Raw genomic sequence first — 57,671 nt, forward strand, 5'->3', positions numbered from 1 at the left:
CGACCAACGCAGGCGTGCGCAATCGTGCCAGGCGCTACGAATGGCGGAACATGTTCCAGAGCAGCCAGCCGCCGAGGACCACGGCGATGGCGTAGCCGGCCACGCCGAGCGGGAGCATGCGAGGCCCGGCGTCGATGATCAAGGACGACCCGACGATCAGGCCGGCGATGACGATGCCGGCGGCCAGGGTGTTGCCGGTCCGGGTCAGTTGCTTGACCAGCTGCTCGAATTTGTGCAGGTCGAACGTGACCCGGAGCTCTCCCCGCCGGATCGATTCGAGCGACTGGCCGAGGACCTCGGGCAGCAGGGTGGCCACACGCTGCACGTCCTCGGCCGTGCGGGCGGCCGAGGTGAGCATCCGCCACGGACTGTAGCGCTTGCGGGTCAGCTCGGCGACGTAGGGCCGGGCGTGGGTGGCCACGTCGAAGTGGGGGTCGAGGTGCCGGCCAACGCTCTCGATCGTGATCAGGGACCGGATCAGGAGCATCAGGTCCGGGGGCAGCCGCAGGTGGTGGCTGCGGATCAGGGCGACCAGCTCGCCGAGGAGCTTCGAGAGGTCGATGTTGTCGAGCGTCAGCTCGGAGTAGGTCAGGACCATCTCGCCGAGGTCGCGGCGGAGGGCGCGGTAGTCGACCCCCTCGCCGCTGATCTCCAGCTCGTCGAGCGCCCGCATCACGCGGTCGGTGTCCTGGGCCATGAGCCCGAGCAACAGGTCGGCGATGCGTTCGCGGGTGGGGAGGTCCATCTGGCCGAACAGCCCGTAGTCGAGCTGGACGACGATGCCGCCGGGGAGGACGCGGAGGTTGCCGGGGTGCGGGTCGGCGTGGAAGAGGCCATACGTGAAGATCTGCTTGGCGAGCAGGACGCCGCCGCGGACCGCGACCTCCTCGGGGGTGACGCCCAGGGCCCGGATGCCGTCGAGGTCGTCGACGTCGACGCCGTCGATCCGCTCCATCGTCAGGATGCGGCCGGTCGAGAGGTGCTCGATGGCCTCGGGCACGTAGGCATAAGGCTCGTTCGCCAGTTGCAGCTTGCAGCGCTGCATGGTGCGGCGTTCGGCGTTCAGGTCGAGCTCTCGCTTGAGGTTGCGCTCAAATTCCTTCGCCAACGCCATGGGGCGAGCGGCGGCGATCCAGGGGATCCGACGCTCGGCCAGGTGGGCGAGGTTGCGGAGGATGTCCAGGTCGGCCTGGACCACCTTCTCGATCCCCGGGCGCCGGATCTTGAGCACGACCGAGCGGCCGTCGAGCAGGGTGGCGGCGTGGACCTGGGAGATCGAGGCCGAGGCCAGCGGGACCGGGTCGATCGCGGCGAAGAAGGTCTCGGGAGGCCCGAGGTCCTCGCGGATCATCGCCTCGGCCTCGGCGAAGGGGAAGGGGCGGACCTCGTCTCGCAGGAGGCTCAGCTCCTGGATGTACGAGTCGGGCATCAGGTCGGGCCGGGTGCTGAGCAACTGGCCGAGCTTCACGAAGGTCGGGCCGAGGTCCTCGCAGACCATCCGCAGCCGCATGGCGCGGTCGGCGGGCGGGATGTTCTCTTCCCCCAGCGCGATCTGCTCCAGGGGGCGGACGAGCCCCTCGATGTGGATGGCGGAGACGACGTCCTGATATCCGTAGCGGAGCAGGGTCGAGAGGATTTGCCGATACCGCGGCAGGTCGCGGAGGTGGCCGACGGTTTCGCGAAGCACCGGGCGAAGCGCCTCTACAAATGAAGATGAAGGGGAAAAAGCGAACGCCGCGATCGCAGCCGAGGGTCGAGACGCGGGGCCGGCCCGGGCCGCGGATCGGCTCCCGATCGACGTTGCTTCCGCGGACAACCAGGAAAAAGCGTCGAGGGGGATGGGACGGGGCGGGACCTGCGGCCCCGCTCGACGGTCGTCGCCAAACGCGGGCCGGGCAGACGATAGCCTACCCGAGTGTCGCAGGCCGGCTCAAGCCGTCAAGCCCTTCCTTCCGCCGCGGGCCGGCGGGGGGGCTGTGGCCGGGGAGCAACCGCCCCGACCCGGACCCGGGGTTGTGGCGAGGTGCCCCTCCCGAGTAGACTGAGACCACTGGAGGTCCTGGCGTTGAACTCTTGATGTCAGGACGACCCCGGCCCGAAACCCTGGGAAGACCTCATGCCCGTCGATCAATCCGTCGAATCGCCCGTCCGGGTCATCGAAGACGCTGATGACCTGTCCGAGGCTCGGCTGGAAGCCGCCGGTTTCATCTTCCACGGTACGGTCCCTGAGCCCGATGCCCCTCGTCGGGCCGTTCGAGCGACGACCAACCTCTTGCACTTCGCACGATGCCCCAAGGTCGATCGGGGACAGAACGATCCGGACTTGCTCTGGTTCCGTACCATCCGGATTGCCAAGCGACACCTCGACGATTCCGTCGGCACCGGCCGCTGGAAGTGGTGCAAGCATTGCCAGCAGGAAGTCACCCAGCGCCTGCTGAACGAGTGACCTTGCCCTGGCGCGATCGGATTCACGACGGGATGACGATGATGGCGACCGCGATCCCTTTTCGAATCGCGCTGAGCCGCCATCACGTCTGAGTCTACCTGATCGCTCTCGAGACCGTCACATTCCGCCGAGGAAACCCGAGCGATGTTCGATCGCTCGGGGTCCTTGTTTTGAGTGTTGAAATCCGGATGTTCGCAGGTGAACACGACAACGGCTCAGTCTATTTGAGGCCCGGTCGGAACCCCTGACCGGCGACCCGAGCCGGTCGTTCCGGCGGACTGACCACCGGTCGAGTCCCTTGAAGCGCGATTTGCCGGGCCTGGATGCGATCGAGCTGCGCCGCTCGACGCTGCGCGAGGCGCTCGCGCTGGGCCTCCCGAATCAGGGCCATCCGCTCGCGCCAGGAAACCGCGGGGGCTTGCTCCCCTCGGGGGGACGTCGGGGTGCTGCCGCCGCCGGAGGCGATCGGATCGACCGTCGGTCCCGCCACGGCCGGGGAAGAGGTCCGCAAGGCCGGATTGACCGGGCCGCCGTCGAGGTTCACGCCGACGGTGGACCCGTCGCTGAAGTGCAGGCGGATGAAGTAGGGGCGGCCGGCCTCGACCATGTACGGCTGCACGTACAGCTCGGCCCGATCGGTGCCGGGGGCGTGGATCAGGGCGGCCTTCCAGTAGACGGCGCTGGCCGTGTTGTACTGCCAGATGCCGCCCCCCCAGCCTCGGATCTCGGCCGAGACGATCGAGCGGTCGGTCGGCAGTCCGGTCAGGGCGAAGCCGACGTCCTGGTAGCCGTCGGGGGCGGTCTGGCTGACCGAACGGCCCACGAGGTCGACCCCCGGCCGCTGCCCGAGCCAGATCCCCTTCGGGGCGGGCAGGGCGGCCGTAATCGTCGCCTCGGCCCCCAGGTTCCCGGCGGCGTCGATCGCCCGGACCGAGACCGGGGTCGGGTCGAACGGCAGGCCGCGCGCCCGGAACGAGGTGGCACCGGCCAGCGGGATCGTCGGGCCGTTGCCCACGCGGTAGACGTAATCGACCGCGTCGGGCAGCCGTTGGAACGAGACGCGACCCTCTCCCAGGTGCGTCAGGGCCGCGACCGGGGCGGGCGGCGCGGTGTCGATCCGCACGACAACCGGGGGCCCGTCGCTGGCGTTGCCGGCGGCGTCGATCCGGCGGACGGCGAAGGTGTAGGCCCCATCGGGCAGCGGGCCGTCGGTCCGCAATTGCCCGGAGCCGGTGACCTGGTCGACCGGCTGGCCGTCGCGGAGCAGGATCAGGCGGTCGAGGTTGGGGATCACCGCCTGGAAGGTCGGTCGGTTCAGGCGGGTGACATTGTCGGCGCTGGAGAAGCCGGTGTCCTGGCCGGGGCCCAGCTTCGCGGCGACCGGCGAGGGGGCTGTCGTGTCGATCGTGATCGCGAGCGGTTCGCCGAGCGTTGCATTGCCGGCGGCGTCGATCCGACGGACGGCAAGCCGATGCTCGCCGTCGGGCAACGGGGAGCCGACCCGCAAGGCCCCGGGGCCGAGGCGTCGGGCAAGCTCTGCCTCGGTCCCATTGACGAGCCGGACCAGGACGAACGTGTCGCTCGCCTCTCCCTCGACGACCAGCTCGGGCGCGGCGATGCGCGTGATGCGATCGGTGGTCGAGCTGCCGGTGTCCTGTCCTGGCCCGAGCCTGGGAGTCACGGCCGAGGGCGGGGTCGTGTCGAGCGTGATCGTCAACCGGGCTTCGGGGCCGGGGCGTCCGTAGTCGTCGATCGCCCGGACGAAGATGGCGGTGGTGCCGTCGGCGAGATTCTTGGGCAGGAAGCCGTCGGCGTTCGAGATCGGCTGGAAGGTGCTTTGCCCGTCGAGCCGGTATTCGAGGCCGACGGCCCACTCGGGGCGATTGAACGCGAGCCGGGGGTCGGAGGTCAGGCGGTCGGTCGGGCTGAGGCCGGTGTCGGCCACCAATCGCAGGCCGGTCGGGGCGCTCAGGGGTTGCTCGGGGAGCGGGATCGACTGGGTCGAGACGGCCGAGCCGTTGAGGGTCATGGTGTCGGCCTTGATCGCCGCGCCACCGGTGATCGACGGCGGGAGCTTGACGACGTTGCCGCCGACCGTCATCCGGATCTCGATCGGGTCGATCGATCGAGGGTCGCCGAGGAGCATGGCCGTCGGCGGGGTCGAGGTGCTGAACTGGGAGAAGAAGGCAGGGGACCAGGCGAACAGGTTGTCTTGAATCCGGAGATCGACATAGGTCCTCCCCTGACTTCGTTTCCCCTGGGGGTAGCGGACGATCCCGGCGTCGAGGCCGCCCTGGCTGTCCTCGATCGTGTTGCCGACGAACCGGACGTCCAGTTGCGGCGTGTGGGTCCAGGCCCAGTGGACGGTCGATTCGGACGCGGCCGACTCGATCCGGACCGGGGCCCCGCCGAGGATGTGATTGCCCCGCACCTCGGCGCCGAAATGCGCCCCGGCGAGGACGATCGGCGAGGCCTCGGAACCCCCTCGGACATCCACATGATTGTCGGAGATCACCAGATCGACGAAGCCCGACGACACCGAGACGGCCCCGAGCGAGCGGCCGGTCGGCAAGGGGCGATCGAGCAAAAGGGTCTGCGGGTCGATCACGTGGGCCACCCGCCGCCACTGGCCGGCATCGGGGCCGGACAGGACCGCGACCACGTCTCCCGACCGGATCGCCCGGCCCTGGGGGGCGGGAATCTGCAGGATCAGGCCGTCGGCCGAGAGGGCGAGCGGCATCCCCTCGAAGGGGACGTGATAGGCCTCGGTGAGGATGACCTCGGGGTTGTTCGGGTGGGGCTGGGGGTCGTCGTCCCTCGGGCCGATCCCCTCGACCCGGTTGCGCTCGACCCTCATGTTCGAGCCGTCCTGGGCCATGACCAGGAAGCGGTAGGTCTTGCCCGAGCCGGGCAGGGGGGAGGCGACGTTGTCCCGGATGGTGACGTCGTGCGCCCAGTTCATGGCGAAGACGTCGTGCGTCCAGGTGCCCGGCATGGCGCCGAGGTAGGTGTTGCCGGCGATCTCCCAGGGGCCGTTGAAGACCCGGACCGATCCGCCTCGCAGCTGGTTGCCGAGAATCCGGCCGTTCTCGGCCGAGGTCAGATTGACGAGCAGGGCCGCGTATTCGAGCGGGCCGCCGACGGCCGAGGCCGGCGGGCCTTGCAGGTCGAGGTTCGAGAGGACCAGGCCGACCTTGGCCGTGCCGGTTGCCTTGTCGCGGCCGTCGGTGCTGGCGATGACCGCCGGGTCATAAGGGACCGACCAGTCCCAGCGGACCGGCCCGGCAAATCGCACGGCGAAGCCGTCGAGCGTGGTGTTGCCGTGGTGGATGGTGATGGCCGAGGGCCAGCCCGGGGCGTCTTCGGCTTGCGAGAACCGGAGGGTCGCGCCCGGGTCGGCCGTGATCCGGATGGCCCGGTTGAGGACCAGGGGGCGATCCAGCTCATAAACGCCGCTCGACAGGTGGACGGCTCCGAAACCATCGACGAGGGCCTGGAGGTCGTCTCCCGGCCGGGCGACGGCGCGGGACGATTCCGGCCGAGGGGCCCGGAGGGTCGAGTCGATCGGCCCGTGATTGATTCGGACGAGGGAGAAGGTGCCGTCGTCGTACTGGAGCCGGAGGGTCATCACGCCCGGCTCGGCCTCCTCTCGGGCGGCGAAGGCGATCGAGGCGCGGGTGGGATCGCCCGGATCGCGGCGGAAGGTCAGCGGCCGGGAGGACGGTTCGAGCGCGACCGAGCCGGTGGTCGAGGGATTGGCGTAGGCCCAGGTCACCCCTCGGTCGGTGCCGCTGAGCGAGGCCCCGACGACGGTGCGATCCGATGGCAAGCCCGCCAGGGCCACCCCCGAGGCGCCGGGGCCGGCGGTCGGGTCATTCGACTGGCCGAGCCACTGGGCGCCGATGGAGTCGGACCGGATCGGCACGGCCGGGGCGGGGGGGACGAGGAGGCCCGGGGTGCTCGGCCCGGCGGTCAGGTCGACCAGCTCGATGGTGTTGTCGGCGTAGAAGATGGTGACGGTCAGGGGGAGGCCGTCCAGGTCGAGTTCGGGCTGGAGGTAGAGGGAGCCTTGCGTGGGATCGGCCGGATTTCGGACGAACTCGGCGTTGGGCAGCCCCTTGGGGTTCGCGCCCGACTGCCAGGCGAGGCTGCCGGGACCTCTGACGTCGATGGTGGTGATGGGGACCGTCGGCGTCAGGTTGGCCATGGCGATGACCGTGTCCTGACGGCCGTCGGGGCCGACCGACGCTCCGGGGCCGACCCGATCGGAGCCGTCCTGGCCGACCCAGGAGAGCCTGGCCGAGAGCTCGGGCACGCGGAAGGTCGGGTCGGCGATCCCCCCGGCGAAGGAGACGAGGGTGGTCGACCCGTCCTCGAACCAGAGCCGGACGCTGAACGGCCGGCCGACCTCGACCCGGTTCGGCTCGAAGAACAGGTCGGCCTTCGGCGAGTCGTTCACGCGGACGAGGGCGGCGGCCCAGTGGACCCCGGACCCGTTGTAGGTCCAGATCCCGCCGCCATAGCCCCGGATCTCGGCCGAGGTCACGGCCCGATCGGCGGGGAGGCCGTCGAGGGTGATGCGGATGTCCTGGACACTATTGGGCCCGGGGGCGGTCGAGCGGCCGACGAGGTCGTGGCCATCCTGGCCGACCCAGGTCGCGATCGGCGCGAGGCCGCTCATCAACGTCCGGATTTCCAACGTGTCACACACAGGTCGAACGGGACGCTTCCGTGACGTGCTCATGACTGAGAATGCCGAATCTCGAAGGTTACGTCGCCCGATCGATTCATCCCTGGTTGCGACAGGTAAAGTCCGTATGCCTCCCTGGCTCGATCCCAACAGGTTTTGATCGCCTGCAAATCAAGACGCACCAGTGCGTCCGTTCCGAACGGACGCGTGAGGCGCATCGGGGTGTCCGGGCCCGGAATCCGGCCCGCCTCGATTTCCCGACCCGGAGAGCGAACGCGGACGCCTGCCAGGACGGCAGGCGATCGAGAACCGACGACGGGGGTCGGCCCAGGCCGAGGCCGGGCGCCGACGAGATTGCGGCGCCAGTGCTCGGGGAGCGTGTCAGAGGCTCCTGCGGGTCCTTACCCGGAGCTTAACACGCGGTGCCCGATTCGGTCGGCAATTCCTCAAGATTGGAGGTCGGATCGTTCGGGCCGCTGCTGGAAGACCCCCATCGGTCGGGTGCGGCCGATGAGCAGGAAGAGGATGATCCCCAGGGTCGGCACGGCGCAGAAGATGAGCAGTGACAACCAGGTACGCCAGCTCCTCGGGTCGGCCCGTTCCAGCAAGACGACCGCCGCCCAGGCCGCGGTCCCGAAGAAATCGAGCATGGCAAACGCGAAGACGCGATCTTCGCGGAGCAGTTCCCAGAGCCGGGGGGAATCGAGTCCCACCGTTCGCTGAATCTCCCAGAGGAGCCAGAGTCCCAGCGGGGCGAAGCCGATGAGAAGGAGCCAGCCTGTGATCGTCTTGCGGCTCGGCTCGACCGGTGCTGCGGTGGCGTTGTCGTGGTTCATGGAAATCACCCGGCTCCAAATGCGGTTGGAGAAACAGGGGGAATGGCGGCTTGCCGCCGGATCGGGCCGGCGAACCCTCTCGGCTCCGGCGGCCTTGATGGTAGGATAGGCACCCGGACCGAGCATCGAGCACGGGGATCGGGGCACGGGCTCCGCATCGTCCGATCGGCCTCGCCCGTTTCGTGACCGAGGGACTGACTCATCATGACCGGATCGTCTGCCGCCGCCGAGACGCGTTGGGGATTTCTGGGGGCGGGCAAGATGGCCTCGGCCCTGATCCGGGGGATGATCCGGGCCGGGGTGGTCGACCCGTCGGCGGTGGCCATCAGCGACCCGATGCCCGAGGCCCGGGAGGCGATGGCGGCCGAGGGGGTCGTGGCGTGCGGCTCGAATGCCGAGGTCGCCGCCCGGTGCGACGTGCTGGTGCTGGCGGTCAAGCCGCAGGCGATGGGGGCTGCGCTGGAGGAACTGGCCGGGGGGGGGCGGGGGAAGCTGGTGGTCTCGGTCGCCGCGGGGATCTCCGTGGCGAGCCTCGCGGCGGGGCTGGGGCCCGGGGCCCGGGTGGTCCGCGTGATGCCGAACACGCCGGCGCTGGTCGGCGAAGGGGCGGCGGCCTACTGCCTGGGGCCGGGAGTCTCGCCCGAGGATGAGGCCCTGGTGCTCCGGCTCTTGGAGTCGGTCGGCATCGCCCGACGGGTGCCCGAAGGGCTGATGGACGCCGCGACCGGCCTGTGCGGCAGCGGCCCGGCGTTCGTGTACGCCATGATCGAGGCGCTGTCCGATGGGGGCGTCCGCATGGGCCTGCCCCGCGACCTGGCCACGGCGATGGCGGCACAGACGGTGCTGGGGGCCGCCCGGATGGTCCTGGAAACCGGCTTGCATCCGGGGGTCTTGAAGGACCAGGTGACCAGCCCCGGCGGCACGACCATCGCCGGCCTGCATGCCCTGGAACGCGGCGCCCTGCGCGCGACCTTGATCGACGCCGTCCAGGCGGCCACCCAGCGATCGGCGGAGCTGGCCGGCGACCGATGACGCTCGCCAGGCCCCCTGCGATCGAGGGCAGGGCAATCGTCATCGGTCGAGCGTTGGTCAGGGTTGCCGGGCTCCCGGGCTCCCTGCGATCAGAGTTCCGCCGAGAGCTCGGCGACCTGCGTGTCGCTGATCGCCTGGCCGACGGCAAACAGGTCGAGCACCTGGCCGTTGAAGGAGGACAGGCCGCTCGCCTCGACCGGCCCGCCGATTCGGGCGGTCGCTCCGGTCAGGTCGGTGCCGGCGTCGATGGCCGCCGGAGCGCCGGAGGGCTGGCCATTGAGGAAGACCTGGAGGCTGGTCCCCTGTCGCCTCACGCCGATGACGGCATTGGTCCCGACCGCCAGTGCCCCGGCCGAAGAGGCCGAGACGAGCGATCCCCCGGCCGGCCGGTAGCTCGCAATCACATTGCCGGTTGGAGTGACGGCCAGGCGGGAGACGACGGTACCGCCCGCATCCGATTCGGTGTGGATGACGGCCGGATTGGCGGACGGGAGCGCCGAGGGCCGGACCTTGGCCAGCAGCGTGAACGCCGATCGGTTGCCGACGACGGGGCTGGGGTGGCTCAGGTGGTCGTTCACGCCATCGAAGGCGAGGGAGCCGGCGGCGTCCCAGGTCGGGCGATTCCCGACCGAGCCCTGGAGGAAGCTGGACGAACCGACCTGGCTGGACCACGATCGGACCGGGTCGAGGTTCCTTGCCGGGCCTTCGACGTGGCCGTCGATCGCCGTCGGGTTGTTCACCGGCGACAGGTGATTCGAGCCGTGGCGGTCGTTGCGGTTGCCCGACAGCTCGTCGAGATCCCACCAGGAGACGAGCCCGAAGTTGGTCTTCTGGGTGCTGCTGAGATCCTCGTAACGCCGGCCGCTGCCGCCGTTGTAGAGGAAGTCGTGGATCTCGGTGATCCGGTTGCCGATGCCGCCGACCGGGGTCTTGTACCAGGCGGCGTTGTCCATGCGTCCGGGCAGGGTGTCGGTGACGGTCCCTCCCGCTCCCAGCCGGAACTCGCCCGAGTTGTTCCCGGGCGTCCCGGTGGTGGGGGTGGTGTTGACCGTCCGGTCGTTGACCCGGATGTTGATGGTGCCGAGCGCCGCATTGTGCCAGACCGAGACGAAGATCCAGGTGTTCAGCGGCGGGCTGCCCAACCCTGCGGCGTCGACCTCACCGCGATTGGCCCCCGTGCTGCTGCAGATCAGGAACCGGAGCACGTCGGACGTGGAATAGAACAGTTGCCACGATCGGTTCGAGGACGTCGTCCCCTTGCCCGCGATGCCGAAGTTGGTGGCCTTGGTGTTGAGCCAGACCCATCCCGAGAAGCCCCAATCGACGTTGCCCGCCTGCAGGCTGGTGTTGTTGGCGATCGAGAGGTTCTGCAGGCTCCCATTGAAGCCGATGCCCCCCCGGGCCGTGACGTTCGCCAGGCTGTCGAGCCAGAGCAAGCGGTCCGGGGCGGTTTCGAGCGTCAACGGCGGTGGCGGCGGCGGCGGGGGAGGGGGCGGCGGCGGGGGCTCGGCGACCACGGACGGTCGAACCGGGCGAAGATAGTACAAGCGTGCTCGACTCACAGGTGTAGTCTCCCAATCTCCGTTTGCGGACCAAGGGCATTCGATCCGAGGAGATCGCAAGAGGGTGCGGGGCTGCCGACGGGCAACCCGGCTGGCTCATTCCTGAAACGCGGTTCGCGGCGCATTGCGGGCAGCATCGCCCGGCCGCGAACCTTCCCGGTCGCTCCCGAACCCGGTAGAGAAGGCCGACAGTATAACTATCGTGGAGATTGGGAGGGGCAGTCACAAAAAGTCGGCCCCGGCGCGGAATTGGTTGGCCCGGGCAGGCCGCGTTGACAGATTCCCGGGGATTTTGCTAGGGTCCGGCGCCGTCGGGAGGACGGGGAGGAGCGGGGACGTCTCGGGCCGAGATCGTGATCGGCGGCCTAGGTGGTCCCCGAGGGGCGAGGCCCAGACGGCGTCGTTGCCCCGGCAAGGCGGCGTGCAGGACCGGTCGGCAACGCGGCTCGGGTCGTCCTGGGCCGGGAGTCGAGGTCGGCCCCGAGGGGCGACTCGGGTCCGCGAGCGCGGGCGAACGATTGAGGCCGGTACGGCCAGGCGAAGCAAGGTGGATTCGGGCCGAGGCGGTCGCGTCGCGGTGTTCCAGACTCCCCAGGATTCCGGTGGGTTTGCCATGTATATCGTCACGGGCGCGGCGGGATTCATCGGGAGCAACGTGATCGGGGCCCTGAATGCCCGGGGGGTGACCGACATCCTGGCGGTCGACACGCTCCAGCACGGCGACCGGTTCCGCAACCTCCGGGACCTGGCGATCGCCGACTACATGGACATCGCCGAGTTCCGCGAGCAGATCCGCAAGAACGCCCCCCTGGGCGGCCAGGTCGGGGCGATCCTCCATCAAGGGGCCTGCGCCGACACGACCGAGGCCGACGGCCGCTACATGATGGACAACAACTTCACCTTCTCGAAGGAGTTGCTCCACTGGGCGACGGACCGGAACACGGCTTTGGTGTATGCCTCCAGCGCCTCGGTCTACGGCAACAACACGGTCTGCCGAGAATCGAGCGAGTGCGAGAGCCCGCTGAACGTCTACGCCTACTCGAAGCTCCTGTTCGATCGCTACGTGGACGCCAACCGTGCGCGGTTGACCTCGACCGTCGTCGGGCTGCGCTATTTCAACGTCTACGGCCCCCGCGAAGGGTTCAAGGGGCGGATGGCCTCGATGGTCTACCAGCTCCACCGGCAACTGGCCAAAGACGGGGTCGCCCGGCTCTTCGAGGGGACCGACGGCTACGAGGCCGGCGAGCAGCGGCGCGATTTCGTGTTCGTCGGCGACGTGGCACGGGTCAACCTGTTCTTCGCCGAGGGGCCGCCTCGGGTCGGCGTCTTCAACGTCGGCACGGGGGCGAGCCGGAGCTTCAACGACATCGCCCGGATCGTGATCGACGAGCTGGGCCGGGGGAGCGTCGAGTACATCCCGTTCCCCGAGTCGCTCCGGGGCAAATACCAGTCGTTCACCCAGGCTGACCTGACGCAATTGCGGGCGGCCGGGTATGATGCGGCCTTCACGCCCCTGGAAGAGGGGATCCGGCAGTTGATGGCCGCCTCCGATTCCTGAGCGGTCTCCCGCCTCGGATCCCGCCCGGGGCGGACACGCGGACGACCCATTTGCTGCACGATGGCCCATGAGGCAGGATGCCTCCGAGGCGAGCCCGTCCGTCGCGTCGGGCTCCCGGAACACACAAAGGAGTGACGCCCGTGATCGACTGGTCGAGCGTGCGGGCTTTGGTTCTCGGCGACGTGATGCTGGACCGTTATCTGGAGGGAGACGTCAACCGCATCTCCCCCGAGGCGCCCGTCCCCGTCGTCCGATTGACGCACGAGTGGTACCGGCCGGGGGGGGCGGGCAACGTCGCCGCCTCGCTGGCAGGCCTCGGATGCCGGACCACCCTGGCCGGGGCCGCCGGGGAAGACCCCGAGGTCGATCGCCTGCGCCGAGCGTTGTTCGATGCCGGGGTGGCCGATTGCGCCCTGGTCGAACGCCCCGGAAGCCGGACCATCTGCAAGACGCGGGTCGTCTCGCACGGCCATCACCAGTTGCTCCGGCTCGATCAGGACGGCGGGCGCGACGACTTCCGCGCCGCCGGGGACGACCTCCGCCGGCGGTTGCCGGAATTGCTGGCCGATCAGGACGTGGTCGTCCTCTCCGACTACGACAAGGGGACGCTTACCCCGGGGCTCGTCCGGGCGACGATCGAGGCCTGCCGCGAGCGGGCGATCCCGTGCATCGTCGACCCGAAGCAACTGGACTTCCGGGTCTACTCCGGGGCGACCCTGCTGACCCCGAACCTGCTCGAAGCCCGACGGGCGGTGGGGCGGTCGCTCGACGACGACGAATCGGTCGGCGAGGCGTGCGCCGAGCTTCGGGTGACGCTCGACCTCGACGCCATGCTCATCACCCGGGGGGCCGACGGCATGACGTTGGCCACCGGCTGCGCCCTGCACCACTTCCCGGCCGAGGTCCGCCAGGTGGCCGACGTCACCGGGGCGGGGGATACGGTGGCGGCGGTGCTGGCCGCCTGCCTGGGCGGGGGCCTCCCGGTCGATCAGGCCTGCCGGGCCGCGAGCGTGGCGGCGGGGATCGCCGTCGGGCATCCCGGCTGCTACGTCGTCCAGGGGGCCGAGCTGGACTGGGCCCTGCGCGGCTGCTCGCCGAAGGTCCGGTCGATCGAGGCCGCCGCGCGGTGGGCCGCCGGCCAGCGGAGGGCCGGCCGCTCGATCGTCTTCACCAACGGCTGCTTCGACATCCTCCACGCCGGGCACCTGACCTGCCTGGAACAGGCCCGCCGCCTGGGAGACGCCCTGATCATCGGCCTGAATTCGGATGCCTCGGTCCGGGGCCTGAAGGGGCCGGAACGGCCGGTGGTGCACGAGAACCACCGGGCCGCCCTGCTCGCGGGCCTGGCCTGCGTCGACGGCGTGGTCGTCTTCGACGAGCCGACCCCGGAGCGGCTCATCCGGGCGATCGAGCCGGATGTGCTGGTCAAGGGGGGGGATTACGCGGTCGATGGGATCGTCGGCGCGGAGATCGTGCGGGCGAGGGGGGGGCGGGTCGTCACGATCCCGCTCGTCCCGGGGCTGAGCACCACCTCGATCCTCGCCGCCTCTCGGGCCGCCGAGAACCGCCGCGCGGCCAGCTGACGGACGGGGTGGACTCTCGAGGGCGATCGGGTCAGAATCGGGCGACTGGGAGGGCCGTTCGGGTCTCCCGATCGCCGCCTCGATGGCTTCCCGACTCGACCGACGAACCCAGGGTGTTCCCGTGATCGACCGTTCTCTTGGCTCCGCCCTGCTCGGCGTGGCGCTCGCCGGGATGTTGCCCCTCGCGATGGCCGAGGCCCAGGACGCAGACCCCTTCGCCGACCTGCCCGCGAAAATCGCGTGCGATGGGGCGTATCCCAAGCACCTCCAGGGGGTCTGCACGAATGACCGGGACGCCCTGTACTGGTCGTTCACCGTGGACCTGGTCAAGACCGACCTCCGCGGCAAGGTGCTCCGACGCCTGCCGGTGGCCGACCATCACGGCGACCTCTGCTATCGCGACGGGAAAATTTACGTCGCCGTGAACCTCGGCGCCTTCAACCAGCCGGCCGGCCAGGCCCTGTCGTGGATCTATGTCTACGACGCCGAGACGCTCGACGAGCTCGGCCGGATCGACGTCCCCGAGCTGGTGCATGGCGCCGGGGGAATCGCGTATCAGGACGGCACATTCCTCGTCGTCGGGGGCTTGCCGGAAGGGATCGAGGAAAATTACCTCTACGAGTATGACGATTCGTTCGCCTTTCGGAGGCGGATTGTCTTGCCGTCCGGGTACACCAGGCTCGGCATCCAGACGGCCGCCTTCGCCGACGGCCACTGGTGGTTCGGCTGCTACGGATCGCCGCCGGAGCTGCTGAAGACCGATCGGGGCTTCCGGATCGTCGGCCGCTGGGACCTCGACGCGGCGCTCGGGATCGTTGGCATCGGTCACGGTCGGTTGCTGGTGGCCTCGGGACCCCGGGACGAGGACGGCAATCACCTCGGCGTCGTCCATGTCGTTGAGGTGGACGAGGCGAACGGGTTCCGACGCACCGATACCCCCGATCGTTGAGGCACCCCACCCATGAGCCACCATCGCTTGCCCGGGCCGATCGGGCGTCGTGCCGTCCTCGCCGAGGGGGCATTGCTGCTGGGGGCGGCGAGCATGACCGGACGGTCTGCCGCAGCCGCCCTGGCGTTGTCGGGCCGGGCGCTCGACGAGCGCTCTCGGCTCCGCTTCGGCCTGATCACCGACCTGCACTACGCCGACAAGCCTCCCGCCGGCTCGCGGCACTATCGCGAGACCCCGTCGAAGCTGGCCGAGGCGGCCGAACGATTCCGAGAGGCCAATTTGGATTTCCTCGTCGAGCTGGGGGACTTGATCGACGCGGCGGAATCGGTCGAGGTCGAGCTGGGCTACCTCGATCGAATCGACCGGGACTTCTCGACCATCGCCGAACGCCGGGTCTACGTGCTGGGCAATCACTGCGTCGATACGCTGACCAAGGGGGAATTCCTGGGCCGGGTCGGGCAGGAGCGGTCGTTCGGCGCGTTCGACGCGGGCGGATATCACTTCGTATGGCTCGACTCCTGCTTCCGGAGCGACGGCGAGCCGTACGGCCGGAAGAACTCGGTCTGGACGGATGCAAATGTCCCGGCCTTCGAGCTGGACTGGCTCCGCGACGACCTGGCCGCCACCGAGTTGCCGACGATCCTCTTCGCCCATCAGCGGCTCGACGACCCCGGGCCGCACGGCGTCAGGAACGCAGAGGCGGTCCGGGAGATCCTCGAAGCGTCCGGCAAGGTCCGGGCGGTCTTCCAGGGGCACAGCCACCAGAACGACCTTCGAGCAATCCGCGGCATCCCCTATTGCACCCTCGTGGCGATGGTCGAGGGCTCCGGGGCCGATCAGAACGGCTATGCCGTGGTCGACCTCCTCGACGACGGCACGATCCGGGTCGATGGCTTCCGTCGCCAGGCGGACTACGAATGGAGCGAGGGGCGATCCGACGGCTCCCGATGAACGGAGCTGTCGCCGATGCTCACTCAGTCCGGCCGCCGGTCCAGGTCCGAGTGGCCGGGCGAGTCCTCGTCCCAGGTCAGGCCGGCGGCGGCGAGGTCGGCGGGAGCGAGGTCGAGGAATCGAGAGAGGAGCGCGTCCCTGCCCCAGTCCTCGTTCTCGATCGCTTCGAGCGGGGGGAGGTCCCGCACCCCGAAGCGATTCGAGAGCAGGTCATACGCCTCGGCGACGCCAAGTTCGACGATCGGGACGGGTCGTTCGGGGCCCGGCGGGAGGCTCATGGCGAGGGCAATCCCTGCGGATGCGACCAACACGGAGGGGTCACGAGCGGATCCAGGGGCGGGGATTGCGGAACCCGATCGGGTCGGGATCGTCGATGACGATCACCGGCGCGAGCTGCCAGACCCCCTTCCCTCGATAGATCCAGGAGTAGCCGGCCGGGGCGTCGGTCGTCCGCAATCGCTGCTCCTCGGCCCGGACCTGGCCCAGCTCTGCCCGGGCCGCGAGGTAGATGAACGCCGCCAGGACCACCTGCATGAGCAGGATCGGCGAGCCGGTCAGGACCATCGCCACCAGGCAGGCGATCCCGGCGAAGACGGCCAGGGACTGGCCGATGGCCGCGGCGATCTCGGTGGCACGCAGCCGGCCGATCTGGCTGCTCAGGAGGGCGCGGAGGACCCGGCCGCCGTCCATCGGGAAGATCGGGATCAGATTGAAGACGGCCAGGATCACGTTGACCATCAACAGGTCCGACAGCCGCGATCCGATCGGGCCGGCGGCAAGCCCGGGGGCGAGCACGCCCAGCGCGCCCCCCATCGCCAGCAGCATCAGGGCCAGCGCCACGTTGACGGCCGGGCCGGCCAGCGCGATGAGCAACTCGGCCCCGGGGGCCCGGGGCATGCGGTGCAACCGGGCCACCCCGCCGATGGGATAGAGGGTGATGTCCTCGGTCGGGATCCCGTACCGGCGGGCCATCAGGGCATGGCCCAGCTCGTGCAGCAGGACGCATCCGAACAGGGCCGAGACGACCAGCACCGCCCCCAGGCCCTGGCTGAAGAGGACCAGGACGGCCATCATAAGCAGGAACGTGGCATGCAGATAGAGGTCGATGCCCGCAACCCGGCCGATCTTCCACGACAATCGGATCATCGAATAGCCCTTTGCACCCAGAAGAACTCTCGTTCATTCTAGGCACGCACGATCATCTCGGGAAGTTCATCTTCAAGCGGATCTGAAGAATGGTCAAGGAGTTTGCATTCACCCGGCGGCCTCCGGGGGGCGATCTTCGCCTCCGCGCCAGGGCGGATCGCCGCGGCCGGGGGCCGTGCATCGGGAGAGGCGTCCTCAGCCTTCGGTCACCGCTCCAGGATCCCGGGCCGCGGGAGCGGGAAGCCCTTCACCATGACCTCAAGTTTGGGCCATCGTTGGGCTTCGGTCACGACTTCGAAGCCTCGCTCGTCCACGACGATCGTGTCTTCCGACCGGGCCGGGCCGACACTCGGGGTCCATCGGACCGGCACGTGCGACCGGAGCGGGAAGGAGGTTTCGGGCAACAGGGGGCGCTCGACCGGCCGGTAGCCGATGATCGCCCCCTGGGTCGCCAGGGTCCACTCGTGCGGATGCCCGAATTTCTCGTAGATGCGACGGACCCGCCGGAAGACCTCGGCGACGGACTGGCCGGGGCGCGAGAAGTAGATGGCCGTGGCGTCGACCATCGCGGCGACCGCAAGGGCCTCCTGGACGGCCTTGGGGACGGGGCCGAACGAGACGATCCGGGTGACGGCCGCACACTGGCCGTGCCTCCGGCCGACGGCGGTGATGGTCGCCATGCGCTCGATCGGCACGGACTTGAAGGTCGGCTGGCGATAGCGGCGCGCCCGGTCGTCGTTGGCGACGCAGAGGTCGACCGGCGTGACCCCCTCGCGGAGCATCCGGTGGGCGAGGTGGCCGGCCAGGTCGGCCTCGGTCTCGCCCGGGTGGAAGTTGCGGCAGGTGGCCTCGACGCAGAGGGTCATCGTCCGCCCGAGCTCCCGGAGGCGCTGGCGTTCCAGCCTGGTCAGGGCCAGGCGGAGCTCGCCGAGCCCGTCCTGATCGACGGCGAGGCCCAGGCCGTGCGTGTCGGTGACGACCTTCTTGCTCCGGCTCAGGGCCGCGACATTGGCCTCGACCGGTTCGTGCCAGGGCCGCTCCTTGAGGTGGAAGCCGAGGCCGGCCACCTCCTCCTCGAAGATGCGGGGGCTCTGCACATTGTCGGTCAGGATCGCCCGAGACTGCCGGGTGACGAACACCAGGGCCGAGGCCCGCTCCGACGACCCCAGGTTCTGCCGGAGCTCTCCCCCGGCCGTGAACCAGGAGACCGACTCGGCCCGCCCCAGGATGGCGGCGTCGTAGCCGTTGCGCTCCAGGAACTCGACGACGCGCCGGTGCTTCTCGTCGACGTCGGCCCGCCGCTGCATCAGGTCCGGGTCGAGGCGATCGGCCGCCGGGTCGGCCAGCACGGGGAGCGTCTCGGTGTGGGGGTGGTCCTCGGCGGTCTCCAGGACCCGGCGCTCGGTCGCGATCTCGCCGCTGCTGGGGTTCCCGTCGTCGTCACCCAGGTTGAAGTAGACGTCTCCGACCCGAATTTCGGTAGACACGGCCGTTTCTCCTGCTCCTCTGGTCGATCACGTCTCGGGTGATCGCATCAAGGGTTCCCCGGTCGGCGTGGCGGCTCCGGACGATCTGGGTACGCAGAAATCGGGCCAGTCGCATCCGTCGCATGGAAACCGGAGATGGATGTCGGAGTCATCTTGCTTCCATGACGAGGAGTGCCTGTCGGGGTCCCCCGGGCGATTGTGGGGAAGCCGATCATCCGTCGGGGCGAACGCTCGCGGGTGCGAGGGGGTGATGGGTGGACTCGGGCTCGGGCTAGGGCTCGGACTTCGGCGCCGATCGGGTCGCCCGGCAATTGCGCCTATGGTTCCGCGCCCTCCTCGGAATTGCAAGGTTCTGGCGGCGGTGGCGTCCCATCCCGATCCGGGGCCGACTCGGCGCCTGATCGCCGTCGGAAGCGGAAGTCGCAGAACGGCGCCCCTTCCAGGATCGTCTGGGATCGAGACAGCTCGATCTCGGGGTCGAATCCGGACGCCAGGGCCGCGTCGCGGCAGCAGGAGAGGCTCGCCCCGAGCGGGTCGAGCCCCAGCCGGTGATACATCTCGGCGTACCGGCAGCGGGTGACGTTGAAGTCGAGCCGATCGGCCGACTGCTCCAACACCTGAAGCTCCAGGGCACCTCCTTCCGTCCAGCGGTCGAGCGTCCGGGCGAAGTCGAGCAACCCCCCCGCGGCGCCCGACCGGGCCAGTTCCGCCCCCGAATCACGAGCCAGGCCCTCGATCACCCGGCGCAGGAGGGCAACGGTCCGTTCCTCCCCCAGTTCCTCGCGCACGGCGTCGATGAGCGGCGCGACGATCCTCGCCTCGATCTCCCGCTGTTCCAGCAGGGTGATGCGTCGGGGCGTGGGCGGTTCCCGGTCTTCCATCTCCTCGCACTCCCGGAGAAAGGACAATTGAACAAATTGAGGAGGGTTGGCGCGGCCATGATCACTGCTCGGATCACGTAAAGTGTACTCCCTTCCGGCCCGGGGTTCCCGGCCCAGCCTCGGGGTTCCTGGCCCGAATCCGCCGCGATTCTCGCGCGATCGCGCCAGAGAATGCCGGAATTCACTTGACGCAAGAGTGGATGCACGCTCTGATTGGCGGTGTGGAAGAAACCCAGGACGGGGCGAACGTCGGTCGGGATGAGCGATCTGCGACCTTGCAAGTGAACATCTTCGCGTCGACGATCGTCTGAACGTCTTGAAGGAACCGGTGTCACCACCGCCCGCGATCGGCCCGGACCGGTCGATTCCAAAGGCTCAGCCGGAGGAGGCCCGCCATGTGCTGCCCGTCGATGATCGGCCTGGTCTGGATTGGATGGCTCGGCCTGGGCCTGGGAACAGCGGTGCCCGACGAGCCCCCGTCATACCCCGACGAGGCCGCCTACCAGGCCGCCGCCAGTGCCGCCGGGCGCGATGCCGATGCGCAAATGCAGCTCTCGCTCTGGTGCGATTCCCAGGGCCGACACGCCGAGGCGCAGCATCACCTCGCCCTGGCCGTCCTGATCGACCCCGACCACGCCGCCGCGCGGGCCCTGATGGGCCGCGTGCGGGTGGGCGATTCCTGGGTCCGGCCGGGGGACGTGCCCCGTCGCTTTGCCCCCGGACCCGAGCAGGCCGCCCTCCGCGAGGAATACGAAGGGCGCCGCTCCCGGCTCGACCCGACCGCCGAGGCCCACTGGAAGCTGGGCCTCTGGTGCGAGCAGAAGGGGCTCGCCGACGAGGCCACGGCGCACTTCACCGCCGTCACCCGTCTCGACCCGAGGCGCGAGGCCGCCTGGAAACGCCTCGGGTATGTGAAGAAGGATGGGCGTTGGATGACCTCGGCCCAGATCGCCGCCTCGCAGGCCGAGGCCGATGCCCGGGCCGCCGTCGAGGCCCGGTGGGGTCCACTCCTGGCGCAGTGGGCCGCCCAGCTCGCCGATCCCGCGGGCCGCGACGAGGCGATCACCGGGCTCGGCTCGGTCGATCACCCGCTGCTGGTCCCGGCCGTCTGGTCGGTGCTCGTCGCCGGCCCCCGGGCCGACCAGCCGGTCGCGGTGCAGGTCCTCGGCCAGATCGATGCCCGAGACGCCTCACGGGCCCTCGCCCAGCTTGCCGCCTTCAGCGACGACGCCGAGGTCCGCCGCCTGGCGACCGAGACACTCAAGCGTCGAGACGCCCGCGAATGGGCCGACGCCCTGATCCCGATGGTCCGCAAGCCGATCGAATACAGCGTCGTCCCCGTGGGCGGTCCCGGTTCGCCGGGCGAACTGTACGTCGCGGGCAAGCGGTACAACTACCGGCGACTCTACGCCGCTCCGCCCCCTCCCATGATCCCGATGATGCCGGGCGACCAGTTCGTCGTCGGGCCGGATGGGCTACCCGTGCTGACTCGTCAGGAATTCACCAGAAATCCGTTCCATTATTCGCAGATCCAGCACCTACTGGCAGGTGCCTCGCCGGAACGCCGCCGGGAAGTCTCCTCCCGGCTGCAACAGGCTGGACTCGATCCCAAGCTGTCGGAGACCCTAGTCGACCACTTCGGCCAGCCGAGGGTACCTCATCTCGATCCGAACAATCTTGCAGAAACTTTGGGCCCTCCCAATCCTGGGACGAGGTTCAGTGTCCTGGGTCAGCGCGAGTACCAGATTCCGATCGGCCAGATTCTCCTCGAAGCGGAGCGGGCCGCGGCCCTAGTCCAGGAAAACCTCCGCCGGGACGTCCTCACCATCGAGATGCACAACGCCCCGATCCGGTGGCTCAACGATCGTGTCGTGCCCGTCCTGGAAGAGGCCACCGGTGCCCGCAATGGCGCCGAGCCCGACGCCTGGAAGGCCTGGTGGATCAACCAGATTGGCATGAGGCAGGTGCTTCCCCGCCCGCCGGACGGCACCTCGACGTTCACCGATGTCGTGACAGCCCAGCCAAGGCCGGTCCCGATTGGCGTTTTCGACCGACCATTAATCGCCATCCGGGTCATGAGTTGCTTCGGTCGCGGGACCCTGGTCCATACGATCGATGGCCCCCGGCCCATCGAGGAACTCCAGGTCGGCGACCTGGTCCTCAGCCAGGACACGACCACCGGCGCCCTCTCCTATCGCCCGGTCGTCGCCACGCATCACAACCCGCCGAGCAAGACGTTCGAGGTCCGTCTCGATGGCGAAACGATCGTCTCCAGCGAGTTCCACCGCTTCTGGATCGCCGGCCGGGGCTGGGTGATGGCCAGGGACCTGAAGGTCGGCGAAGTGGTCCGGGCGCTCGGCCGCACGGCCCGGGTCGAGGCGATTGTTGATGGCCAGGTCCAGCCGGTCTACAACCTCGACGTGGCCGATTCGAGGAGCTTCTTCGTCGGCGATCTGGGGGCGTTGGTGCACGACAATTCGCTCCCGTCGACGACGATCGCCCCCTTCGACGCCGTGCCCGACCTTGCGGCGCTGAAGCCTCTTGAGGCCCCCGAGGCCGACTCGGGGGGCTGAATCGATTGACAGCGGCCCTCCTCCCCGCGAAGATCCATCATGAGGAGAGGGGAGGAGGTTGCCGCCATGCCGGGGATTCTGGATCGCGTCGAAGACCGAGCAGACGGGCCGTTCTTGCTCGGCACCGGGGTCGCGGTCGCCGAGGCCGTCGATCGGCTCGAGGCCGGGGAGAATGCCGAGTCCGTCCGCCGGGCCCTGGGCCTGCGGGCGGCGGACCTCGTCGCGGCGATCGCCGCGGCCGGGCTCGGCCCGGGAGACGACGACGGCCCTCCTCTGGTTCATGCGCGTCCGCGCCGCCCGAGGCTGGCGGAGGCCGTCTCGGAGCAGAACCTCGTGGCCTTGTTCCCGGACGCCGATCGCCCGAGCCTGCTCGCCCTGGCCGGCGGGCTCTTGCAGATCCTCGACGCCTGGGACGCGAGTCACAACGCGGCCCAGGAGGCCGACGATCGGGGCGAGCGCACCACCTCGCTGTTCTGGCACGGCATCGCCCACCGGCGCGAGCCCGACCCCGGCAACGCCTCGTACTGGTTCCGCCGCGTCGGCCGCCATCCCGACTTCGTCGCCCTGGCCGAGGCCGCCCGGCCGATCCTCCGCGATCACGGCGACGACGCCCTGACCGCTCGGTTGCTCCGGGACGGCTGGGACCCCTTCGCCTTCGTCGACTCCTGCGCGGAGGCCCGCCCGGAATCCCCCTCCGCCGTCGTCCTGGGCCGGATTCAGCGGCAAGAAATGGCGATCCTGCTGTCCACTTCATTGCGGCACGCCGATCGCTGAGCTCTGTTTCTCGTTGATGGGCCCCGACCGACCCGCCTCGACGTCAGACCGAGGCGGGGCCGTGGGCCGCCCATGTTCGCCTCACCGTTCCCGGGTTGTCGGGCTCCCGCAAACCGCCCGACCCAAGAGGAGATGGTCAATGCATGTCCAGCTGAACACGAACAACCACGTCCACGGGTCCGCCGACCTCGCCGACCGCATCCGCGCCGAGGTCGAGGATTCGCTCGGCCGCTTCGGCGAGCAGATCACCCGCGTCGAGGTCCACGTCAGCGACGTCAACGGCTCGACGAAGGCCGGGATCGACATCAAGTGCACCATCGAAGCCCGGCTCGCCGGCCTGCAGCCGATCGCGGTGACCGATCAATCGACCAACGTTGACGACGCCGTCACCGGCGCCCTCAAGAAGCTGGAACGTTCGCTCGACAGCACCACCGGGCGCCTCGGCCACGTCAAGGGCCGCACCTCGTTCGGCGGCGATCAGGAAATCTGAGCACGCCGGGAAGCCCTCGCGAGCGAGCAGAAGGGGGAGCCGATCCAGGCTCCCCCCGTGCGTCGAGGGACCCTCACGAGCCAGGGCGGGCGTCGGCTCATCGGGATTTCTGGGCCGACGTATGCTCCTCCTTGGCGAGCCGGCGTTCGCGTTCGAGCTGAATCTCGAAGGGGTCGGGCGTGCCGCGGGCGCTTTGCTGAAGGACGGTCGCCGTCGGGTCGGCCCGGAACCGGTCGGGGGCCAGGCGGGCCAGCACCCGGTTGTAGAGCAACGTCACCGAGCCTTTCGGCCGCGAGCCCCGGTGCTGCTCGATCGCCTGCAACGACTCGACCAGCGGCCGCTCCTTCACCACGAACTGGTAGATGCCCCACCAGGCCGGGGTGCGGTCCATGCAGGCATGGCAGTGCAGCAGGATCGGCCAGGCGTCCGGATCGCGCGCCAGGCGGAGGGTCTCGTCCATGAAGGCCTCGGCCTTGCTGGCCTCGACCGGGCTCCGGACGAAGTGGATGTCGTGGGCCTGGGCGAAGGCGATCTCCTCGTCGAGGTGCGGGCTCCGAAGGCCGGGCAGATCTTCCTGGAACAGGTTGATGATCGTCTTGAATTGGTGCCGCTCATGGAGCACTTCCAGCCCCCGGCCGTGCGGCATGGCGCTGATGTAAATCTTGCCCGGGTCGATGGCGCGGAAGCGTTCCAGCGGCCGGTGATACCAGAAGACGGTCAGGCCGACGACGATCAAGGCGACCGCCATGCCCACCACGGCGAATCGGGTCCCGACTCGGGCCAGTCGAGGCGTCGGCACCGGCGGCATTGCGCGGATCAGGGTCGCCAGCCAGAGCCAGCTCGCGCCGATCGCCGCCCACCGGGTCCAGAACCCCCTCGGCTCGATCGCCGGCCATTCCAGGGTTCGCAGCCCGGCCAGCAGCCCGGCCGCGACGAGCATCGGCACCACCCCCGACCGCTTCGCCCGCAGCATCAGCAACGGCCAGGCGCGGTCCACCCCCTTGATCCCGACGGCGATCACCCCGAACAGCACCAGTCCCGCCACGGCAATCGCCCCGCGCAACGCGCCCGGGGCGGACGGGTCGAACACGACGCGCCAGCCGAGGCCATGCCAGCCGTCGAAGGTCGGCCACGGGTTGGTCACCGACCAGAAGCCCACCAGCGAGACGCCCAGCGCCGCCATCCAGAGCGAGCCGCCCGGCCCGGCCTGGCGTCGTCGCGCCACGCCGAAGGCCGAGAGTGCGACCGCGGCCGACGTCAGGTACATGGCGATGCGATCGAGCGTATCGCCCGGCTCGGCCACGCGATAGGCCGCCGGGGGATAGGCGCTGAAGATCGGCCGGACGACCTCGGGGAATTCTTCATCGACGCCGGTGGGGAAGATGACCAGGTAGCCGATCGCCGGGACGAGGGCCAGGGCCAGCACCATCCAGGGCCAGTGTCTCCGGGTGAACCGGGCCTTGGGGGATTCTGGACTCGGTCGCATCAGCGATCCTCCTTTGAGCGCGAGCGGGACGACGGTGGAGAGGGTCCCGATCGCGTCGAGCCGGGACAACCGACCGCACGTTGTACGGCCCCCGGCCGATCGGGCAAACCCCAATCCGGGAGATCGCCCCCCCGGCATCGATGCGACTTATTCGGGGGCCGCCGGGGGCGCCGACTCCCCGGCCAGGGGCATCCGGCAGTCGGGGCGTGGCTTGCCCGGGCCGACGATCGGCGGGTTCAGGAAGTGCCGCTCGACGATCGAGAAGAAGCCAAGGCTGATCGCCACCGCCGCGATCGAGACGACCGGGATGGTGAGGAACACCCGCTCCCAGAAGCCGGTGATCCCCAGCTCGTACAGGCCGAACGTGCCGACCGTCGTGACGGGCAAGTGATAGAGATAGACGCTGTAACTCCGCCGGCCGACTTCCTTGAGCGGCACGATCCACCGCCACCGGCAGATGCGATCGTCGGAGTCTCGCAGGGCGATCAGCAACAGGCCGAAGACGGCCGTCACCCCGGTCGAATAGGCCACCGGCGTGTTCGCCATCTGTTCCCGGAAGCCGATCAAGGCCGTCCCCACCAAAGCCAGTTCCACCGCGCGGCGCTTCCAGGGTTCCGCCGGCACGTTCAGCCGCCAGTAGACCGCCAGGCCGATGGCGAACTGGTGCCAGAGGTCGAAGAAGGTGCCGCTGAGCCGGTGGATCATCCCCACATCGGCCGCCACGACCCGGATCAGGACGATCACCACCGTCGTCCATCCCATCGCCGCGTAGAGCCGCTTCGACGCGAGCATGAGCATCAGGAAGCAGAGGAAGTAGAACTGCTCCTCGTAGCAGAGCGACCAGGCGACCCTGGTGAAGATCAACGCCGGCCCCCCCGCGACCAGCGGGCGCCACGTCTCGGTGAGCGTCAGGTTGCCGAGCCACTGGGGCGGGTTCACGTCCCGCGGCAGGTTCATCTCCAGGCCGTACGGCGAGTGGCAGCAGAGCAGGCGCTCCAGGCCCATCCGCTGGAACGCGATCGCCACCAGCACGAACCAGGCGACCGCCGCCCAGTACGGCGGGTAGATCCGCCAGAGCCGACGCCCCACGAACCGCACCGGCGAGGTCCCCCGCCTCCTCATCGCGTCCACGCTCGCGGCGATGCAGTAGCCGCTGATGACGAAGAACAGCGGCACGCCCAGGTCGAAATGCCGCAGCACCGCATTGATCGTCCGCCCCAGCCCGGCAAACGCCCCCGACTCAGGGGCCTCGCCCGGCAAGAGCACGAACCCCGCGTGATGGACGACCACCATCAGGCAGGCCACCCCCCGGAAGACGTCGAGGAGCGTATAGCGTGGATTCCGCTCAAGCGGGGGCAGATCCATCATGAAGGGAGAACCGATCCGGGGGGGCGGCCTCGGGGATAAGACGTTTCGATCTCACCCGGACATCCTACCGCCCCGATCGCCTCGCCGCGGCGCATTCCCGGGGATTTCCGGCCGAATCCGGCCCCCGGACCCGCGTCATGGTGCCGTTTTGGGGTCAATCCTGATCCCGGCTGCTCGTCTCGACGTCGGCCAGGTAGGCCAGGGTGCGGTCGAGCTGATTCTTCAGGTGCCGTACGCGCAAGAGGCTCTTGACCCGGCAGAGCAGCTCGACCTTGTTGACCGGCTTGGTCAGGAAGTCGTCGGTCCCGGCCTGCACGCCGCGCTCGAAGTCGGACGCCTCGTTCAGGGCGGTGACGATGAGGATCAGGGTGTTGCTCGTCTCCGGGTCGGATCGGATGGTCCGGCAGACCTCGAAGCCCGAGACGCGGGGCATCATCACGTCGAGCAGGACGAGGTCCGGCTTGTGCTCGGCGACGACCTTCAGCGTCTCCTCGCCGTCCGAGGCGGTCAGGATCTCGCAATCGAGGCCGGTGAGATAGGCTTCCAGCAGCTCGACGTTCTGCGGGTGGTCGTCGGCGATCAGGATCACCGGCCGATCCGAGGAGGTGTCCATGCGTGGCTCTGCCCTGCTTCCACGAGCTTCGGAACGATCCGTCGTGTCGGATCCCCTGTGTCGCCCCGAGTCTACCAATTCCGACGAAATTCAGGAATGGAGCTTCCGACGACCGGGAGCCTCCCGTCGATTCCTCGGGGCCAACCCGGGCGGCGGCCCTTGCCCGGGGGCATTCCTGGTGTAAGACTTCTGATGTGGGCCGTTGCGCGGGGCGATTCACCCGATGGCTCGGGGCAACCGGCGGAGCCCGGCCCTGCCCGAGGCTCTCGGGGGATCGATCCCTCCCGCATCGCGTCCTTCGACTCCAAAGACCCCCCGCTCGGCATTCCCATTGTTATGGGGCTTGGCTCGCATCCGGGACGGTCCGCGGACCTTCGACGATCGATCGTCTCTCCTGGGAGGTCTGGACGTGCCCCTCCGCGACTTCGACCGCCAGCTTCTCGATCGCTGCCTGAAGCACGAACCCGGCTCCTGGATCGAGTTCGTCGATCGTTACATGGGCCTGATTTATCATGTCATCAACCATGTGGCCTACGCCCGCAGCGTGACGCTCTCGGCCGCCGACGTCGAGGACATCTGCGCCGAGATCATGCTGCGGCTCGTCGATGATGACTACGCCATCCTGCGACGCTTCAAGGGGCAGAGCTCCCTGCCGACCTACCTGACGGTCATCACCCGCCGGATCTGCGTCAAGCAACTGGTCAAGCGGCAGCGAGAGGCCTCGCTCGGCCATGCTCGCGCCCACCGCGCGGTCGTGATGGCCGAGGACGAGGAGGACCTGGCCGAGCCGATCGCCTCGGCCGAGGAGGTCGAGGTCATGCTCCGACAGCTCTCCGGACGCGAGGCCGAGGTGGTCCGCCTGTACCACCTTTCCTCCCTGAATTACCGGCAGATCGGCAAGCAACTGGGCATCCCCGAGAATTCCGTCGGCCCGATCCTCGCCACCGCTCGCCGCAAGCTCCGCGAAGCCGCCGAGGAACGCTCGCGCTGACTCGCCTCGGTCTCCTGAAGCCCTTCGGCCGGCCGAGCTTCGGGGACGGTCCGGCGTGTGTGCCGGATTGCAACCGGGGCCGGCGAGTTACTCCAGCACCAGGGTCACGCCCAGCGTCGCCAGGGCCTTCTGGAGCCGTTCCGGGTCGCCCGATCGGACGATCGCGGCGGTCGGGCCGAGGCGGTCGCCGAACAGGGGCCGGGTGTCGGGATGCTGGAGCAGGCCGTCGAGCACCTCCGCCCGCTCCGTCCTGACGATCAAGGGGCGACCGACCCGGACGGCTTCGGCGGGCTGGGCCCCTTCGAAGCCGACGATGCTCGCGAGCCATCGGACGACCGGCGGCATCGGTGCGCCCGTCCGGTGGGCATACCACTGCGACAGGCCGGCGAGGGTCAGCCCCTCGTTCGACGCCCGGCCCAGCGACGCGGGAGAGACGACATGGCGGCGGCGGAGCGTCGTCTCCGAGGCGTCGGTCGGCACGGGGTCGGCGAAGCGTGACAGCTCGGCCTCGATGAACAGGTCCCCCCGAGCCGGGTCGGCCGCCAGGGAAACGCCGTCCGGGCCGACCTCCACGCACGACTCGGGGGGCTTGCGATAGTCCCTCGCCCCGGCCAGCTGGAAGCGACGGAACGGGATGGCCCCCTCGTCCTCGACCAGCAAGACCCGGTCGGCCACGCGGACCGGGGGCGGGGCGGTCCCCTCGGCCCATTCGGCCAGGGCCGTTTCCAGCTCCGCGGCGCTGGAGAACTCGATCAGGGTGGCCGAGGCGTAATAGGTCAGGCGATCACGCCGGCCGGCCCACGAGGCGATCGCCCCGGCGACGCCGTCGGGCAGGGGGCGGACGCCGTGCCGGGTCAGCCAGTCGCGAATCTGATCGACCGTGAGCCCCGAGGCCAGGCCGCGGTCGATCGCGTCGGAGTTGAGCCGGAGCGTGAGGGCCGACCCGAGCTGCGACCATCGGGCGAATCGGCTCAGGCGGCCGATCAGGGCCGGATTGAGCCCCTGACGATAGGCGACAATCTCGAAATTCGGCTGCACGAACAGGAATTGCTCGATCCGAGGCGGAGGCGGCGGCGGCGGCCCGAGCCCCAGCACGTAGCGCCCGCGGTCGGTCAGTTGCACCGCGGGGGTGCGGCTCGGGCCCGCCTCGCCGACCCGGACCAGGCCGAGCAGGTACGCCGGGCCGAGCAGGGTCGATCGCAGGACCTCGGTCATCGGATCGCCCGGGGGCGTCTCGTCGGCCGATCGGCCCCGACGACGCTCGGCCTTGCCGCTGGGTTCGGGAAGCGTCGGGGGGCGCATCCGATCCGAGAGCCAGGCGGCCAGCCCATCCAGGCGGACCCAGGCCCCTTCCTCCAGGCTCGCCAGCCAGAGCAAGGTGACCGGGCGCAGGGCCAGGTTCGATCCCGGGTCGGCCCCCCGGTCGGTCAGGTCCACGCCGCCGAGCCAACGCGCGGCGATCATCTGCGGCAGATGCACGCCGTGCTCCGCCCAGATCGACGCCGGGGCTGCGACAATCCGATCGCTCTCCGGCTCGTCGATGAGCAGGCCGATCGACCGGGCGAGGCTCAACCAGAGCGAGACGTGATCTTCGGGGGCGTGCAAGACGTCGGCAATCGGCCCGGCCAGGGCCGGGTCCTCGTCGAGCCGCTGGCGATCGCGCTTGTAGAGCCCCCCTTGCCGCGTGCGTTTCAGGGGGCTGGTGTCGGCGAGCTGCCAGAGGGCCGCCAGGCGGAGGACCGCCTCCAGGCCATCCGATTCCCGGACGAGTCGCGCCGGCTCGTCGAGGACGGGCGGCCCGTCCCCCTCCGGCTCGTCCATCCGGGCCGTTTCGAGCACCGTCGGATGCGCCACCAGCCGCATCCCTCCCACGCGCTCCGGGTCGAGCGGCCAGAGGCGATCCTCGGGATCGGCCGCCGGGGGCATCGGCACGATCAGGCCCAGCGCCATCGGCCGTTCGAGCACCGCTTGCGGGTCGAGGCCGAGCCCGTTGAGGGTCTCGCCGAAGGCGACCGCCGGCCAGGCCGCGACCTCGCTCAAGGCGAACAGCCCGAGCCCCTGCCGCTCGACCGGCGAGAGGTCGGCCATCAGGCTGGCGACGACCCCCGGCGCGTCCAGCCGATCGGCCAGCTCCTCGGCAAGGCCCGTGGTCCGCCGCCCCGGGTCGCGGCCCAGCTCGCGCAGGATCGACCGCAACTGGTACGGGGTGGCCGCGGCCAGGGCCGTGCGATAGGAGCACGGCGGGGACGGCTCCCCGCGATCGTCCCCCTCGAAGGCGTCGTCGTCATCAAGCGTTGGATCCATCATCTCAGCGCACAACGCGAGGGGCGTGGCCCATGCGCCTCAGTTCCTCCAGCAAGGTGGCCTCATCGTCCGATCGGACCAGGAGGACCGTCTCCGAGAGCCTCCCGGCGATCAGGCGGGCGAGGGGCTTGCGCGCTATCAGTTCCTCGACCACGAGCGGGTCCTCGGTCCGGATCAGGGCCACGTTGCGATGCAGCTTGATCGGCGTTCGGGCGGACGGTGGGGGGGGCATCAGTCGCTCACTCGTTTCTCGCTCCGGCGCGCTCGGAGCGGTCGGTCGGGAGGGACTGCGCCGCCTCGTCCTGTTCGCCTTCCGGCTCGACGTCCTGCCCATTGGCCGGGGACGAGCACGCGCTGAGATCGAGGCCGTCGAGCAGGTCGGAGGCGTCGACGATCTCGTAGGCATACCCCTGTTCGGTCAGGAAGAGTTGCCGGTGGTGGGCGAACTCCATCTCCCGGGTGTCTCGCGAGACGATCGAGTAGAAGTGCGCCGGCTCCTCGCTCCCCTTGGGCCGGAGGATCCGGCCGAGCCGCTGGGCTTCTTCCTGCCGGCTGCCGAAGGTCCCGGAGATCTGGATCATCACGTTCGCGTCGGGCAGGTCGATGGCAAAATTGCCGACCTTCGAGAGGATCAGGCGTTGCAGTTCTCCCCGGCGGAACTTGCCGTAAAGGTCTTCCCGGACCCCGTTCGATGTCTGCCCGGTGATGACCGGGATGTCGAACCGGTCGGAAAGCTGGCGGAGCTGCTTGATGTACTGGCCGATGATCAGGACCCGATCCTCGGGGCCGTCGTGCCGGGTGAGCAGCTCGGCGACCAGCTCGTCCTTCAGCGGATTCTCGCTCGCCAGGCGGAACTTGTCGCGCCACTCGGCGATGGCGTACTCCATGCGGTTCGGGTCGGGCAGGCCCGCGCGGATCTCGATGCAGCGGGCCTCGGCGATCCAGCCTTTCTGCTCCAGGATCCGCCAGGGGACGTCGAACTTCTTCGGGCCGATCAGGCTGAAGACGTCGTCCTCGCGGCCGTCCTCGCGGACCAGGGTGGCCGTCAGGCCGAGGCGTCGGCGGGCCTGGATGTCGGCCGTCACCCGGAAGACGGGCGCGGGCAGCAGGTGGACCTCGTCATAAACGATCAGCCCCCAGTCCCGCTCGGCGAAGAGCTTGAAGTGGGGGAACGGGCCGGTCTTGCTCGGACGGTAGGTCACGATCTGATAGGTCGCCAGCGTCACCGGGGCGATCCCCTTCGAGTCTCCCGTGTAGGTCGCCACCTGGTCCTCGGTCAGGTCGGTCTTGTCGAGGATCTCGCGACGCCACTGCTCGACGGCGGTCGTGCTGGTCGTCAGGACGAGCGTTTGCGTCTTCAGGCGGGCCATGGCCGCGATGCCGACGACCGTCTTCCCGGCGCCGCAAGGGAGAACGATGACCCCGGAGCCCCCCCGGGCGTCTCCCCCGGCGTAGAAGGCATCGACCGACTGCCTCTGGTAATCCCTCACCTGGAACGGCCGGCCCGAGGCCGCCGTCCCCTCCCTCATCTCAACCGCCAGGGGAGTGCCCGGCGAGTATCCCGCCAGGTCCTCGGCCGGATACCCGGCGGCGATGAGCTGCTGCTTGAGCAACCCGCGGTGCTCGTCATCGACGGCGAACGTCGTCTCGTCGAGTCGATGAAAGAGCAGATCGCGCAAGCCTTTGCGGCGGGCCAGCTCCTCCAGCAAGGGTCGATCGGACGAGATCAGACGTAGCTCACCGTCGACCCGCTCCAGCCGGACCCGCCCGTAGCGATCGACCAGCTCGGCCAGGTCGGCCCCGAGGCTCGGGGGGAGCGGGAACTTGGTGAAGCGGGCCAGCACCTCGACCATCTCGTCGGCCGTCATGCCCGCGGCCGCCGCGTTCCAGAGCGAAAGCGGGGTGAGCCGGTAGGTATGGATGTGCTCGGGGCTTCGTTCCAGCTCGGCGAAGGGGGCCAGCGCGTCGCGGGCCTCCGGATAGAGCGGGTTGTCCACCTCAAGCAGGACGGTGCGGTCGCCCTGCACGATCAAGGGGTTGGCGGGGTTGTACTGCTGCATCGGGCTCCATGCCGTGCCAGGGGATTGGGCCGGCCCGGACGGTTCGGTTCGGGCCTCCCAAAGCGGAGAGTGCGTCTTGCGGTGGGTCAATACTGCATGGTAAGCCGACACCCCTCCATGCGGCAAGGTCGCCCGATCCCTCGGGCCGATCAATTACGTCGTCCGATCGGCAAGGGCCAGGCATTCTCCTGCAGCCAACGCCGCAAAGGGGGCAATCAACCGATCATGTCCGAGCCTGATACAACGCCACCAGGGCCGCCCCGATGGCCTGGGACAAATCACCGAGCGTGGCCGGGACGATCTGCATTCGCTCGCGCTGGCTCGGGAACAGGTAGGGCTCCGCCGTCTTTCGGACGATCCCGAGGTACCGTTCCCGGAATTCCGAGGTCGTGGCCTCCGGATCCATCAACCCCCCGCCGATCACGACGAACGACGGGTCGAGCGCGATCGTCAAGTTCGCCACATGAAAGCCCATGGCCTTCGCCTGGAAATCGAAGATCGCCAGGGCCAGCTCGTCCCCCTCCTGGGCCAGGGCCCGCAGCGCGAAGACGCGCTCCTTCATCGGGCGATCCGAGCGGGCCAGCTCGTGATCGGGGTAATCGGCCAGCTTCGCGCCGAGCAGGTGCGGCAGGCCGGACAGGGTCGTATAAACCTCCACGCACCCCCAATCGCGACCGCAGCCGCACGGATAGGCCGGCACCCCGAGCATCTGCAACGGAGCCGGCATGTGCCCGGCCTCCATGCCCGCCAGCGAATCGCCGTTGAGCGGCAGACCCCGACCATCGACATACGCCGCCCCCAGGCCCGACCCGGCGGCGAGCATCACCACGCTCCCGGTCCCCGATCCTCGCACGCGCTGCGCCTCGCCGACGCCCCCCAGGTCGCCGTCATTGCCCACGACCACCGGGATCGGCCGTCCGGTCTGCCGTTCCAGGGCGGCCATGTAGGCCGATCGGATGTCGAACCCGACGAAGCTCGCGTCCAGGTTCGCCGAGCGATCAAGCACCCCGTAGCTCCGGAACGGCCCCGGGATCGCCAGGCCGACCCCCCGGACCTGGTCCCAGGCGATCCCGTGCTGCTCCAGAAACGTCCCGATGGCCTCGACCCAGCCTCGGGCCACCGCTGCGGGACCCGCGTGCGAGTCGGTCGGCTGCTGCAAGAGCCGGGTCGAGACCAGCGACCCATCCTCCCAGACCGCGCCGACCTTCGAGGTCGTCGCCCCGCTGTCCGTCCCGATGTAAACCGATCGCGTTGCGCTCATCGCTTGATTGACTCAGATGGTTCGATGCCAACAGGAGCGTGTCACACGGCCGGGACGACGGCTCGGTGCTCGGTTGCGGCGGTCAGCACCGCCTCGCAAAGCGCGATCGTCCCCAGGTTGTCGCGGCCCGAGATGTCGGGCTCGGTCCCGGTCTCCAGGGCGATCATCAGGCCCGCCATCGGCCCGGCGAAGGCGTCGGGGAACCAGGCCTCGGGCCATCTCGGACGATGCCACTGGCCGTCATCGACGGTGGAATAGTCGATCGTGCTCGGCATGCGGTCCGGCCATCCCGGCCATCCGATCGTACCGATCGCCGTCCCCCGCGTCCCCTCGAATCGCCAGCGAATCCCGATCTCGGCCCCGCCACCTTCCCTCGCCGGGCCGGTCCAGACGTCGTCCCAGCCGCAACCTCGCGCGCCGTGGTCGTATTCGAGGATGTAGAGGTTGATCCCGTCCGAGTGCGGGAATTTCGTCCGGGGATCGGGCCTCGTGCTGGCGAGCACCCGGCTCGGGTTGCCGAGCCAGTAGCGCATCGTGTCCAGGTGGTGGATGCTCATGATGAACGTCGAGAGCGACCGCAATCCCTCGGCCCAGGGCATCCAGTGCGGGATGGCCCTCATGTCGATCGTCGCCAGCACCGGATCGCCCAGCGCCCCGCCGTCGATCAACGCCTTCAAGGCCCGGACCGAGTGATCGTACCGCATGTTCTGATTGACCTGCAGCACGATCCCCGCCGACTCGCAGAGGGCCACCAGGTCCCTCGCCTCCTCGATCGTCATCGCCAGCGGCTTCTGCGCCAGGATGCCCCGCGGCTTCCTCGGATGCGCCACCACCCGCCGGATCATCTCCGGTTGATCCTGCGGCGGTACGGCCAGGTCGACGATGCCGACCTCCGGCCCGTCGAGCATCTCCTCAACCGAGTCAAAAACCCGGGGAACCCCCCGCAACCGCGCGACTTCCTCGGCCGTCGATCGGGTCCGCGAAGTGATCCCGACGACCGGAAATCCGGCATCGGCATAGGCCACCAGGTGACAATCCCTCACGATAAACCCTGCGCCCACCACGCCGATCCCCCAGTCCTTCCGCTCGGGCAATCGGGGCAGGTGGGCATTCGCGGCGAGCACGGGTGTCTGGCTCATCGGTTCGGCTCCGACGGGGAGAGGCTGCGGCGATCGGCCGTCTTCGACGCGCATTCAGCCGTCCATCCTAGCCGAGCGCTCGCAACCCGTCAGGTGCGGTCTGCCGGTCGACGTGCCGTGGGGAAGCTCGATCGGCTCGGGTCGGAACCAGCGGGCGAATTCCTCCTCAACGGCCCCCTTGCGCACCGCTCGGGCGATCCGAGCCGTCGCCAGGCTCGGCGCGAGCAGGGCCATCCCGGCGACATACCCTTGCCAGGCCCATTCCCAGAAGGTCGGCCCGACCATCGAAACGCTTGCCAGGCCCAGCAGCGTCATCAACACGACGTGCGGCTCGCACGATTTGTATGCCGGCCAGGTGAGCGTGCCGAGCCCTCGTCTCGGCCACGAGGGGGCAGGGGCGGGCCGGCCCCCCGCGCCCCCTTCCACGCGGAAGACGCCCGATGACCGCTTCAACGGCTGGAAGAATGCCTTGTATCGGCAATCGTTCTGGAGGCCCAGGAACATCCAGCCCGCCGACACCAGGGCCCCCGCCGCCGCCCAGCCGAGCGTCCCCGTCCGCGCCGCCAGCCCGAAACCCAGGCCGAACCCCTGCGACATCGTGGCCGCGTGATGCATCATGTAATCGAGATAGACCCCGTTGAGCCCCGCCGTCCCCCGCCATCGGGCCACTTGCCCATCGACCCGATCGAGCCAGAAGGCGAGCAACCCCAGCACCGCCCCGGCGACGAACCCGGGTCGGGTCCCCGAGGCCAGGCACACCGCCCCCGCCAGGGCCGCCAGCAGCGACGCCACCGTAAGCTGATGCGCCGAGAGCCCCAGCCGCACCGCCAGCCAGGTCCCGTAAATCGCCGTCGGCCGTGCGAACCGACGCGCCAGGACGTTGCCGATCCGGGCGTCCGGCCCGTGCAACTCGCGACGACGCAGCTCGGCCAGGGTCGGGGGAGGAACCGTCATCGGCGTGCCCCTCCCGGCGAATCCTCGCGTGCCAGGGGCGCCGGGTCGGGCAACCGATACAGCGCGTAATGCCGGGTCACGCCGTCCGGGTCGGTGATCGACTCGGCATAGAGCGGCACCTGATCCTCGACCCACGGCCCCAGCAAGGCATGAAGATCCGGGTCGAACTCGATCGCATCCAGCGGCTCGGGCGGGCAGAACAGGACATGCGTGAACCCCTGCCCGGAGAAGTGCGCAAGGACCTGCTCCGGCGTTTCTCCCCGAGTCCCGAGTCCCGTCCGTCTTCGATGGGCCTTCTCCATCGCGTACGGTCGAGGCAGATAAAACCCCCGATGATCCTGCCCAACAATCCGGGCCGATTCCGGCAAGCGGGCGTCGATCCACTGGCCGACCCGGTACGTCGGCTCGCGACGCATCAGGAACTGCTCGGCCGATTCGATCCCCAGCGCCACGGCCAGGCCATGCCGCGGGCGTGACAGGGCAATCGTCGCCTCGAACACCATCATCAACGCGACGCTCGCCATCAGGAGCCTCGGCGCAATCCCGCGCCGCCTGCTCCAATCGGCCACCAGCCAGGCGACCGCCACCGCCATCGGCCCGACGCTCGGCAAGACGAATCGCATGCTCTGCCGCTGCGACAGGCAGATCAGGAGGAACGCATACGCCACCAGCACCAGGGTCACCAGGCGGAGCGGCGGCCTCCAGATCAAGACGGCGGGCAGGAACAGCAGGAACGCCGGGCCGAACTGATGGGCGAAGCTGTCGAAGCGGTTCGGGTCGAGCGTCATCGGCACGATGGCCGTCACCAGGTTCCACGCCGTCGGCTCCATCGGCCGCTTGTCGTCCGAGAGCACCACGTCGAACCCCGAACCGAACGTCTCACGGAAGAACGGATGCACCGGGTTTCCCGTGTACAGATACGCCCGCAGATACCACGATCCGCCGATGACCAGCGCAACGCCGCCGAACACCGCTGCATGCCGAATCGCCGTCTTCCAGGGCAATCGGCCCGGCCGGATCGCCAGCAGCATCCCCAGGCCGAGCACCCCTGCCCACACCAATGCCGGGTATTTCACCCCCATCGCCAGGCCGACCAGGACGCCGATCAAGGCTGCCCCCAATACCGACGGCCGATCAAGCCATCGCACCCAGGCCACCAAGGCCGCCGTGGTCATCGTCGCCAGGGCGACGTCGTTCAACGGCGCCCCCATCCCGTTCGACACCGCCGGCACGCCCAGCGCGATCGTCGCCGCCCACCGTGCCCGGTCCCCCATCAACGGCCTCGCCAGGCTCGCCACGTTCCAGGCGAAGAACACCCCGATCGCCCACTGGATCAGCCGGCACGCGACCGGCCCCCGGAACGCCAGGCCGACCGCGTAGAGCATCTCCGTCACCAGCGGATAGACCGTCTCGTGCAGGTCCGGCTCATAGACGACCGACCCGCCCCAGAGGAAAAGCTTCGGCACCTGGAGATGATAGCAGAGGGCATCGCCGTCGGTCGGCGGGATCAAGGCCGTTAGCAGCGATCCGAGCAGGATCAACCCCAGCGTCAGATCGAACATCGCCCCGATCGGGTCGATCCTGCCCGCCTCGGTGCGCAGGAGCCTCGGACGACGCAATCCCGAACGCAAGGTGTCCCAGACCCACGGGCGGAGCCCCACGACCAACCCGACGATCAGGACGCCGATCAATCCCGGGCGGCCCAGCCATCCCACCTGGCCCAAGCCCAGGGCCGCCATCGCCAGAGTCCCCAGGCCGAGCGGCACCGCCAGGCCGATGGCTTCAGAACCCGACTCCGGCAGCGGGCCGAACCGCCGCAGGAGAGTCAGTCCCACCACGGCCGACCAGATGATCAAAAGGCCCACAAATCCCAGGTCGAGCATCCGTGCGCTCCGTGTGGTCTGCCATGATGACTGACGAACGATCCGATCAGCCCCCGCGTCTCCTGCGGAGTCGGTCGGCAAGTCCTCCCCATCCGTGGGCCTTCCCCCACCAGGCCAGGGCCGGCAGCCCCCAGGCGGCGAGGATCAGGACCCGCAGGGCGAACGCCCGCCACGCCGGCCCGTCGATCGGCAGATGCGCCGCCAATAGGGCCCCCATCGCGTACCAGGAAATCGCTTTCGCGACCCGCAATTGATGAACGAGCCACCCGCGGGTGCCCAAGCCGCCTCCAAGGCTCGCCATCGAGGTCAGTAGGTACACCGCCGCGTAGCCGAGGGTCATCCCCCAGGCCACCCCGACAATCCCCGTCGCCGACGCCCCGATCGCCCCCACCAATCCAGCCAGGGCCAATCCCGGCAGCGTGACGATCGCCAGCCGATACGGCCGGTCGACCGCGATCATCGCCTCGCGGCTCGGCAAGGCCAGGCCCAGCAACAAGGTCCCCGGCAGCAACGGCCGAAGCGCCTCCAGCCCAGGGGCGTATCGAGGGATGAGCAATCCCAGGAACGTCGGCGCCACCACATATGCCACGGCGCTCCCGGCCGCCAGGGGAGGGGCCATCGCCTCGACCACCCGGGCCGCCTGCTTCGCCACGGCCACCGCGTCCCGGGTCCGGCCGATCGTCGTCTGGAAATACGTGTACATGACCGAGGCGATCCGGCCCGCCAGATCCATCGTCCAGCCGGTCCCCATCAGGGCGATCGCGTAGTATCCGGCCGCCTCGGCCCCGTTCGGGGCGATCGAGAGAATCAAAACCCGATCCAGGCTCAACAACCCCGCGAACGCCGCCGAGTTCGCCAGGATCGGCAACCCTTTGCGCAGGAGCCGCCAGACGATCGGGCCGTCCCAGCCCCACCCGAGCCGCATCGGGTGCCTCGCGTGCAGATAGGCCACGTTGAACAGGCAGAGCAGGCCGACCGCCGCGAGCAAACCCCACAGGCCCGCCACCCAGAGCCCCACGGCCACCAGCGCGGCGAAGACGGCCGCGTCGAGGATCGCCAGCTCGGTGATCAGGGTGAAGCGCCGATGCGCCCGATGCAGGGCGATCAGGAAGTCCTGATAGCGTTTCATCAGGACCAGGGCCGCCACCGCCACCAGGCCGCCGCTCCAGGCCAGGTCGATCGGGTCGGCACTGCCGCCGCTCGGCCAGCGCCACCAGGCGAAGGCGAGCAGGCCCACCGCGTAGATCAAGGCGCCGATCGAGCAGGCCGCGAAGGCCACGTCGGCCACGCGCCTCGCCTCGTCCTCGTTGCCGGCGGCGCGGAGGATCGGGATCTCCTGGACGGCCCCCCGGCCGATCCCCAGGCTCGCCCGATTGGCGTGGTCGAGGGTCAGCCGGAGCCCCGAGTAAATCCCGTGTTGCGCCGGGTCGAGGCCCCACTTCATCACCAGGGCCGTCAGCGTCCCGACCGCCCGCTCCAGTTGCCCGCCGATCGTGACGATCAGGCTGTCGCGCACCGCGAGCCGGTCCTCGCTCGCGGCCCCCGCGATTGGGGCGGGTGGAGCAGGGGAGGCGACGGCCGTCGGCGTTGCATTCGCGGGAATTGCGGTCACGAGGGGGCTACCGCGAGTCAGGTCAAGGAGGTCAAGACGCCACGCCCAATCCCGAGAGCCCGATCACGACGCGCCCAGCTCGGCCACGCAGAATTGCGACCGGGCGACCTCGTCACGCGACCCGACCGGGATCGAGCCGACCTCGGCCAGCCGGATCCCGGAGGCCCGATACCAGGCGGCCGAGTCGTAGCCGAAGCGGTTATAGGTCACGTCGGTGTCTTCGTTGTGCACGACCCAGCGGCGAGCCACCCGGATCGCCTCGCGGCGGATCTGCTCGGCGATCTCCGGCGCATTGTGCAGGATCACGGCCGAGGTCATGACCAGGTCGACCGAATCATCCGGCAGGGGGACACGCTGGCCGTCGCCGAGCATCAGGGAAATCCCGTCCATGCCTCCGAGGAACCCCGACGCGTAGGCGAGTTGCGTCGGGCTGAAGTCGAGCCCGAACAGGGGGGCCTCGGGCAGGCGTTGCCGGATCGCCCGCAATTGCTTCCCGTAGCCGCAACCGATCTCGAGGACCGAGGCCGGCCGGTAGCTCGCGACCCGGTCGGCCAGCCACTCGGCGCGCTCGGATCGGGCCGGCTGGCCCTCCTGTTCCCTGAAATAATCATCCCCGCCACGGAGGGTCCAATACAAGCGAGGATTGCGGTAGAGTATCCGTCTCTTGCACGACGGCCAGCGCCGAAGTCCCCGTCGCAGGGCCTTGTGCCAGACGTACCGAGCCCCCCGACGCCTCCAGGCATCGACGGCTCTCAGCGGCAGCAGCGGTGGTAGTTCGAGTTCCGTGCGGTTCACCTCGGGCCTCCGGGTCACTTGAGGACCGAGCCGGTCGGTCGACCTGCGTCTCGGGCCGATGGCGGTGAGGGGGATCCCCCCATCGCGCGGCGAGTCTATGGCGACGGCCCCCGGGGGTCAAGCCGAGGCGGATCGTTGCCCAGGATCATCCCCCGCCGCCCCGAGTTGTCGCGATTGGTCTCGGTTTGCGGTGAACTTATAATGGATGCAGTGCCCGGCGCCGGGCGACAATCAGGGACGATGTCCGAACCATTGGAGACGTCGGGATGGGCGTCAGTTACGGCCGTTCGAAGCTCATCGACATCACGTTCCAGGTCTTCGCCCGTCCGATCCACCCGGACTGGTTCACCGTGCGCCGCCATCGCCGGGTGAGCCACGCCGCCTGGGACGCCGACCTGCGGCTGATCGAGGGGGGGCACGCGATCGTCTGGTCTGCCGGCTCAAGCCGATTGACGGAAGTCGTTTGCGGGCCAGAGACTCCGCTGCCCGATCGCGGCCTCCTGCTCCGCGAGCCGGTGCGGGTCGAGCGATCGGCCACCCTCCGCCAGGGGGGCGCGGTCGAGTATCAGACCTGCTTCGACGCCGAACGGCTCGACGGCGAGGTCTTCCGCCACCTCTGCGACGAACTCTCGCTCGACGCCGGCAAGGGGCTCTTCCATCGGTTCTCACCCCGGAATCGGCTCGACCCGTCTCCGGTCAGCTTCATCCGGATCGACGCCCGCCCCAACGGCCTCTCCGTCCAGACCTTCCACACCTTCCCGGACGACCACTCCATCGTCCGGACGCAGTCCCTCTTCGAGTTGCTCGACCCTGACCAGCGTTGATTCGGCGCGAGACGGCCCGACTCCGACCGACATCCCCGGCCGGGAGTCGACCGCGGGACTCGCCCGCGCCGAGCCCCCTCGCCGGGCGATTCCTGGACAGACCCCGATGCTCCCGCGCACAATGAACAGGCCCCGGCGGCCAGGCCCGTCTCCGGCTCTCGGGTTGTTGCGCCAATTCGACCGCCTTGACTGACAGGGACGCCGTTCGATGCCGGAATCGCCCGAATCCGAAGCCCCCATCTTCCTCAAAGCCTGCCGCCGAGAAGCGACCGACGTGACCCCCGTCTGGCTCATGCGCCAGGCCGGGCGCTACATGGCCGACTACCGCGAACTCCGCTCGCGCGTCTCGTTCCTCGAACTCTGCAAGACGCCCGACCTCGCCACCGAGGTGACCGTCACCGCCGCCGAGCGCCTCGGGGTCGACGCCGCGATCCTCTTCGCCGACATCCTGCTCATCCTCGAACCGATCGGCCTCGACCTCGAATTCGCCAAGGGGGAAGGCCCGGTCATCCACAACCCGATCGCCGAGTCGGGCGACGTCGATCGCCTCCGGCCGATGACCGGCGCCGAGCCGCTCGGCTATGTCATGCAGGCCGTCTCCCAGATCCGGGCCGCCCTGCCGCCTTCGGTGCCGCTCATCGGCTTTGCCGGTGCCCCGTTCACCCTGGCCTGCTACGCGATCGAGGGGGGAGGCTCGCGGCACTACGACCGGGCCAAGGCCTTCATGTACCGCGATCCGGGCGCCTGGGACGTGCTCATGCGGCAGCTGACCGACGCCACCGCCGTCTACCTCTCCGCCCAGGCCGAGGCCGGGGCCCAGGCGCTCCAGTTATTCGATAGCTGGGTCGGCAACCTCTCGCCCTTCGATTACAAACGCTTCGTCCAGCCGCACATGCGGCGATTGTTCGCCGCCCTCCCCCCCGACGTGCCGACCATCCACTTCGGCACCGGCACGGCCACCCTCCTCGAGGCCCAGCGCGACGCCGGCGGCTCGGTCATCGGCCTCGACTGGCGCGTGGAGCTCGACGAGGCCTGGGACCGCCTCGGCCCCGGGGTCGCCGTCCAGGGCAACCTCGACCCGATCGTCCTGCTCGCCCCGATCGACGAGATCCGCCGCCAGGCCCGCCGCATCCTCGACCAGGCCGACGGCCGGCCCGGCCACATCTTCAACCTCGGCCACGGGATCCTGCCCAACACCCCCGTCGATCACGTCCGGGCGCTGGTCGAGATCGTCCACGAAGGTCGCCGTGGCTCCTGAGGCGAGGCCGCGCCTCCTCGTCGACCCGCCCAGGCCGAGCCTCCTGAGACACCCCCCCGCCCGGAACAACGTCGCCGGGATCATTGCCCGCAATCCGTCGTGGAAGTGTCCGCACTCCGTAAGACACTCCCGCACGAATGGATACAGCGGGATTTTGTTCGCATATTTTTTCGGAAAATTGGCACAATTTGGCGTGACGTTGAGAAAAGTGATCGAAAATGAAGCCCAGATGAATTGGGTACTTGTCGTTGACCCCTACGATTGACTAACCTGAATGAGCGATTTCGGCGCAAGAGCATTCCCAATCGACAGTGGTGAAGTCGAACACGTGGCACCTGGATTTGGTGCCATGCGGTCATCGATTGGGTGATGCGTTCTCCAGTGCGCCACTCGTCATTCCTCTCCCTGCAGTCTCCTTTCTCCCTGCGTTGTTCGGCGTTCTCTCCGTCGATCGTAGGCCAGGGAGTCCCGCCCGGACGATTGTGGGCTGATCTTTCATCAAGACATGATGGCCTGGATGATCCCGGGCATCATGTTTCTCAAGGAAAATGGTACGATTGAGGGGACCGGGCCTTGAACGGGATCGGAGAACTTCCATAACGGTGTTGAATTCACCGGCGCACCGGCTGCCCGGCATCCCTCGACGTCCTCGAGCTGATTGAGTCTGCCCTGATCTCATCAACGATTCGCCACACCTTCACAGTGGAGCCCGATTCCATGACCACCCGACCGTCTCGGACGCGTGGGTTTACGCTCATCGAACTCCTGGTCGTGATCGCCATCATCGGGGTGCTCATCGCCCTGTTGCTCCCCGCGGTGCAGAGTGCTCGCGAGGCCGCCCGGCGCGCCCAGTGCACGAATAATCTGAAGCAGCTCGGCATCGCCCTGCACAATTATGAGTCGGCCACCGGAAGCCTGCCGATCGGCGATTTCCGGAACGCTCCGACCGGCTACGGCCTGACTCAGAACCCCGGAAACCCCTGCGCCGCGAACATCTGGGTGAGCTGGATGACCTTCATCCTGCCGTACATGGAACAAGGGGCCCAGACCTCCGCGTACAACTTCGAAGTCGCCGCCACCTGGTTCAAGAACGAAACCGCCACCCTCGCCCGCGTCGCCTCGTATGTCTGCCCGAGCGACACCGAGCACGAGGACGTCAGCGCCGAATGGTTCACCACCTACCAGACCTCCTACGCCGCCGTCGCCGGCCTGACCGAGTCGACCTGGTATGCCTGGGGCGGGACGACCAACGCCGAGCGCTGCAACGCCATCGAAGCCGAAGGACCCTTCGGACGCAACTACGCCTACAAGTTCGCCGACATCCGGGACGGCCTGAGCAACACCATCTTCATCGGCGAGACGTCGCGGTTCCTGAACGAGCCGGGCGGCTCGCACTTCAACTTCGGCGCCTCCGGCGGCGCCTGGAACGGGCCCCCCTGGGGCGCGACCGCCTGGCCGGGCGACGTCCGCATCACCGCGATGGCCTACACCGTGCCTCGCATCAATGCGAAGGCCATCACCGGGAACGGGCAGGCCCCCTACACCACGTCGACGAGCTGCCTGAGTGCGGCCGGTCCCATCGCCAGCCGGGCCACGAGCTGGGCCAACACGCCCGCCCCCTTCGGCTGCACCGAGATGGGCCAGTGGGGCTTCCGCAGCAACCACCCCGGCGGGGCCAACTTCCTGTTCGGTGACGGCTCCGTGCGTTTCCTCAAGGAAACCATTAACATGGCCGCCTACCGGGCCTTGAGCACTCGGAGACTCGGCGAAGTCATCAGTGCCGACCAGCTTTGATCCGTTCCCGTGTGCCCCGCTTCACGTTTCCTCTTGATTTCGGAAGAAGATTCCCCATGAACTCGCTCGTCACCCGACTGTTCGCCCTGTCGCTCCTGGGTCTCTTCGTCGCCGGATGCGGCGGCGACGCGAACCCGCCGGTTGCCGCAGACGATCCCGAGTCCGGCGCCGTCTACTCCGGCTCCGAAGAAGAAGGCACGGGGGCCATGGCCGCTCCTCCCGCCGTGGTCGAGTGACCCTCGGCCCTCGATCCTGCCAGTCGCAACCCGTCGTGATTGATCTCCGACGGCATCGCCAAGGGCTCCGGTCCCTCCCCCAGGGATCGGGGCCCTTGGTGCGTTGGTCCCATCACCGCCCGGCCGTCGCGCCGCGGTGCCACGCCCAGGGGCCGAGTGACCGCGCCCGAGGGCCGCAACCCTTGTTCGGTCGGGATTCGGCCCGTACACTTGAGATCGTTCTCCGCCCAAATTTCCATCGCAATTCGCGGCATGTTTCGGGGGATCTTCGTTCCGTGTCGGACGTCTCCACTCGGTCCCATCGGGTTGTGATCATCGGCGCGGGCCTCAGCGGCCTGACGGCGGCGTACCGCCTCGCCGAGCGATCCAGGACGCTCAGGCCGCCGATCGAGGTGGTCGTCCTCGAGGCCCAGGACCGGATCGGCGGCGCCATCTGGACCGACCGAGTCCAGGGATTCACCCTCGAAGGCGGGGCCGACTCGTTCATCACCAACAAGCCGCACGCCGTCGAGCTCTGCCGATCCCTCGGGCTGGGCGACCAGCTCATCGGCACCGACGACCGCTTCCGACGCTCGTTCGTCGTCCGCAACGGCCGACTGGTGCCGGTCCCCGAGGGCTTCGTCCTGATGGCCCCCCAGCGCCTCTGGCCGCTCATCACCTCGCCGATCCTCTCCTGGCGCGGCAAGCTCCGGATGCTCTGCGACCTCGTCCTCCCCGCCCGGCGCGACGAGGCCGATGAAAGCCTCGCCAGCTTCGTCCGCCGCCGCCTCGGCCGGGAGGCGCTCGACCGCCTCGTCCAGCCCCTCGTCGGCGGGATCTACACGGCCGACCCGGACGACCTCAGCCTCCACGCCACCCTCCCCCAGTTCCCGCGGATGGAACGCGAGCACGGCAGCCTGATCCGGGCCGCGCTCCGCCAGGGCCGGGCGGCCCGCCTCGAAGGGCAAGGGGGGGGCTCCGGTGCCCGCTACAGCCTGTTCCAGACCCTCGCCGACGGCATGGACGCCCTGCCGAAGGCCCTGGCCGCGTCCCTCCCCCCCGGGACCCTCCGGCTCGGCTCGGCCGCCCGTCGGGTTGCCCGTCAAAAAAACGAGGGGGCCTGGCGGGTCGAGCTGCTCGACGGCCCCTCCCTGGAGGCCGACGCCGTGATCCTCGCCGTCGAGGCCCACGCCGCCGCCCGGCTCGTCGACGGCGAGGACAAGAACCTCGCCCTCGACCTCCGGTCGATCCCCTATGCATCCTCGGCGATCGTCCAGCTCGCGTATCCGCGTGACCGCGTGGCCCACCCGCTTGACGGCTTCGGCGTCGTCGTGCCCAGCGTCGAGGGGCGGGAGATCCTGGCCGTCTCGTTCACCAGCGTCAAGTTCCCCCGGCGCGCCCCCGAGGACACGGTCCTGCTCCGGGTGTTCATCGGCGGTGCCTTGCAGGCCCACCTGTTCGAACGCAACGACGAGGAACTGACGGCCATCGCGGTCCGAGACGTCCAGCAGCTCCTCGGCGCCTCGGGCCCCCCGATCCTCTCCCGGGTCGCCCGGCATTCGAGGGCGATGCCCCAGTACACCCTCGGCCACCTCGATCGGGTCGCGTCCATCCGATCCCGGGCCGGGGCCCACCCCGGCCTCATCCTGGCCGGCAATGCCTACTCGGGGGTCGGCGTGCCCGACTGCGCCCGGATCGGCCAGGAGGCGGCCGAGGCCGCCCTCCGCCTGCTGACCGGCGCCCGGGGCCGGGCCGTCGCCTGACCGAAACGCCCGGCCGAGCACGCCCGCTCCGCCCCGTCCCGCCTCATCGAAGCCGGTTGAATCGCAGGATCAGGCCGCCGGCGAGCAGGCTGAGGGCCAGTCCGCTGACGACCCATTCGGCCCGCCAGGGGACGTGCCGGAACGGTTGCCTCGACATCCGGGCGATGTCTCGCGAGGTCCGACCGAGGTACTCGCCCAGCAGGTCGAAGGTCGGCGTGCTCACCATCGGCTTCGGCCCGAACATGGTCTGCCACTGCGCGTAGCTGACCTTCGCCCCGTCCAGCAGCAGCGGCAGCGACAGCAGGCCGATCAGCAACAGGGTTCTCCACCCCTGCCCCTTCCGGGGCGGCCCGGAATGACGGTCCATCGGCCAGTCATGGGAATTCTTCATGGCTTCACTCCCGATCGGGGGCCGCTCCCGCCGCCCTCGATCGATTACATCCCGAGCAACGTATCCTTGATATTGATCGCCGCCGGACCGACCAGGACCACGAACACGCCGGGGAAGATGAACAGGATCAGCGGCAGCATGATCTTCACCGCCGTCTGCGCGGCCTTCTCCTCGGCCAGTTGCCGCCTCCGGGTCCGCATGGCGTCGGACTGCACCCGGAGGGCCGAGCCGATCGGCGACCCGAACTTCTCGGCCTGGATGATCACCGCTGCCAGCGCCCGCACATCCTCGACCCCCGTCCGAATCCCGAGGTCTCGCAAGGCTTCCCGCCGAGGTCGTCCCATCTGGATCTGGAAATTCACCACGTTCAGCTCGCTGCAGACCTCCGGGCACGACTCGGCCAGCTCGCTGGTCACCCGACGCATGGCGGCGTCGAATCCCAGCCCGGCCTCGACGCAGACGACCATCAGGTCGAGCGCGTCGGGCAGGCTCAGGAAGATGGCCTGCTGCCGCTTCTTCCGCCGGTGGCCGACGATCATCCCCGGCAGATAAAATCCCACGCCGCCGGCCACCATGACCATCATCATGCCATTCTGGCTGAACCCGTAGTGCGACCAGATCAGCGGGATCGAGATGGCGACCCCCAGCAGGAGCCCCAGCACCTTCATGCCGAGGAAAATCTGCACGGCCTGCGGGTGCCGGATGCCCGCGTTCAGGAGCGAGACCCTGAGCTTGCCCAGCTCGGCCTCGTCCTTCGGCTGCATCGGGCCGGACAGCTTCCTGGCCGCCTCGGCCACCCGGTCCTGAATCCGCTGGCGTTCCCGGGCGGCCCGGGCACGCTCGGCCTCCATCTGCGGACGGTCGAGGAGCCGCTTCAGGCGGTCCTCCGCGCGGGTCGAGCGGCTCGCCACCAGCGACAGCATGCCCCACCCCCCGAGCATGAACGCCAGGAAGGTGGCGAGCGGGATCAGCGTTTCCGGGGTGAGGAGGGTTTCGAGCGTCGGCACGGCCGGATCTCTCCGCGGTTGCGATCGGACGATGCACCGATCAAACCTTGATCGAAATAATCTTCTTGATGGCGAAGGCGCCCAGGATCTGCAGGACCACCGTCACCGCCAGCAGCTTCGTCCCCAGCGACGTCTGGAACAGCGGAGCCACGTAGGAAGGGTTGCTGATGGCAATAAACGCCAGCAGGCCGGGGGGCATCGCCAGCAAGACCAGGCCCGAGAGCCGGCCCTCGGCGGTCAGGGCCTTCACGTGGCCGACCAGCTCGAAGCGCTGGCGGATCAGCCGGCCGATCTTGTCGAGGATCTCCGCCAGGTCGCCCCCCGTCGTCCGCTGGATGATGATGGCCGTGACCAGGAAGCGCACGTCCATCGTCGGCACCCGGTCCGACATGCCTCGCAGGGCCTCGTCCACCGGGACGCCGAGGTTCTGCTCCTCGAAGACCCGGCCGAACTCCTCGGAGACCGGCCCCTTCATCTCGTGAGAGACCAGCTGCATGCCCGACGCCAGCCCGTGACCGGCCCGCAAGGCCCGGCCCATCAGCTCGACGGCCTCGGGGAGCCCCGCCATGAACAGGGAGATGCGCTTTCGCTTGCGTTGTTGCAGGAATAAGAGCGCCAGGCCCGCTCCCATGGCCGCCCCGACCGGCGCCAGCCAGGCCGACCCCAGGAACCCCGCGACGGCCCCCCCCAGCAGGGCCAGCCCCGCGGTGATCCCCAGGAACGTCCGGAAGGGCAGGGTCAGATCGGCCTGCTCGTACAGCCGTTTCAGCGATTCGCCGCTCGGCAGATATTGCTCGAGCAGGGCCATGTTGCGCGCGTCGATCGGGGGGGCCCGCAGCAGCGAATCGGCCGCGAGTTGCTTCTTCGCGCTCGGACGCTTCCCGCTGGTGAGGTTCCGAAGGCGTTCCTCGGCCACGGCCGATTCCGACTTCGTCAACCCCATCGCCACCCCCGCCACGAGCAGGGCAATGGCCACCCCCGCGGCAATCATGACAAAGGTCGCCCCGTCCATCACCCGCTGCTCCTCTCGTTGGGAATCCAGGCCGTCGCCGAACCCAATCCGCCACGCCCGATCGACTCGACCGCCCGCCCCCTCAGTCCGCCATCAGGTCGCGCTGGCGGAACAGGTCGGTCGGCAGCACGCAGCCGGACGATTCCAGGCGATCCATGAACGACGGCCGGATGCCGGTCGACGTGAACCGCCCGTGGGCCCGGCCGCCGGAATCAACCCCAACCTGTTCGAACTTGAAGATCTCCTGCATGATGATCGTGTCCCCCTCCATGCCGACCACCTCGGTGATGCTCGTCACCTTCCTCGGGCCGCCTTGCAGGCGGTTCGCCTGGATGATCAGGTCCACGGCCGAGGCGAACTGGGCGCGGAGCGCCCGGATGGGGAGCTCCAGGCCGGCCATGCTGATCATCGTCTCCAGCCGGCTCATGGCGTCGCGCGGGTTGTTGGCGTGCACGGTGGTCATCGAGCCCTCGTGGCCGGTGTTCATGGCCTGGATCATGTCGAGCGTCTCGGCCCCTCGGCACTCGCCGATGATGATCCGGTCGGGCCGCATCCGCAGGGCGTTCTTCACGAGGTCGGTCGCCGTGACCGCCCCCCGCCCCTCGACGTTCGGCGGCCGCGTCTCGAGCCGGACTACGTGCTCCTGCTGCAGGCGAAGCTCGGCCGCGTCCTCGATCGTGATGATCCGGTGGTCGTTCTGGATGAAGCTCGAGAGCGTGTTCAGCAGCGTCGTCTTCCCCGAGCCCGTGCCCCCCGAGATGATGATATTCAGGCGGGCCCGCATCGCCGCTTCCATCAGGAGCAGCATCTCGGGCGTGAATGCCTTGAAGCGGAGGAGGTCGTCCTGCGTCAAGGGCTTCGACCCGAACATCCGGATCGTCAAGACCGGCCCGTCGAGCGCCAGCGGCGGGATGATGGCATTCACCCGGGAGCCGTCCGGCAGCCGGGCGTCGACCATCGGCGAACTCTCATCGATGCGCCTGCCCACCCGGGAGACGATCCGGTCGATGATCTGCAGCAGGTGGTCGTCGTCCCGGAACCCGACGCACGACCGCTCGATCCGCCCCCCCTTCTCGATGAACACGTACCGGGGGCCATTGATCATGATGTCCCCGATCCCCTCCTCCTTCAGCAACGCCTCGAGCGGGCCGAGGCCGAACGTCTCGTCCAGGATCTCGTCGACGAGCCGCTGGCGCTCGGTCCGATTGAGCATCGGGTCGTCTTCGTCGAGCAGGTGCTCGATGACCGAGCGGACCTCGGCCCGGACGGTCCTCGGGTCCAGCTCGTTGACCCGATTGAAGTCGAGCCGATCGACCAGCTTGCCGTGAATCCGCCGCTTGATCGCCTCGAACGCCGCCACGGCCGGGTCGGCCTTCGCCGGCTCGGCATCCTTGGGCTTCGGCGGCTTCGGCGGCTTCGGCGGGGGGGCAATGGTCGGCGAGGGTGGGGCCGGCGCGGCGGCCGCTCCGCTGGCGCCGGCACCGGCGGCGGGGGCGGACCCGGGGGCCGCGGGGGCGGCCCGCTCGGGCGGCTGTTCGGGGGCGGGCGATTTCGCCTGCGCGGGGTTCGCCCCGAGCGTTCTCTGGCCAAGGGGGCTGCGACCGAATCCGTGAAGCATCGTCGGGAACCTCCGAGGGTCCCCGACTCGGCCGGATCACTCGGGAGCTGGGGGACCAAAAATCGTCATCGAATCAGGTAAACATGGCCGCGATCTTGCCCATGAACGGCTTCTGCTTCTCGCCGCCGATCGGGGCGAAGCTGCGGGCAATCTCCGTGATCGACCGCGTGACGCGGTGCTTCGGGGCCTCGGATTCCAGCGGGACTCCCTTGGTCCGGGCCGCCCCGACGATCTCCGACACGTTCGGGATCTGCCAGCCGATCGGCGCGCCGAGCGTCTCCTCGGCCTTCTTCAGGCCGATCGTCGTGATGTCCGACCCCACCCGATTGACCACCACCCGCACGCGATCGGCCAGGCCGTCGATCTCCCGGAAGATTTGCATCAAGCGGGCCCCGTTCCGCAGCCCGCAGACGTCGAGCTGCGTCACCAGCAGCACCGTGTCGGAACGCTCGAGGGCCACGAAGTCGGTCTCCTGGAACCCCTTGCTCGCATCGACCACCACGTATCGGAACGCGCCGAGCAGCAGGTCGATCAGGCGCCGCAATCCCTCGAGATCCACCTTGACCGCGTCCTCCATCGCCGCCGGGGCCGGCAACACGTAAACGCCCGACTCGTGTCGCGTCAGTGCCCGATGCAACAACGCCTTGTCATACCGGTCGATGTCCGAGACCACGTCGGAGATCGTCAGCTCGGGCATGACGTCGAGCAGCGTGTCCACGCAGCCGAGCAGCAGGTCGAGGTCCACCAGCGCCACGCTCGCCCCGGGGGCCTTGGTCAGGGCGACGGCCAGGTTGACCGCCAGCGTGGTGCACCCGACCCCGCCGGCCGACCCGATCACCGTCAGCATCGTGCCCCGGCCATCGGGGGGGAGCGACGCCTCGGGCAGCAGGCGGGCGACCGCCGTGCGGGCCTCCTCGGCATCGATCGGCAGCGGCAAGAACTCGGAGGCCCCGGCCCGGAGCGTCCGGAGGATCGTCTCGCCGTCGCGCGACCGGCTCGCCGGCAGGACCGCGACGCGGGCGGCCCGATCCTTCACGTCTCGAATCGCGGCCAGGGCCCGCTCCGGGTCGGCGTCCAGGACGATCACCACCAGCTCGCAAGACGACGCCTCGATCTGGCGCAGGGTCGCGTTGTAATCCGAGCACGTGTCCACAACCTGGACGGTCCCCAGATTCGTCAACGCGGCCTTCACCGCCGCTTGCGAGGCGGGGTTCGGGTCGACCAGGAGCAGTCGTCGCGCAGTGTCCATGAGCTCGACCGGTGTCTCGGCGTCGGGCGGGTCTCGCTGTGTCCCGATCTGGAGGACAGCGTCACCCGGGGGGGGAAGGAATGGCTGCTGCGTCCATCGCAGGGAACTGGCCATCGAGGCGGAAGGGGGCGCGGACTTCCACGGTCTCTCCCGCCTGCGGGATGATGTCCGGCGTCGGCTCCGGCTTCGGGCCGACCAGCCGCGTGTGAGGGGCTCGGCGTCCCGCGAAGATCGTCAGCCGCCGCGGCGCCTCGATTTCGGCGGGGGGCGCCTCGTCGGCGATGATGGGCGGCCGCGGCGCCGGGGGCGTCGGTTCCGGCACCGGCACCGGAATCGGCTCCGGCTCCGGCTCGGGTTCCGTCTCGGGTGCCGGTTCCGGGGTCGGGACCTGGGTGATTTCGACGTCGTTCAGCCCCCGGAGCGACAGCGTGATCGGGCCGTTTTCCATCGCGCTCGCCAGGATTTGCACCTCTTCGGGGGCGACCTCCAGGGTCACGGTCCGGGCCTCGATCGACCGGTCTTCGGGGCTCTCGAAGACGGTGCCCGAGGCCAGCACGCGGATGTTCTCCAGGACCACCCTGGCCCGGCCGGGCGTCTCGGCGTTCGGCTGCAGCACATCGACCCGGTAATCGGGCAGGATGAAGCCCGAGACGCCGGTCTGCTCGTCCACCCGCACGGCGAAGGCCCGCTTGCCCGGTGTGATCCGCGCGATCATCCCCGTCGGCGTCCCCTTCACGGCGAGCTTGCCGTCGAGGATCACGTCCCCCGGCAGCATCCGGATCGTCGCCCAGCGGTCGAGGGCCTGCTTCACGTCGGTGAGCGCGCCGCTGGGGACCATCTCGGTCGGGATTTCCTTCGACTCGATCATCTCGGGCGTCAGCGTCTCCTCGACCCGGATCTCCCGGCTCGCGACCAGGACCAGGGTCTTCGGGATCTCGCCGGAGGGCTCGCGACTCAGGACCGACCGGACCCCCCACATGGCCCCCAGCCCGCAGAGCGCGGCGAGTCCGAGCAGCATGGGTGCCTTGCTGTTCATCAGGGTGCTCCACTGCCCCCTCGGGGCGACTCGCTCACATCAAAAGACCGTGGTATGCCATGTAGCCGATCGACCCGATCGCCAGGGGGATGCCGTAGGGCAGGAGCCTCATCGTCGGCTTGCGCGCGGCGGCCCGCTCGGCCAGCGCGTCGGGATGCTTCACGGCGGCGATCTCGCGGGCGATGTGCTTGCCCATCGACCAGTGCCGCCGCCACTCCCCGCTCCAGGCGATCATCCCCAGGGCGATGACGCCCCCCACGATCGCCGAGACGGCCAGCGCCTCGGCCGCCATCAAGGGACCGACCCAGGCGCCGAAGCCCGCGAACATCTTCACGTCGCCCGCCCCCATGCCGCCGATGGCGCAGACGATCATCAAGGGGACGAAGCCGACGACCATCCCGGCCGCCGACCATCCCAGGCCCCCCCATCCTGCGGTCCAGGCCCAGTAGGCCAGCCCGCCGGCGGCCAGGTGGAACGTCAGCCAGTTCGGCACCCGGAGCTGGCGGCCGTCGATGATCGCCGCCTCCACCAGCAGGGCCGAGACTAGCCAGGCGGCCCCCATCGGCAAGGTATAAGGCATCGCTCGTGATCCTCCCTCGTGCGGTCGCCCCGATGGCCCGGCCCCCCGAACCGTCTCTCAGGCGTCCTTCGTGTGCAAGAAGCCTAGGACATGAATGAGCGAAGGGCCTCTCGGCAACCGGCTTTTCGAGCCGCATCGCCGGAGGCCCCCCGGTCTGCTTCCTGCGAGGCGGTCCGACCGCCTCGGCATCAGTTCACGCCCTGGATCGCCGTGTCGACGTTGCCGAACGTGGTGTTGAGGCTCGTGCCCAGGGCCCGGACGCTGACGATGATCGCCACGGCGATCAGGGCGACCATCACGGCGTACTCGACCGCCGTCGGGCCGTCTTCACTCTTGATGAAACCGCGAACTCGTTTGATGAACGTGCTCATGGGTGTTTCCTGACTCTGGGGGCCCTCGCTCGATCGTGCCCGAGACCGGCCCCGGTTCCGTTCGTCCGAATCCTGCGTCGCTCCTGATCGGCGATCGGGCCGCGACACCTTCCGAATCGACTGATGCTGGCGTCTGCGTCTGATCATGGCCCGCGACGTTTCCCCCGCGGGGCTGACAGAACCCTAGGTCAGATTTCCGGGGCGGGTGGCCCGGCCGCCTCGAAAATGTTGCCGGGAATCGACGCGGCCCGCGGCTCAGTTCCCGTCATTTCTCCAGGTTCACACTTCGCGCCGTCTCGTCGATGGCGACGAGGGTGTTCCCCTGGTAGTAACGCACCCGGAGCAGCCTCATCGACTCGACCCGGGTGGCCTGCCAGCCCACCCCGGAGAACTCCACCGAGGTCTCCGGCCGATAGCCCGACATCGACGTCAGCGACGTCGGCACCGTCACCCCCAGGTTCGCCCCAGACCCCTGGCCGAAGCGGCCCCAACTGGTCGATTGCCCCTCGATGATCTGGTACGACATCGTCCCCCCGGAGAGGCCCAACGACTGCGTCCAGGCGATCCGCTCGTCGGGGTGGGACAGCTGCGAGGTGTGTTGCGTCGACGTGGCCAGCACGGAGTCGGCGTTGTACGCGATCACTTCCAGCCCCCCCGACCGGAAGGACGGCTGGCTCCGATAGTTCAGGTTCAGCGCGATGAACTGGCCCATCTGCGTGGCACTGGGGCTCATCGACGTGGTGATCTGGGGCCCTTCGGCGATCGGGTCCGGGGCGATGATGACCAGCTCCCAGTCCTCCTCGACCCGATCGAAGGGCGGTGGCGTGCCCTGCGCCGAGGCGGTCCACGCCCCGGCCGAGGCGATCCACGCGACGGCCAGCAGCGGCCCGACCGCCTGGGCAATCCGTGGTCGATTCATGCGTCTTGCTCCCTGTGTTGACTCGGAATTCAGAACGAACGTGACCCGCAACGACGGCCGTCGCCGCGCCGCGGTCCGGCTAGCGCGACAGGTTCAGCCGGATGAGACCGCCCGAGGTCCAGCCGGGCTGGACCTCGCCCGGGATCGCGGTCGGATCGCGCGTGAGCGCCGGCTGGACGATCACGTACTTCGGGTTCCCCTTGAAATTGACCGCCAGCACGCGGACCGACGCGAAGTCGATCACCTTGTACTGCGCGTTGTTCCCGTTCCCGGAATTCTCCGAGTAGATGGGAATCGTCCGCGGCTTGCCGATGATCGCCTCCAGGTCGTCCTTGATCCCGGCGCTGATGCCCGGGTCGCCACCGAGCATGACGTAGTCTCTTCCCTGGTTGTCGGTCTGGTTGAGGGTCAGCTTGCCGCCCGGATACCTCGACAGTTGCTGCGGGGTGACCCCGTACCGGATCTGGGCCCCCAGGGTGCTCGTGCTGTTGTTCGAGGTCCCGATGTTGACCGTCCCCCAGTTGCCGGGGGATCCCGACTTGACCGGGTACAGGACCGACTCCCGAATCCCGTCCGCCCCGGTGGTGACCTGCCCCGTGTTCGTGTCATATCGATACGTGTCGCCGTTGCTCGAGCTGGGGCTGATCATCCGATCGTAGGCGGTCTTGTCCAGCACGATCGGCAACAGGTCGGCATTCTGGTCCGACTCCGAGCTGAACCCGGCGATGCTGTAGTTCATCGCCGTCGCCGTCCCTCGGACGCGGACGGCCGCACCGTCGATCCCGATCGCCCTCGCGAAGAAGGCCGGGACGATGCCCCCCCGCTCCTCCGATCGGGCCGCGCGCACCTGGACCGAGTTGAAGTTCGCCGCCCACGCCGTGTCGCTCAGGAATGGGCTGGCCGGGTCCAGCGGATCGGCGATGTACCCCAGCACCACGTCCCCGTTCGGCGCGTTGAACGCGTTATTCACGATCACCGGCGGCTGGCCGAGCACCCGATTCTGCGCGACGTACTGCTGCGCCCGGCCGTGGGCCGAGGTGAAGATCGTCTCCAGCGAGACGTTCGGGTTGATCCGCCGTTCGTCGGCCAGGGCCGAGGCCCCGGCCAGCGCGCCGGCATCGGCCGCGATCCCCAGCTGGTGCCGGGCCACGGCCAGCACCGTCGTGTCGACGGCCAGCGCCACGAAGCCGAGGATCGCGGTCATCATCACGGCCGAGAGCACCAGGGTCGCGCCGCGCCGCCTGCCGACCGCACGGGCTCGTCCTCTCATGATCGGCTCCTCCTGCGACGGGGCCGTCGCGTCACGGGTTCTTCTCGCTGCACATCGTCGCCGAGGCCACGACCGTCGTGTCCTCGAACGCGAAGGGATTGCCCAGCCAGCTCACGTCCTTGAACGGCACGCTCAGCCGGACGCTGATCGCCGCCGGCGCCTCCGCGTTCAGCCACGACCCGCTCGGGCTGCTGATCTGCACCGAGGGGGCGATGCCCGTGCCGGCCAGCGCCGCGTTGATCCGGGCCTGCACGGCCGCCTCGGTCTGGCCGGGCAGCACCGCCGTCCGGCAGCCTTCGCGCGCCGCGACGTGCAAGAGCTGCGACACCATCCCCAGGCGAGACGCCTCGATCGTGCCCAGGATCAACGCGAGGAACAGCGGCAAGATGATCGCCATCTCCACCGCGGCCGCCCCGGATCGCCCACGACCGCGCCGACGCGAGACGCGCATCTCGGAGACCTCCTTCCTGACCCGCCCGGCATTGCGACACATTGCCTTGCCTCCCCATGCTCGGACGGCACGCGCGACTGCGGCCGCACCCCCGGAGGGATCTCCAGGACTGCGGTCCTCCCTGGAGAAGCCTAGTTCACCCTTCCGCGTCGCCCTGCAAATCGGGCCCGCCGACTGTTTCCTCCCGGCATCATCGCAGTTCGGCTTGCCACCGCGGCCGGTCGTTCGATACAATTCACCCTTTTCCCGAACCACACTTTGACCCAGGCAGACCGCCGGAGCGTGTGCCGTGGCCGTACCGAAGCGGCGTACATCGAAGTCCAAGAAGGGGATGCGTCGAAGCCACGACGCCCTCCAGTTCAACGTCATCCTGATCAACTGCGAGCAGTGCGGCACCCTGAAGCCTCGCCATACGGTTTGCCCCGATTGCGGGACCTATCGCGGTCGTCAGGTGTTGAAGATCGGTGACGAGGAGTAAGCCGGGCCAGCTCAGAGCGCCTCTGTTGCTGTGCTGGCCATGATCAGGAGTCAGTCCGATGGGACGGCAGTGCGAAGTTAGCGGCAAGAAGACCTCATTCGGCAACCACGTCACCACACGCGGCAAAGCCAAGTACCTCGGCGGTGTCGGGACCAAGATCACCGGCATCAGCCGACGGAAGTTCAAGCCCAACCTGCAGACGATCAAGGTCTGGCTGCCCAACGGCACCACCCGCCGCGTCCGCGTGGCCACCTCGGTCATCCGCGAGGGCAAGCTCACGCTCGAAGTCGATGGAAAGATGCAGACCTTCCCCCTGATCAAGGCCTCCAAGGGGAGCCGTCAGGCCCGGGAAAAGCTCGGCAACCTCTTCCCCCTCTGAGTTCCGAGCACCCCACCCACCGCGACCCGATCGCACCCGCGATCCGATCGCCCTCCTTCGGGGAGTCTGGGCCGCACCCCCGGCCCGACCTCCCCGGCGAGCGGCTCCCCATCCCACCGCCCGCCCGCCGGCCGAACCCCGTCCTGGTCGCCGCCCCGGGGCCTCTGCTCCCCCGCCCGATCACCCGCCACGATTCAGCCCTCCCCGGCCCCTCGCCCCCGATCCCCCGCTGTCATCCCTCCGACCCCCCGAGGGGTCTCCGGCCCGACGTCCCGGCCTCGGAATCGTCCGTTCATTCCGGCGCTCGCGATCGGCGGTTCCCTCTTCACCGCGCTCCCCGATTCGGGTTCAATCAAACAACGGTCCAACGCCCTGCCCGACGCCCGGTCTCCGAGCGATTCGGGACGCGGGGCGCGACCGTCGCCTTCCGATCGCCGGCGGTCTCGCAATCCGGCCGCACTCGGAAGGCTTCTCTCCCGCCGAATCGGACGAGCGAGCGAGGCGCTTCAACCATGGACGAGGAGTTGTTCAGGAGCTCTCGATCGGGCCGGCAGCCCCCGCCCCGCGAGGAGACCCGCTTCGAGGGCCGCTCCTCCCCGACGCCCGAGCCCAGCACCGATGACGACGCCTCGGCCTTCGAGCTGCCCGCCGTCCATCGCTACCTGGTCCAGCTCATCGTCGATCGAGACGAGGCCGATGCGCTCTATCGCCGGTTCGTGCCCAGCCTCTCGAACGACGCCCGGAACCACCCCGACCCCCACGACCGCCGCCCCCGGATCGTCTTGCGGACCGCCCTGATCCGATGGCTCGTCGACCTCCAGCAGTCGGGCCAGTGCCCGATCCCGATCCCCGAGCTTGACGGCCCGATCGAGTCGGCCCGCTTCGACGCGATCTGGAGATCCGAGCTCCTGGAACGCACCTGGCAACGGCTCAAGGATCTCCAGGAGGAATCCGGTCAGCCCTTCTTCCTCGCCCTCCGTCAACGCTACGAGCGGCCGGGCCTCTCCGCCCCCGAGCTGGCCGATCGGCTCGCCCGGGCGCTCGATCGCCCCGTCACCCCCTCCCAGACCCAGCGACTCCTGCGCCGGGCCAACGAGCACTTCTCCCGAATGCTCCTCGACGCCGTCATCGCCACGCTGCCCCACAATCCGCCCTTCGCCACCATCGAGCGCGAACTGATCGAGACCAACCTGCTCGCCTTCTGCCGAGAGGTCATCGGCAGGCTGCGCCCTCCCCCCCCGTCCCCCGGCCGGCGTCCTGCCGAGTGACGCGATCCCCTCCCCGGATCGCACCCAATCCCCTCCCCCAAGCGAAAACGGGGACGGACGACGCGGGCCTCCGCCCGGTCCCCCGCCCCCGCGATCACTCCCGCCACTCCGGGCCGACCGGCGGCCGGCCGCTCCCCTTCGAGGAATTCCCGTCGGCAAGCGGCGTCGGGGGACGGAGACCCCCCTCCTCGGATTCGAGCAGGAGGGTCTCCGTCTCCGATCCGGAACTCTTGACTGTAGGAGGGGTCTCCGTCCCCGGATCGGGATTCCTCTAGTTCGCCTCTGCCGGGACGGCATGGGCGTTGAGCCGATCGACCAGCTCCACGGCGTCGTCCGCTCGTTTCCGGTCGGCATACTTGGCCAG

50 protein-coding genes (1 of these 50 running past the window's edge) are annotated in these 57,671 nt (G+C 69.1%); 18 read left to right on the top strand and 32 right to left on the bottom strand.

The genetic code is table 11. The features are described from left to right. Positions 1-34 precede the first annotated feature (34 nt). Positions 35-1,687, bottom strand: a complete 1,653-nt coding sequence (locus tag AB1L88_RS17310) for an AarF/UbiB family protein (protein WP_367097936.1) — start codon at positions 1,685-1,687, stop codon at positions 35-37. 429 nt (positions 1,688-2,116) lie between these two features. Between AB1L88_RS17310 and AB1L88_RS17315 the strand changes: the two genes are divergently transcribed. After that, the gene (locus AB1L88_RS17315) at positions 2,117-2,446 is read left to right on the top strand and encodes a hypothetical protein (protein ID WP_152053361.1); all 330 of its coding nucleotides are present in this window, start codon (positions 2,117-2,119) and stop codon (positions 2,444-2,446) included. A gap of 220 nt (positions 2,447-2,666) precedes the next feature. Here the strand turns inward: AB1L88_RS17315 and AB1L88_RS17320 are convergent, their stop codons facing one another. Both AB1L88_RS17320 and AB1L88_RS17325 read right to left on the bottom strand, forming a co-directional pair. Then, positions 2,667-7,127 carry an Ig-like domain-containing protein gene (locus tag AB1L88_RS17320; protein WP_367097937.1) on the bottom strand — a complete coding sequence of 1,487 codons (4,461 nt, stop codon included), beginning with the start codon at positions 7,125-7,127 and terminating at the stop codon, positions 2,667-2,669. 455 nt (positions 7,128-7,582) lie between these two features. Continuing rightward, positions 7,583-7,972 (bottom strand): hypothetical protein, encoded by a 390-nt coding sequence (locus AB1L88_RS17325; protein WP_367097938.1) that lies wholly within the window; start codon positions 7,970-7,972, stop codon positions 7,583-7,585. Positions 7,973-8,176: 204 nt separating this feature from the next. Between AB1L88_RS17325 and proC the strand changes: the two genes are divergently transcribed. Then, positions 8,177-9,004, top strand: coding sequence for a pyrroline-5-carboxylate reductase (gene proC, locus AB1L88_RS17330; RefSeq protein WP_367097939.1), 828 nt, complete (start codon positions 8,177-8,179; stop codon positions 9,002-9,004). Between the two features lie 89 nt (positions 9,005-9,093). On the opposite strand, the gene AB1L88_RS17335 is transcribed toward proC, so the two are convergent. Continuing rightward, on the bottom strand, positions 9,094-10,566 hold the full coding sequence (locus AB1L88_RS17335) for a LamG-like jellyroll fold domain-containing protein (protein ID WP_367097940.1): 1,473 nt from the start codon (positions 10,564-10,566) through the stop codon (positions 9,094-9,096). A 613-nt stretch (positions 10,567-11,179) separates the two neighbouring features. On the opposite strand from AB1L88_RS17335, the gene rfaD reads away from it, so the two are divergent. From rfaD to AB1L88_RS17355, 4 genes are all read left to right on the top strand, one after another. After that, positions 11,180-12,124 (top strand): ADP-glyceromanno-heptose 6-epimerase, encoded by a 945-nt coding sequence (rfaD, locus tag AB1L88_RS17340; RefSeq protein ID WP_367097941.1) that lies wholly within the window; start codon positions 11,180-11,182, stop codon positions 12,122-12,124. A gap of 140 nt (positions 12,125-12,264) precedes the next feature. Then, positions 12,265-13,707, top strand: a complete 1,443-nt coding sequence (rfaE2, locus tag AB1L88_RS17345) for a D-glycero-beta-D-manno-heptose 1-phosphate adenylyltransferase (RefSeq protein ID WP_367097942.1) — start codon at positions 12,265-12,267, stop codon at positions 13,705-13,707. Positions 13,708-13,828: 121 nt separating this feature from the next. Further along, positions 13,829-14,656 (top strand): hypothetical protein, encoded by an 828-nt coding sequence (locus AB1L88_RS17350; protein ID WP_367097943.1) that lies wholly within the window; start codon positions 13,829-13,831, stop codon positions 14,654-14,656. A 12-nt stretch (positions 14,657-14,668) separates the two neighbouring features. Next, entirely contained in the window at positions 14,669-15,607 is a 939-nt protein-coding gene (locus AB1L88_RS17355; RefSeq protein ID WP_367097944.1) for a metallophosphoesterase, read from the top strand. Between the two features lie 23 nt (positions 15,608-15,630). On the opposite strand, the gene AB1L88_RS17360 is transcribed toward AB1L88_RS17355, so the two are convergent. From AB1L88_RS17360 to AB1L88_RS17375, 4 genes are all read right to left on the bottom strand, one after another. Next, complete coding sequence (locus AB1L88_RS17360) at positions 15,631-15,885, bottom strand: hypothetical protein (protein WP_367097945.1); 255 nt, start codon at positions 15,883-15,885, stop codon at positions 15,631-15,633. 40 nt (positions 15,886-15,925) lie between these two features. Then, the gene (locus AB1L88_RS17365; protein WP_367097946.1) at positions 15,926-16,753 is read right to left on the bottom strand and encodes a site-2 protease family protein; all 828 of its coding nucleotides are present in this window, start codon (positions 16,751-16,753) and stop codon (positions 15,926-15,928) included. 206 nt (positions 16,754-16,959) lie between these two features. Beyond that, positions 16,960-18,240 carry a M24 family metallopeptidase gene (locus AB1L88_RS17370; protein ID WP_367097947.1) on the bottom strand — a complete coding sequence of 427 codons (1,281 nt, stop codon included), beginning with the start codon at positions 18,238-18,240 and terminating at the stop codon, positions 16,960-16,962. Positions 18,241-18,557: 317 nt separating this feature from the next. Further along, positions 18,558-19,121: an L-2-amino-thiazoline-4-carboxylic acid hydrolase gene (locus AB1L88_RS17375; protein ID WP_367097948.1), complete on the bottom strand. Its 564-nt coding sequence runs from the start codon at positions 19,119-19,121 to the stop codon at positions 18,558-18,560. A 395-nt stretch (positions 19,122-19,516) separates the two neighbouring features. On the opposite strand from AB1L88_RS17375, the gene AB1L88_RS17380 reads away from it, so the two are divergent. The 3 genes from AB1L88_RS17380 (at position 19,517) to AB1L88_RS17390 (ending at position 22,958) form a co-directional block, all read left to right on the top strand. Beyond that, positions 19,517-21,694 (top strand): polymorphic toxin-type HINT domain-containing protein, encoded by a 2,178-nt coding sequence (locus tag AB1L88_RS17380; RefSeq protein WP_367097949.1) that lies wholly within the window; start codon positions 19,517-19,519, stop codon positions 21,692-21,694. A gap of 66 nt (positions 21,695-21,760) precedes the next feature. Beyond that, entirely contained in the window at positions 21,761-22,468 is a 708-nt protein-coding gene (locus tag AB1L88_RS17385) for a hypothetical protein (protein WP_367097950.1), read from the top strand. Positions 22,469-22,607: 139 nt separating this feature from the next. Then, positions 22,608-22,958, top strand: coding sequence for an HPF/RaiA family ribosome-associated protein (locus AB1L88_RS17390; RefSeq protein ID WP_367097951.1), 351 nt, complete (start codon positions 22,608-22,610; stop codon positions 22,956-22,958). 97 nt (positions 22,959-23,055) lie between these two features. On the opposite strand, the gene AB1L88_RS17395 is transcribed toward AB1L88_RS17390, so the two are convergent. From AB1L88_RS17395 to AB1L88_RS17405, 3 genes are all read right to left on the bottom strand, one after another. Next, entirely contained in the window at positions 23,056-24,444 is a 1,389-nt protein-coding gene (locus tag AB1L88_RS17395) for a protein tyrosine phosphatase (protein ID WP_367097952.1), read from the bottom strand. Positions 24,445-24,591: 147 nt separating this feature from the next. Beyond that, positions 24,592-25,812, bottom strand: a complete 1,221-nt coding sequence (locus AB1L88_RS17400; RefSeq protein ID WP_367097953.1) for an acyltransferase — start codon at positions 25,810-25,812, stop codon at positions 24,592-24,594. A 154-nt stretch (positions 25,813-25,966) separates the two neighbouring features. Then, positions 25,967-26,425: a response regulator gene (locus AB1L88_RS17405; protein ID WP_367097954.1), complete on the bottom strand. Its 459-nt coding sequence runs from the start codon at positions 26,423-26,425 to the stop codon at positions 25,967-25,969. Positions 26,426-26,834: 409 nt separating this feature from the next. Between AB1L88_RS17405 and AB1L88_RS17410 the strand changes: the two genes are divergently transcribed. Further along, positions 26,835-27,416 carry a sigma-70 family RNA polymerase sigma factor gene (locus AB1L88_RS17410; RefSeq protein WP_367097955.1) on the top strand — a complete coding sequence of 194 codons (582 nt, stop codon included), beginning with the start codon at positions 26,835-26,837 and terminating at the stop codon, positions 27,414-27,416. 87 nt (positions 27,417-27,503) lie between these two features. Here the strand turns inward: AB1L88_RS17410 and AB1L88_RS17415 are convergent, their stop codons facing one another. From AB1L88_RS17415 to AB1L88_RS17455, 9 genes are all read right to left on the bottom strand, one after another. Further along, a complete protein-coding gene (locus tag AB1L88_RS17415) occupies positions 27,504-29,723 on the bottom strand; it encodes a helicase-associated domain-containing protein (protein ID WP_367097956.1) in 2,220 nt (739 codons plus the stop codon). A 1-nt stretch (position 29,724) separates the two neighbouring features. Further along, entirely contained in the window at positions 29,725-29,952 is a 228-nt protein-coding gene (locus tag AB1L88_RS17420) for a hypothetical protein (RefSeq protein ID WP_367097957.1), read from the bottom strand. Positions 29,953-29,959: 7 nt separating this feature from the next. Next, entirely contained in the window at positions 29,960-31,780 is a 1,821-nt protein-coding gene (locus AB1L88_RS17425; protein ID WP_367097958.1) for a DNA repair helicase XPB, read from the bottom strand. A gap of 223 nt (positions 31,781-32,003) precedes the next feature. After that, a complete protein-coding gene (locus tag AB1L88_RS17430; RefSeq protein WP_367097959.1) occupies positions 32,004-33,041 on the bottom strand; it encodes an ROK family protein in 1,038 nt (345 codons plus the stop codon). A gap of 41 nt (positions 33,042-33,082) precedes the next feature. Further along, positions 33,083-34,180, bottom strand: a complete 1,098-nt coding sequence (locus AB1L88_RS17435; protein WP_367097960.1) for a Gfo/Idh/MocA family oxidoreductase — start codon at positions 34,178-34,180, stop codon at positions 33,083-33,085. Between the two features lie 54 nt (positions 34,181-34,234). Then, entirely contained in the window at positions 34,235-35,134 is a 900-nt protein-coding gene (locus tag AB1L88_RS17440) for a CDP-alcohol phosphatidyltransferase family protein (RefSeq protein ID WP_367097961.1), read from the bottom strand. Beyond that, positions 35,131-37,017 (bottom strand): glycosyltransferase family 39 protein, encoded by a 1,887-nt coding sequence (locus AB1L88_RS17445; RefSeq protein WP_367097962.1) that lies wholly within the window; start codon positions 37,015-37,017, stop codon positions 35,131-35,133. The genes AB1L88_RS17440 and AB1L88_RS17445 overlap by 4 nt, the downstream gene beginning before the upstream one ends. 46 nt (positions 37,018-37,063) lie before the next feature. Beyond that, positions 37,064-38,533 (bottom strand): hypothetical protein, encoded by a 1,470-nt coding sequence (locus AB1L88_RS17450; protein WP_367097963.1) that lies wholly within the window; start codon positions 38,531-38,533, stop codon positions 37,064-37,066. Between the two features lie 159 nt (positions 38,534-38,692). Next, a complete protein-coding gene (locus AB1L88_RS17455) occupies positions 38,693-39,424 on the bottom strand; it encodes a methyltransferase domain-containing protein (RefSeq protein WP_367097964.1) in 732 nt (243 codons plus the stop codon). A 266-nt stretch (positions 39,425-39,690) separates the two neighbouring features. Between AB1L88_RS17455 and AB1L88_RS17460 the strand changes: the two genes are divergently transcribed. From AB1L88_RS17460 to hemG, 5 genes are all read left to right on the top strand, one after another. After that, positions 39,691-40,248, top strand: coding sequence for a DUF2617 family protein (locus AB1L88_RS17460; protein ID WP_367097965.1), 558 nt, complete (start codon positions 39,691-39,693; stop codon positions 40,246-40,248). Positions 40,249-40,456: 208 nt separating this feature from the next. Next, the gene (gene hemE / locus AB1L88_RS17465) at positions 40,457-41,506 is read left to right on the top strand and encodes a uroporphyrinogen decarboxylase (RefSeq protein ID WP_367097966.1); all 1,050 of its coding nucleotides are present in this window, start codon (positions 40,457-40,459) and stop codon (positions 41,504-41,506) included. 717 nt (positions 41,507-42,223) lie between these two features. Next, entirely contained in the window at positions 42,224-43,300 is a 1,077-nt protein-coding gene (locus AB1L88_RS17470; protein WP_367097967.1) for a DUF1559 domain-containing protein, read from the top strand. 56 nt (positions 43,301-43,356) lie between these two features. Beyond that, positions 43,357-43,536, top strand: coding sequence for a hypothetical protein (locus AB1L88_RS17475; RefSeq protein ID WP_367097968.1), 180 nt, complete (start codon positions 43,357-43,359; stop codon positions 43,534-43,536). A gap of 275 nt (positions 43,537-43,811) precedes the next feature. Then, on the top strand, positions 43,812-45,278 hold the full coding sequence (gene hemG, locus AB1L88_RS17480; protein ID WP_367097969.1) for a protoporphyrinogen oxidase: 1,467 nt from the start codon (positions 43,812-43,814) through the stop codon (positions 45,276-45,278). A gap of 43 nt (positions 45,279-45,321) precedes the next feature. Here the strand turns inward: hemG and AB1L88_RS17485 are convergent, their stop codons facing one another. The 11 genes from AB1L88_RS17485 to AB1L88_RS17535 form a co-directional block, all read right to left on the bottom strand. Continuing rightward, the gene (locus tag AB1L88_RS17485; protein ID WP_367097970.1) at positions 45,322-45,669 is read right to left on the bottom strand and encodes a hypothetical protein; all 348 of its coding nucleotides are present in this window, start codon (positions 45,667-45,669) and stop codon (positions 45,322-45,324) included. Positions 45,670-45,713: 44 nt separating this feature from the next. Continuing rightward, positions 45,714-46,676 carry a type II secretion system F family protein gene (locus AB1L88_RS17490; RefSeq protein WP_367097971.1) on the bottom strand — a complete coding sequence of 321 codons (963 nt, stop codon included), beginning with the start codon at positions 46,674-46,676 and terminating at the stop codon, positions 45,714-45,716. A gap of 40 nt (positions 46,677-46,716) precedes the next feature. Further along, positions 46,717-47,688, bottom strand: coding sequence for a type II secretion system F family protein (locus tag AB1L88_RS17495; RefSeq protein WP_367097972.1), 972 nt, complete (start codon positions 47,686-47,688; stop codon positions 46,717-46,719). Positions 47,689-47,770: 82 nt separating this feature from the next. After that, positions 47,771-49,306 (bottom strand): CpaF family protein, encoded by a 1,536-nt coding sequence (locus tag AB1L88_RS17500; protein ID WP_367097973.1) that lies wholly within the window; start codon positions 49,304-49,306, stop codon positions 47,771-47,773. Positions 49,307-49,379: 73 nt separating this feature from the next. Then, positions 49,380-50,555, bottom strand: coding sequence for an AAA family ATPase (locus AB1L88_RS17505; RefSeq protein WP_367097974.1), 1,176 nt, complete (start codon positions 50,553-50,555; stop codon positions 49,380-49,382). 61 nt (positions 50,556-50,616) lie between these two features. Next, a complete protein-coding gene (gene cpaB / locus AB1L88_RS17510; RefSeq protein ID WP_367097975.1) occupies positions 50,617-51,591 on the bottom strand; it encodes a Flp pilus assembly protein CpaB in 975 nt (324 codons plus the stop codon). 34 nt (positions 51,592-51,625) lie between these two features. Beyond that, on the bottom strand, positions 51,626-52,171 hold the full coding sequence (locus tag AB1L88_RS17515; RefSeq protein ID WP_367097976.1) for an A24 family peptidase: 546 nt from the start codon (positions 52,169-52,171) through the stop codon (positions 51,626-51,628). A gap of 188 nt (positions 52,172-52,359) precedes the next feature. Then, entirely contained in the window at positions 52,360-52,542 is a 183-nt protein-coding gene (locus tag AB1L88_RS17520) for a Flp family type IVb pilin (protein WP_367097977.1), read from the bottom strand. A 265-nt stretch (positions 52,543-52,807) separates the two neighbouring features. Beyond that, entirely contained in the window at positions 52,808-53,461 is a 654-nt protein-coding gene (locus tag AB1L88_RS17525; RefSeq protein WP_367097978.1) for a hypothetical protein, read from the bottom strand. A gap of 79 nt (positions 53,462-53,540) precedes the next feature. Then, positions 53,541-54,731, bottom strand: a complete 1,191-nt coding sequence (locus AB1L88_RS17530) for a pilus assembly protein TadG-related protein (RefSeq protein WP_367097979.1) — start codon at positions 54,729-54,731, stop codon at positions 53,541-53,543. A 31-nt stretch (positions 54,732-54,762) separates the two neighbouring features. After that, on the bottom strand, positions 54,763-55,182 hold the full coding sequence (locus tag AB1L88_RS17535; protein ID WP_367097980.1) for a TadE family protein: 420 nt from the start codon (positions 55,180-55,182) through the stop codon (positions 54,763-54,765). Between the two features lie 289 nt (positions 55,183-55,471). Here AB1L88_RS17535 and rpmF point away from each other — a divergent pair, with 289 nt between their 5' ends. From rpmF to AB1L88_RS17550, 3 genes are all read left to right on the top strand, one after another. Next, positions 55,472-55,660, top strand: a complete 189-nt coding sequence (gene rpmF / locus AB1L88_RS17540; protein ID WP_169977831.1) for a 50S ribosomal protein L32 — start codon at positions 55,472-55,474, stop codon at positions 55,658-55,660. Positions 55,661-55,718: 58 nt separating this feature from the next. Further along, the gene (gene rpmB, locus AB1L88_RS17545; protein ID WP_152053323.1) at positions 55,719-56,039 is read left to right on the top strand and encodes a 50S ribosomal protein L28; all 321 of its coding nucleotides are present in this window, start codon (positions 55,719-55,721) and stop codon (positions 56,037-56,039) included. A 512-nt stretch (positions 56,040-56,551) separates the two neighbouring features. After that, positions 56,552-57,307, top strand: a complete 756-nt coding sequence (locus tag AB1L88_RS17550) for a hypothetical protein (RefSeq protein ID WP_367097981.1) — start codon at positions 56,552-56,554, stop codon at positions 57,305-57,307. A gap of 271 nt (positions 57,308-57,578) precedes the next feature. Here the strand turns inward: AB1L88_RS17550 and AB1L88_RS17555 are convergent, their stop codons facing one another. Then, a protein-coding gene (locus AB1L88_RS17555; protein WP_367097982.1) for a hypothetical protein crosses the window boundary here: on the bottom strand, positions 57,579-57,671 show its final stretch. Its footprint extends 150 nt past the window's final position; only the last 93 of its 243 coding nucleotides appear in the window; its start codon lies off the right edge, out of view; its stop codon occupies positions 57,579-57,581.

It is taken from the genome of Tautonia sp. JC769 (genome assembly GCF_040717455.1).
GTDB lineage: Bacteria > Planctomycetota > Planctomycetia > Isosphaerales > Isosphaeraceae > Tautonia.

Coding starts and splice junctions, on each gene's coding strand:
- AB1L88_RS17315 (WP_152053361.1), top strand. CDS start 2,117: ATGCCCGTCGATCAATCCGTCGAATCGCCCGTCCGGGTCATCGAAGAC.
- AB1L88_RS17320 (WP_367097937.1), bottom strand. CDS start 7,127: ATGAGCGGCCTCGCGCCGATCGCGACCTGGGTCGGCCAGGATGGCCAC.
- AB1L88_RS17325 (WP_367097938.1), bottom strand. CDS start 7,972: ATGAACCACGACAACGCCACCGCAGCACCGGTCGAGCCGAGCCGCAAG.
- proC (WP_367097939.1), top strand. CDS start 8,177: ATGACCGGATCGTCTGCCGCCGCCGAGACGCGTTGGGGATTTCTGGGG.
- rfaD (WP_367097941.1), top strand. CDS start 11,180: ATGTATATCGTCACGGGCGCGGCGGGATTCATCGGGAGCAACGTGATC.
- AB1L88_RS17355 (WP_367097944.1), top strand. CDS start 14,669: ATGAGCCACCATCGCTTGCCCGGGCCGATCGGGCGTCGTGCCGTCCTC.
- AB1L88_RS17360 (WP_367097945.1), bottom strand. CDS start 15,885: ATGAGCCTCCCGCCGGGCCCCGAACGACCCGTCCCGATCGTCGAACTT.
- AB1L88_RS17365 (WP_367097946.1), bottom strand. CDS start 16,753: ATGATCCGATTGTCGTGGAAGATCGGCCGGGTTGCGGGCATCGACCTC.
- AB1L88_RS17375 (WP_367097948.1), bottom strand. CDS start 19,121: ATGGAAGACCGGGAACCGCCCACGCCCCGACGCATCACCCTGCTGGAA.
- AB1L88_RS17380 (WP_367097949.1), top strand. CDS start 19,517: ATGTGCTGCCCGTCGATGATCGGCCTGGTCTGGATTGGATGGCTCGGC.
- AB1L88_RS17385 (WP_367097950.1), top strand. CDS start 21,761: ATGCCGGGGATTCTGGATCGCGTCGAAGACCGAGCAGACGGGCCGTTC.
- AB1L88_RS17390 (WP_367097951.1), top strand. CDS start 22,608: ATGCATGTCCAGCTGAACACGAACAACCACGTCCACGGGTCCGCCGAC.
- AB1L88_RS17395 (WP_367097952.1), bottom strand. CDS start 24,444: ATGCGACCGAGTCCAGAATCCCCCAAGGCCCGGTTCACCCGGAGACAC.
- AB1L88_RS17400 (WP_367097953.1), bottom strand. CDS start 25,812: ATGATGGATCTGCCCCCGCTTGAGCGGAATCCACGCTATACGCTCCTC.
- AB1L88_RS17405 (WP_367097954.1), bottom strand. CDS start 26,425: ATGGACACCTCCTCGGATCGGCCGGTGATCCTGATCGCCGACGACCAC.
- AB1L88_RS17415 (WP_367097956.1), bottom strand. CDS start 29,723: ATGATGGATCCAACGCTTGATGACGACGACGCCTTCGAGGGGGACGAT.
- AB1L88_RS17420 (WP_367097957.1), bottom strand. CDS start 29,952: ATGCCCCCCCCACCGTCCGCCCGAACGCCGATCAAGCTGCATCGCAAC.
- AB1L88_RS17425 (WP_367097958.1), bottom strand. CDS start 31,780: ATGCAGCAGTACAACCCCGCCAACCCCTTGATCGTGCAGGGCGACCGC.
- AB1L88_RS17430 (WP_367097959.1), bottom strand. CDS start 33,041: ATGAGCGCAACGCGATCGGTTTACATCGGGACGGACAGCGGGGCGACG.
- AB1L88_RS17435 (WP_367097960.1), bottom strand. CDS start 34,180: ATGAGCCAGACACCCGTGCTCGCCGCGAATGCCCACCTGCCCCGATTG.
- AB1L88_RS17440 (WP_367097961.1), bottom strand. CDS start 35,134: ATGACGGTTCCTCCCCCGACCCTGGCCGAGCTGCGTCGTCGCGAGTTG.
- AB1L88_RS17445 (WP_367097962.1), bottom strand. CDS start 37,017: ATGCTCGACCTGGGATTTGTGGGCCTTTTGATCATCTGGTCGGCCGTG.
- AB1L88_RS17460 (WP_367097965.1), top strand. CDS start 39,691: ATGGGCGTCAGTTACGGCCGTTCGAAGCTCATCGACATCACGTTCCAG.
- hemE (WP_367097966.1), top strand. CDS start 40,457: ATGCCGGAATCGCCCGAATCCGAAGCCCCCATCTTCCTCAAAGCCTGC.
- AB1L88_RS17470 (WP_367097967.1), top strand. CDS start 42,224: ATGACCACCCGACCGTCTCGGACGCGTGGGTTTACGCTCATCGAACTC.
- AB1L88_RS17475 (WP_367097968.1), top strand. CDS start 43,357: ATGAACTCGCTCGTCACCCGACTGTTCGCCCTGTCGCTCCTGGGTCTC.
- AB1L88_RS17485 (WP_367097970.1), bottom strand. CDS start 45,669: ATGAAGAATTCCCATGACTGGCCGATGGACCGTCATTCCGGGCCGCCC.
- AB1L88_RS17495 (WP_367097972.1), bottom strand. CDS start 47,688: ATGGACGGGGCGACCTTTGTCATGATTGCCGCGGGGGTGGCCATTGCC.
- AB1L88_RS17500 (WP_367097973.1), bottom strand. CDS start 49,306: ATGCTTCACGGATTCGGTCGCAGCCCCCTTGGCCAGAGAACGCTCGGG.
- AB1L88_RS17505 (WP_367097974.1), bottom strand. CDS start 50,555: ATGGACACTGCGCGACGACTGCTCCTGGTCGACCCGAACCCCGCCTCG.
- cpaB (WP_367097975.1), bottom strand. CDS start 51,591: ATGAACAGCAAGGCACCCATGCTGCTCGGACTCGCCGCGCTCTGCGGG.
- AB1L88_RS17515 (WP_367097976.1), bottom strand. CDS start 52,171: ATGCCTTATACCTTGCCGATGGGGGCCGCCTGGCTAGTCTCGGCCCTG.
- AB1L88_RS17520 (WP_367097977.1), bottom strand. CDS start 52,542: ATGAGCACGTTCATCAAACGAGTTCGCGGTTTCATCAAGAGTGAAGAC.
- AB1L88_RS17525 (WP_367097978.1), bottom strand. CDS start 53,461: ATGAATCGACCACGGATTGCCCAGGCGGTCGGGCCGCTGCTGGCCGTC.
- AB1L88_RS17530 (WP_367097979.1), bottom strand. CDS start 54,731: ATGAGAGGACGAGCCCGTGCGGTCGGCAGGCGGCGCGGCGCGACCCTG.
- AB1L88_RS17535 (WP_367097980.1), bottom strand. CDS start 55,182: ATGCGCGTCTCGCGTCGGCGCGGTCGTGGGCGATCCGGGGCGGCCGCG.
- rpmB (WP_152053323.1), top strand. CDS start 55,719: ATGGGACGGCAGTGCGAAGTTAGCGGCAAGAAGACCTCATTCGGCAAC.
- AB1L88_RS17550 (WP_367097981.1), top strand. CDS start 56,552: ATGGACGAGGAGTTGTTCAGGAGCTCTCGATCGGGCCGGCAGCCCCCG.